Below are 55,650 nucleotides of genomic sequence, written 5' to 3'. Positions count from 1 at the left end.
TTCAGCGCCGCGGCCTGGTGGGCCTTGTCGGAGCCGGCGTAGACCGAGAGGTTGTGGCCGCCGGTCGGTGCGCCCGCCTTGCCGGTGGAGCCGGCCGGGACGGTGGCGATGCCGAGGTTGGACCTGTCCTTGAAGGCCGAGCCCTTGTAGAAGTTCGTGATCTCCCAGGGGCCCTGGATGATCGCGGCGACCTTGCCGTTGACGAACGCGTCCTGGATGTGGGCGTAGGCGTCGGCGGTGGTGTCGGCCTTGTGCAGGCCCTGCCCCTTGAACAGGCTCAGCCAGGTGCCGTAGGCCTTCTTCGCGGCGGCGGAGTCGACGGTGATCTTCTTGGCGCCCGCGTCGACGGTGTCGGTGCCCTCGCCGTAGAGGAAGGTCTGGGCGTAGTAGGCCTGGGTGGAGCCCCAGTAGCCGTAGACGTTCTCCTTGGCGTCGATCTTGGCGGCGTCGGCCTTCAGCTCGTCCCAGGTCTTGGGGGCGTCGGTGATGCCGGCCTTCTTGAACAGGGCCTTGTTGTAGACCAGGGCCAGGGTGTCGGTGACCAGCGGGACGCCGTAGGTCTTGCCCTGGTACTGGGCCTGCTTGATCAGGTTCGGCTGGAACTTGGCCTGGTCGGCGAGGGCCTCGGTGCCGTCCAGCGGCAGGAAGTAGCTCTTCTTGGCGAAGGCCGGGGTCCAGCCGACCTCGGAGCGCAGGATGTCCGGGGCGCCCTTGGAGCCGGCGGCGGTGTCGAACTTGTTCTGTGCCTGGTCGAAGGGGACGTTGACGTACTTGACCTTGATGTTCTTGTTGGCGGCCTCGAACTGCTGGACCAGGGCCTTGTACGTCGGCGCCTCGTTGGTGGCGTTGGAGGTGTCCCACCAGGTGATGGTGACCGGGCCGTCCGACTTGCTGTCGCTGTCGCTCCCGCCGCACGCCGTCGCCGTCAGGGCGAGGGACGCCACCAGCGCGGAGGCCGCTATGCCACGCCGCATGAGTTCTCCTTGAGGGTTAAGCCCGAGTGATGCGGGGAGCGGTCCCGTCCGCCGTCCCCACCGTCTTGCCGACTGCGCCGTTGCGGCGGCCGGGCGACGGTGAGATTAGCCGCGCCTGTAAGCGTTGCGAAAGACCTTGCAGAAAAAAAGTGCAAGGGGTCACGATGGTTACGCCGTCGTGACCTCTGCGCAGGCCCTCCGTGACCCGGCTGCGGCGCCGATCAGCGGGCGGCGGCACACTTGTGCAAGACTCTGCAAGCTCTTGCCGTCAAGGGGCCCTACGAAAGGACGAGGCAGCGCGATGACGCAGCAATCCACGGCGGGCCGTTCGGCCGCCCGCGCACGGCGTCCCGTCGGTGTGCAAGGCGAGGCGCGGCCGGTACAGTCCAGTGCCGTGACCACACGGCTTGCGGACATCGCTGCGCAGGCGGGGGTGAGCGAAGCGACCGTCAGCCGCGTCCTCAACGGCAAGCCTGGCGTCGCCGCCACCACCCGCCAGTCGGTGCTCGCCGCGCTGGACGTGCTCGGCTACGAGCGTCCGGTACGGCTCCGGCAGCGCAGCGAGGGCCTGGTGGGTCTGATCACCCCGGAGCTGGAGAACCCGATATTCCCGGCGCTGGCGCAGGTCATCGGCCAGGCGCTGACCCGGCAGGGCTACACCCCGGTGCTCGCCACCCAGACCCCCGGCGGGTCGACGGAGGACGAGCTGACCGAGATGCTGGTGGACCGCGGGGTCGCGGGGATCATCTACGTGTCGGGGCTGCACGCGGACACCACCGCCGACATGCAGCGCTATGAGCGGCTGCGGGCGCAGGGCGTGCCGTTCGTCCTGGTGGACGGGTTCTCGCCGAAGGTGCAGGCGCCGTTCATCTCCCCCGACGACCGCGCGGCGACGGCACTGGCGGTGACGCATCTGGCCTCGCTGGGCCACACCCGGATCGGGCTGGCGCTCGGGCCGAAGCGGTTCGTGCCGGTGCAGCGCAAGATCGAGGGCTTCGTGCGGGCCATGCAGGAGCAGCTCGGGCTCCCCGCGGAGACGATCGAGACGGAGCTGATCCAGCACTCGCTCTACACGCTGGAGGGCGGCCAGGCGGCCGCGACGGCGCTGATCGAGCGCAGGTGCACGGCCGTGGTGTGCGCGAGCGACATGATGGCGCTCGGCGCGATACGGGCGGCCCGGCAGCTGGGTCTGGAGGTGCCCCGGGACGTGTCGGTGGTGGGCTTCGACGACTCCCCGCTGATCGCGTTCACCGATCCGCCGCTGACCACGGTGCGCAAGCCGGTCCCGGCGATGGGGCAGGCGGCGGTGCGCACGCTGCTGGAGGAGATCGGCGGCACGCCCGCGCCGCACAGCGAGTTCGTGTTCATGCCGGAGCTGGTGGTGCGCGGTTCGACCGCTTCGGCGCCGGGTGACCGGAAGTGACCGGAATTTTGCGCATGCCGCAGTAGGGGCAGATATGCCGTAGGACGTGCAGAACGTGCGTACTCAACCCGGCCTTGGGATGATCTGTCGAGAAAGCCTTGTCTGGCAGACTCTGTGCCCATGAGTGACTCGACCGTGACAGAGCCGGAAGGTCGCGAGGAGGTGGCCGTTCCGCGGACCGTCACGGGCGAGGACGGACAGGGGGCGCCACGCGGGCTGCGCCGTCCCCGGCGGCCCCGGCTGTGGTTCGAGATCCTGCTGATCGCGGTGAGTTACTGGACGTACTCCCTGATCCGCAACGCGGTCCCGGAGCAGCGGGCCGACGCGCTGCGCAACGCCGACCGGGTCTGGCGCCTGGAGCACCGTCTGGGCATCGCCGTCGAGCAGACGGTCAACCATGCGGCGAACGCGGTGACGTGGCTGATCGTCGGCATGAACTACTACTACGCCACCCTGCACTTCGTGATCACCGTCGCGGTGCTGCTGTGGCTCTACCGGTGGCATCCCGGGCGGTACGCGGCGACCCGGCTGGCGCTGTTCGCGACGACGGGCGTGGCCCTGGTCGGTTACTACCTGTTCCCGCTCGCCCCGCCCCGGCTGATGACCGGCGCGCACTTCGTGGACACGGTGATGCGCCACCACACCTGGGGTTCCATGGCCTCCGGCGACCTGAAGCACATGTCGAACCAGTACGCGGCGATGCCGTCGATGCACATCGGCTGGTCGCTGTGGTGCGGCCTGACGATCTTCGCGCTCGCGTCCCTGCCGTGGGTGCGGGTGCTGGGCCTGGTGTACCCGGCGGTGACGTTGGTGGTGATCGTGGCCACGGCCAACCACTTCTGGCTGGACGCGGTCGGCGGCGTCCTGTGCCTGGCCTTCGGCCTCGGCCTCGCCCGGCTCTGCTACGGCAGCCTGCCGCACGCCCTGCCGAGGCGGGTGACCGCCCCGGCAGCGCCGGCGCCGGCTCAGGTGCCGTCGGCGTAGAACAGCTCCTCCACCACCGTGCGCGCCCGGCGGGTCGTACGGCGGTAGGCGTCGAGCATGTCCCCGGCGTGTCCGGCGCCGTGGCCCAGGTAGCGGCCGACGGCGGCGAGTTCTCGGGGTTCGGTCGGGAAGGTGTCGCCGGCCCGGCCGCGCACCAGCATGACCGCGTTGCGCACCCGGGTGGCCAGCACCCAGGCCTCGTCCAGCACGGCCGTGTCCTCGGCGGACAGCAGCCCGGCCGCACGGGCAGCGGCCAGGGCCTCGCGGGTGCGGGTGGTGCGCAGACCGGGCACCTGGTGGCCGTGGCGCAGCTGGAGCAGCTGCACGGTCCACTCGACGTCGGACAGGCCGCCCGGGCCGAGCTTGGTGTGCAGCTTGGGGTCGGCGCCGCGCGGCAGCCGCTCGGACTCCATACGGGCCTTCAGCCGGCGGATCTCGCGGACCGCGTCGTCGCCGAGGCCACCGCGCGGGTAGCGCAGCGGGTCGATCAGCTCGGTGAAGCGGCGGGCCAGGTCCTCGTCGCCGGCGACCGGCTCGGCCCGCAGCAGCGCCTGCGACTCCCAGACGAGGGACCAGCGGCGGTAGTACGCCTCGTACGACTTCAGGGTGCGCACCAGCGGCCCCGACTTGCCCTCGGGGCGCAGGTCGGCGTCGATCAGCAGCGGCGGGTCGGCGCTGGGCCGCTGCAGCAGGCGGCGCATCTCGGCGACGACCTTGTTCGCCGCGGCGGCGGCCTCGTGCTCGTCCACGCCGTCCTGCGGCTCGTGCACGAACAGCACGTCGGCGTCGGAGCCGTAGCCCAGTTCGTGGCCGCCGAAGCGGCCCATCCCTATGATCGCGAACCGGGTGGGCAGGGTGTCGCCCCAGCCGTCGCGCACGACGGCCCGCAGGGTGCCCGCGAGGGTCGCGGCGGTCAGGTCGGAGACGGCGGCGCCGACGCGGTCCACCAGGGCGCCCTCGTCGGCCTCGGCGGGGCTGGTCTCGGTGCCGTAGGAGCCGACGATGTCCGCGGCGGCCGTGCGGAACAGTTCGCGGCGGCGGACGCCGCGGGCCGCGGTGACGCCCTGCTCGGCGTTCCCGGCGCGGCCCACGGCGGCCAGGATCTCCTGCTCGAGCTGGGCGCGCGGGCGCGGCTCGAGGCCGCCGCCCGGTCCGGTGCCGTCGCCCTCGCCGAGCAGGGCCACCGCCTCGGGGGCGCGCATCAGCAGGTCGGGGGCGAGGCGGCCGGCCGACAGGACCCGGGCGAGGTTCTCGGCGGCGGCGCCCTCGTCCCTGAGCAGCCTGAGGTACCAGGGGGTCTTGCCGAGGGCGTCGGAGACCTTGCGGAAGTTCAGCAGGCCGGCGTCGGGGTCGGCGGAGTCGGCGAACCAGCCGAGCAGGACGGGCAGGAGGGTGCGCTGGATGGCCGCCTTGCGGGTCACGCCGGAGGCGAGGGCCTCCAGGTGGCGCAGGGCCGCGGCGGGATCGGCATAGCCCAGGGCGACGAGGCGTTCGCGGGCCGCCTCCGGGCTCAGCCGGGCCTCGCCCGGGGCGAGTTGGGCGACGGCGTCGAGCAGCGGGCGGTAGAAGAGCTTCTCGTGCAGCCGGCGTACGACTCCGGTGTGCCGCTTCCACTCGCGGTTCAGCTCGGCCACCGGGTCGGTGCGCAGGCCGAGGGAGCGGCCGAGGCGCCGCTGGTCGTCCTCGGACTCGGGGACGAGGTGGGTGCGGCGCAGGCGGTAGAGCTGGATGCGGTGCTCCATGGAGCGCAGGAAGCGGTACGCCTCGTCGAGGCGGGCGGCGTCCTCGCGGCCCACGTAGCCGCCGGCGGCGAGCGCCTGGAGGGCGTTCAGGGTGGTGCCGCTGCGCAGGGAGGCGTCGGTGCGGCCGTGCACCAACTGCAGGAGCTGGACCGCGAATTCGACGTCGCGCAGCCCGCCGGGGCCGAGCTTCAGCTCGCGTTCGATCTCGGCGGCCGGGATGTTCTCCACGACACGGCGGCGCATCTTCTGCACGTCCGCCACGAAGTTCTCGCGTTCGGCGGCCTGCCAGACGAGGGGTTCCAGCGCGTCGACGTAGGCCTGGCCGAGGGCGGGGTCGCCGGCCACCGGGCGGGCCTTGAGCAGGGCCTGGAACTCCCAGGTCTTCGCCCAGCGCTGGTAGTAGGCGAGGTGGCTGCTGAGGGTGCGCACGAGGGGGCCGTTGCGGCCCTCGGGGCGGAGGTTGGCGTCGACCGGCCAGATGGAGCCCTCGACGGTGGTCTCGGAGCAGATCCGCATCAGATGCGAGGCGAGCTTGGTGGCGGATCTGAGCGCCTTGCCCTCGTCCGCGCCCTCGGCGGCCTCGGCGACGAAGATCACGTCGACGTCGGAGACGTAGTTCAGCTCGTGGCCGCCGCACTTGCCCATCGCGATGACCGCGAGGCGGCAGGCGGCGGCGTCCTGCGGGGCCGCGGCCTCGGCGAGGGCGAGGGCGGCACGGAGGGTGGCGGTGGCGAGGTCGGCGAGTTCGGCCGCGGTGTCGGCGATGCCGGTGGTGCCGCAGACGTCGCGGGCGGCGATGGACAGGAGGCAGCGGCGGTAGGCGACGCGGAGGGAGACCGGGTCGGTGGCCTCGGCCAGGCCGCGTTCGAACTCCTCCACGCCCGGGTGGAGGTCACGGGGTTCGTACGTCACCAGGGCGTGCCAGTCGCTGGGGTGGCGGGCCAGGTGGTCGGCGAGGGCGGCGGAGGCGCCGAGGACGCCGAGGAGGCGGTCGCGCAGGGGCTTGGCCGCTATCAGCGTGTCGAGCAGCTCCCGGTGCGCCGTCTGGCCGTCCTGGGCCTCCAGCAGGCGGACCAGGCCGTGCAGGGCGAGGTCGGGGTCGGCGGTGGCGCCGAGGGCCTCCAGGAGGACGGGGTCGTTGCGGACCGGTGCCAGTTCCTCACTGTCCAGCAGCCGCTCGGCGGCGGAGGGGTCGGTGAAGCCGTGCCGCAGGAGTCGGGTGAACGTGCTGCTTCTGCGCCCCGGCGTCATCCGTGGCCTCCTGTCGGAGCGGGGATCATCTGAGCCGAGCCTATTGCCTGCGGCGCTTGGACGGGGGGTGCGGGGGGGCGGGGTGCCGGGGGGCGGTGCGGGGAGCGCGGTGCCGGGGGCGGCGCGGGGAGCGCGGTGCCGGGGGCGGCGCGGGGAGCGCGGTGCCGGGGCGGCGCGGGGAGCGCGGTGCCGGGGCGGCGCGGGGAGCGCGGTGCCGGGGGGCGATGCGGGGGGGGCGGGGTGCCGGGGGGCGGTGCGGGCAGCGGGGAGCACGGCGGGCGGTGCGGGCAGCTCCTCGGTCTGGCGGGCCGGGCTGTGTGCCGGCCGCTGCGGGCGGACACCACCCGGCACGTGCCCTGCCCGCCGTACGGGGCCGCGGGGCCGTTCAGCCGGACGGGTCGTCCGCCGTGGTGCGGGGGCCGGGCTGATGCGGGATCGCCATGGCGAGGAGGGCTCGCATGAGGTCCGCCGCCTTGGCCGAGGCGTCCCCGCAGCAGTTGTTGAAGAGGAGGTGGAGTTCGTCGGTGCGGGACGCCAGCTCGTGGACGCGGGGCAGCCACTCGGCCAGTTCCTGCGCCGTGTAGGTGTGGCGGAAGCGCTCCTCCTTGGTGCCCGTGCCCCAGTGCGGGCTGCGGCCGTGGAAGCGGACGACCGACAGGCGGCGTGTCGTGACGGCCGTGGTGGGCGGCATGGAGGTGGGCAGGTGCTGCGCCGTGTCGACGGCTACGGCGGTCGCGTCGAGGTCGGTGAGCAGAGCCGTCGTGGTGGGTGCCTGGGCCGGGCTCCACCAGGCCGGGTTGCGGAACTCGACGGCGACCGGCCAGTCCCGGGTGCGTTCGCGGCCTGCCCGGAGGAACGCCTCTGCCTCGGGGCCGGGGGCCAGGCTGGGCGGGTACTGGAAGAGGAGCGTGCCGAGGCGGCCGGTGTCGCGCAGGGGCCGGAGGGCCTCGGCACAGCGCGTCCAGACCTCGTTCAGCAGGCCCTCGTCACGGGGGCGGCCGCGTAAGTCCGCGGGGAGCGCGGACGGGCGGGTCGGGTGACCGGTGAGCAGGGAGAACGCCTTGACGTCGAAGCGGAAGCCGGCCGGGGTGCGTTCCGCCCAGAGGCGGGTGGTGCGGGCGGTGGGGAGGGCGTAGTACGGGGAGTCCGCCTCGACCAGCGGGAAGCGCTCGGCGTAGTGGCGCAGACGCCCCTCGGCGTCGCGGCGGCCCGGTGGGTACCAGCCGCTCGCCAGCAGTGCCCGGTCCGTCCAGCCGCAGGTGCCCACGAAGATCTCCGCCATGGGCGGCGGGTACCCACCGGGAAGAATTCCATTTCCTTGGAGAAGAATTAAAAAGACAAGACGTTGAGCGGGTGTGTCCGGCGCTCATAAAAATGATTCGCCCTGCCGATTTCCCGAGAATTAACTCACTCGAATGCCGCGCATCCGGAGGACGGGGACGGCGTTAGCGGAATATGACGAAAGCAAGGCTTCTCGACTCTCGCCGTCCCGGAGGGGCGGCGGAGGCTCTGCCCCCGGCTCGGTCCCAGATGCTGGGCCGGTACACCTTCACGCCTGCGACGGCGTACTCGGCGGCCGACGCCAGCGACACCCTGCACGGTGACGACGCCTGGGTCGAACTGCGGGTCACCGGGTCGCTGCTCAGCGAGTTCCTGACGGTGCTGAACGCGACGCAGGAGGAACTCGGGCGGCGGTGGAACCACCAGCACCCGGCCACGTGACGGGGGCGAATCATTCGTGAATAACGAATACACGGATCTCTACTCGGCGGTCCCGGTGGAAGAGGGCTGGGACCCGGTCGAGGAACTCACCAGTCTTCTGCAGGACGCGGCGACGGCCCAGCAGGCGACCGTGGTGCCGCCGCCCCGCGTCGAGCCGGCGCCGCATGTCGAGGTCGGCGGCGACCCGATGGACAACCTGGCGAAGATCACCAGTGAGCTGCCACCGATCCGGCGCGCTTCGGTGACCCACCGGAAGGTGCGGGTGCGCAGGCTGCGCTTCACCTGGCTGCAGACGGTCAGCTTTCTGATCGCCGCGGTCGCCGCCGTCATCGTGGCGATGGTGAGCCTCTTCGGCGGGATGGTCGCCTACGCCCCGTTGCAGCACATCGGCGCCGGCACCCAGGGCGGCGCCACGCACTGGTGGCCGGTGCTGGTCTACGGCCCCTGGATGGTGGCCTCGCTCTCCATCCTGCGCACCGCCCTGCACCGGCGACGGGCTCTGCACTCCTGGTTCGTTGTTCTGCTGTTCTCGTCCCTGTCGATGGTCCTGTGCGTGGCGCAGGCCGACCGGACCTTCACCGGAATCGCGGCGGCCGCCCTGCCGGCGCTCGCGTCCCTGACCTGCTTCCAGCAGCTGGTCCGGCAGATCACCCTCACCCGGCCCCCGCGCCGGCGCATCTCCCGCCACCGGCAGCGCCCTCCGGCGCAGCCGTCCGAGGGCAGGTGAGACGGGCGCGGGGGGGGGGGGGGGGGGGGGGGGGGGGGGGGGGGGGGGGGGGGGGGGGGGGGGGGGGGGGGGGGGGTGGGGGGTTTGTTCCCCCCCCCCCCCCCCCCGCGCCCGTTTCGTCAGCACCGGTACGCCGCCGCAATCCGCTCCCGGAACGGGCGCCGGCGCACCGCCTCCGCGACCCGGGTCAGCAACTCCCCCAATGGCATGGGCAGTTCCGCGTCCAGTTCCGCCATCGCCGCCGCCGTCGCGTCCCACTCCGCCGCGATCGCCGGCACGAGGGCATGGGCCTTCGGCGTCAGCTCGACCAGCCGGCGGCGGGCGTCCCGCGGGTCGGGGCGGTGGGTGACCAGGCCGGCGCGGGCCATCTGGGCCGCCGTCTGGCTGGCCGCCGAGTGCGTGACCCCCAGGGCCGCCGCCACGTCACGGACCGGCAGCGGGCCTTCGGCCAGGAGCACCCGTACGACCGGGGAGAAACGGGGCCGGTACTCGGCGAGGCCCTGCTCCTCGTACACCTTCGCCACGTCCCCGTCGAGCAGTTCGAGGACGTGGCGCAGCAGGGTGCCCACGGCGACGGGTTCCGGGTGACTCCTCATGGCGATAATCTACCAGCGCTGTCAGATCGGAGGAGGGCGTGCGTCGATGGCCGAGCCGTATCCCCCCGTCGAGCCCTACGAGCACGGCCTGCTCGACGTCGGCGACGGCCACCGCGTGTACTGGGAGGCGTGCGGAAACCCGGCCGGCAAGCCCGCCGTCGTCCTGCACGGCGGGCCGGGGTCCGGGGCGGGGCCGTTCTGGCGCCGGCTGTTCGACCCGGCGGCGTACCGGATCGTGCTCTTCGACCAGCGCGGGTGCGGCCGCAGCACGCCCGACGCCGCCGATCCGCGGACCTCGCTGGCGGCCAACACCACGCCGCACCTGATCGCCGACATCGAGCTGCTGCGCCGGCACCTCGACATCGAGGAGTGGCTGGTCATGGGCGGCTCCTGGGGCGTGACCCTGGCCCTGGCGTACGCCGAGCAGCACCCCGCGCCCGTGTCCGGTCTGGTGCTCTTCAGCGTCACCAACACCACCCGGCGCGAGGTGGAGTGGGTCACCCGGGACATGGGGCGGATCTTCCCGGAGGAATGGGCCCGCTTCCGTGACGCCGTACCGGAGCCGGAGCGCGACGGCAGCCTGGTGGACGCCTACGCCCGGATGCTCGCCGACGCCGATCCGGCCGTACGGGAGCGGGCGGCGCGCGCGTGGTGCCGGTGGGAGGACGTGCACGTGTCCACCCACCGCGGCCACCGGCCCGACCCTCGCTACGAGGACCCGCGCTTCCGGCTGCGCTTCGCCCGCCTCGTCACGCACTACTGGCGCAACGCCGCCTTCCTGGAGGACGGCGCGCTGCTGCGCGACGCCGGAAAGCTCGCCGGCATCCCCGGCGTGATGGTCCACGGGCGCCTGGACATCAGCGGCCCCCCGGACATCGCCTGGCACCTGGCCCAGGCGTGGCCGGGCGCGCGGCTCGTCCTGATCGGCGACGAGGGCCACGGCCTCTCCGGGAACGCCACGACGGCGGCCGTGGTGGCGGCAACGGACGGTTTCCGGTCGGCCTGAGGCGGGTGCGGGTGCGTCTGCCCGGTCCGCGGTCGTCCACCTGGAGGACGCCCGGATGCGTCGCGTGTCGGCATCCGTACCGTCGGTGGGGAGGCCGGGACGTGCCCGGCCCGCACCTCAGGAGGTCCGTCATGCGCTGCATCGGCTCGGCATCCATAGCCCTCGAGTTGCACCCGCTGCCCGGCGTCCGCGTCCGCCGGCCGGTGTGGGGGCCTCCCGGCATCCGGCAGGCGGGTTGACGACCCGGATCGGGTACGGCGCATGGGTCCTGGGCGTGACGCAGTTCTTCGTGGTCCACGGGATCGTGGAGTCCGCGTGGGCGAGTCCGTACAGCTGGGCCCGGAACGCCATCAGCGACCTGGGCAATGCTCACTGCGCCTGGCAGCCGGAACCCGAACCACGGTATGTGTGCTCACCCGAGCACGGCCTGATGAACGTGTCGTTCGTCGCGCTGGGCGTCCTGCTGGCCGTCGGTGCCGCCCTCACCGGCCCCATGTGGCGCAAGGGCGCGACCGCCGGCCTGGTGCGGATCCTGCTGGCCGGTGCGGGAGTGGGCGCGGTGCTGGCCGGGCTGGCGCCGTCGGACGTCCATCCCTACCCGCACGGTCTGGGGGCCCTGCTGGTCATGGGTACGGGCAACGTCGGCCTGGTACTGGCGGGCGCCGGCCTGCGGGCGGGGGTTCCCGGACCCCTGTGCTGGGTCACCGCCGGCCTGGGAGTCACGGCGACCACGGCCTTCGGGCTCTTCCTGCTCCACCACTACGCGGGGCTCGGCATGGGAGGCACGGAGCGCGTCGCGGGGTTCACCCTCCTGGAGTGGTGCCTGGCCGCCGGCGCCGCCGGCCTGCTTCATCGGGCGCCCCGCGAACGGCACGGGACGCTGCTCGAGTGGTCGGCCGAGAGCGGATGAGTTCACCCGGACGGGCGGAAAGCCGCGCGGCCGGATCAACAGGATGTGCCGCCGGGTCACCGCCGCCGCTGTCCTGGACCCGTCCCCTCACACACCAGGAGGTACCCATGCGCATACGCTCCCTCGTCGCGGCCGCCGTGCTGGCGAGCACGCTGACCCTGACCGCCGCCACGGCCGCTCAGGCCGACCCCGACCCCGGCGGAAACATCCTCCAGATCCCCATCCACCTCCCGATCAACCTGTGCGACAACGGCATCGACCTCATCGCCCTGCTGAATCCCCTCTTCGGCAACACCTGCGTCGCCGGCTGACAAGGCCCCCGGGCACTCCCGCACCACGACCGGCGACGGCCGGGTGCGGGAGCGCCCACTCGACGGCCCTTCAGGTGATTGCCGGACGCCTCATGAGCCAGGCAGTCGTCGCAGGGGTACGACGTCTCAGCAGAGGACGAACCACAACGCCGTGAGGAGCTTGGGGATGTACGCAGCAGTCCGGCGGTACGAAGGGGTGACCGATTCGGCCGAGGCGGCACGTCTCGTGAACGAGGGGTTCGTGCCGCTCATGCGCCAGGTCTCCGGCTTCGTGGCCTACTACTGGATCGATGCCGGGAACGGAGTGATGGTCTCGACCAGCGTCTTCCAGGACCGGGCAGGAGCCGAGGAATCGATCTCGAAGGCTGCGGACTTCGTACGGGACAACCTCGCGTCACTGCTTCCCCACCCTCCTGCGGTCATGGCAGGCGAGGTGGTGGCCTCCGCGTGACACCCGGAAAGCCGGGGGCCGACGGTCCGTGACCGTCGGCCCAAGGGATCGTTTCGCCGGCGACCCGCCCTGATGCGCCCCTACAGCACCGGCAGGTTCTTGCGCAGTTCGAAGGCCGTCACCTCGGAGCGGTACTCCTCCCACTCGGACTTCTTGTTGCGCAGGAAGAAGTCGAAGACGTGCTCGCCCAGGGTCTCGGCGACCAGGTCGCTGCTCTCCATGAGGGTCAGGGCCTCGCCGAGGTTCTGCGGGAGGGGTTCGATGCCCATCGCGCGGCGCTCGGCGTTGGAGAGGGCCCAGACGTCGTCCTCGGCGCCCGGCGGCAGCTCGTAGCCCTCCTCGATGCCCTTCAGGCCCGCGGCCAGCAGGAGGGCGTAGGCGAGGTAGGGGTTCGCGCCGGAGTCGAGGGAGCGGACCTCGACGCGGGCGGAGCCGGTCTTGCCGGGCTTGTACATGGGCACGCGGACCAGGGCGCTGCGGTTGTTGTGGCCCCAGCAGATGTACGAGGGGGCCTCGCCGCCGGCGCCCGCGGTGCGCTCGGAGCCGCCCCAGATGCGCTTGTAGGAGTTCACCCACTGGTTGGTGACCGCCGAGATCTCCGCCGCGTGGCGCAGCAGGCCCGCGATGAAGGAGCGGCCGACCTTGGAGAGCTGGTACTCGGCGCCCGACTCGTAGAACGCGTTGCGGTCGCCCTCGAAGAGGGACAGGTGCGAGTGCATGCCGGAGCCCGGGTACTCCGAGAACGGCTTGGGCATGAAGGTCGCCTGGAGGCCCTGCTCCAGCGCCACCTGCTTCATGACGAGGCGGAACGTCATGATGTTGTCGGCGGTGGACAGCGCGTCGGCGTAGCGCAGGTCGATCTCCTGCTGGCCGGGGGCGCCCTCGTGGTGGGAGAACTCCACCGAGATGCCCATCGACTCCAGCATGGTGATCGCCTGGCGGCGGAAGTCCATGCCGATGGCCTGCGGGGTGTGGTCGAAGTAGCCGGAGTTGTCGGCGGGGGTCGGGCGGGAGCCGTCGAGCGGGCGTTCCTTCAGCAGGAAGAACTCGATCTCCGGGTGGGTGTAGAAGGTGAAGCCCAGGTCGGAGGTGCGGGCCAGCGCGCGCTTGAGGACGTAGCGCGGGTCGGCGAAGGACGGGGAGCCGTCCGGCATGAGGATGTCGCAGAACATGCGGGCGGTGCCGGGGGCCTCGGCGCGCCAGGGCAGGATCTGGAAAGTCGAGGGGTCCGGCTTGGCGATCATGTCGGACTCGTATACGCGGGCGAAGCCCTCGATGGCCGAGCCGTCGAAGCCGATGCCCTCGTCGAAGGCCTGCTCCAGCTCGGCGGGGGCCACGGCCACGGACTTGAGGAAGCCCAGCACGTCCGTGAACCACAGGCGTACGAACCGGATGTCGCGCTCCTCCAACGTGCGGAGCACGAACTCCTGCTGCTTGTCCATCTTCCGATTCCCCATCCTTGCTGGTCAGGCCGCCGTCCCGGGGTGAGGGGAGGCGGTCGGCACCTGAGCATCCCACCACAACACCGTTTCGTGCGCGTTGCGGACCTTGATCGCCCGAGCATCGTCGGCCTGAACGCCTCGCGCACCCCAGGTGTACGCACCGGTGTACTCATCTTGCCTGCTCGGACCGACATCCGTAATGGCCGGTTCGCTTCCGGCGTGAGCGACACCACGCCCACTTAATTTGCATCTCAGATGCAAGTTTCCCTACGGTTTCGATCAGCTGAGCGATCGACCCGTCGAGGAGTCCCGATGCTGTCCGAGCAGTCCGCAGCCACCGTCCGCGCCACGCTTCCCGCCGTCGGCGCGGCCATCGGCGAGATCACCGAGCGCTTCTACACCCGGCTCTTCGCCGCCCACCCCGACCTGCTGCGGAACCTGTTCAACCGCGGAAACCAGGCCTCCGGCGCGCAGAAGCAGGCCCTCGCCGGCTCCATCGCCGCCTTCGCCGCGCATCTGCTGGAGCACCCGGACGGCCGCCCCGACGCCATGCTGAGCCGGATCGCCCACAAGCACGCCTCGCTGGGTGTCTCCCCCGCGCACTACCCGGTGGTGCACGAGCACCTGTTCGCCGCCATCGCCGAGGTGCTCGGCGACGCCGTCACCCCCGAGGTCGCCGCGGCCTGGACCGAGGTCTACTGGCTAATGGCGAACGCGCTCATCGCCGTGGAGAAGCGGCTGTACGAGGAGAGCGGCACCACCGCCCGCCGCCCCTGGGAGGTCGTGGAGCGCGTGGAGGAGACGGCCGACGTCGTCACCTTCCGGCTGCGCCCGGCCGACGGCGGCCCGGTCCGCGCCTTCCGGGCCGGCCAGTACGTCTCCGTCCAGGTCGAGCTGCCCGACGGCGCCCGGCAGATACGCCAGTACAGCCTGTCCGGCGCCCCGGGCGAGAACCTCCGCCAATTCAGCGTCAAGCGGGTGACGGGCGACGCCGCCACGCCCGACGGCGAGGTCTCCCACCACCTCCACGCGCGCGTGCGCGAGGGCGACCTGCTGGACCTCTCCGAGCCCTACGGCGACCTGGTGCTCGGCGACACCGCCGGCCGGCCGCTGCTGCTGGCCTCGGCGGGCATCGGCGTCACCCCGATGGTCGCGATGCTGGCCGCCCTCGCGAACGACGGTCACTCCGCGCCGGTCACCGTCGTGCACGGCGACCGCTCCCCCGCCGACCACGCGCTGCGGGGCGACCACGAGGCCTACGCCGCGAAGCTCGCCGACGCCTCGGTCCACTTCTTCTACGAGCGCGACGCCGAGCCCGGCACCCGCACCGGCCTGGTCGACCTCACCGGCCTCGAGGTGCCGGCGGGCACGCGCGCGTACCTGTGCGGTCCGCTGCCCTTCATGCGGGCGGTGCGCACCCAGCTGATCGACAAGGGCGTCGCCCCGGCCGACATCCACTACGAGGTGTTCGGCCCGGACCTGTGGCTGGCGCAGGGCTGACCGGGCCCGCGTCAGACCGGCGCCCGGGAGATCCCCAGCAGCAGCGGTCCCGTCGGGTCCGTCACGATGTCCTGGAGGGTGACCGGGTCCAGCGCGGCGTAGAAGGCCTCCTGGGCCCGGCGCAGGGCGCCGCGCAGCCGGCAGCCGGAGCTGAGGGGGCAGGGGGTCTGGCCCTCGCAGTCGACCACGTCACCGTCGCCCTCGAACGTGCGGACGACCATGCCCACGGACGCCGTACGGCCCCGTTCGGTCAGGCTAAGGCCGCCGCCCCGGCCGCGGCGGGTGTCGAGCAGGCCCAGGTGCTGGAGCTCGGCGACGACCTTCGCGGCGTGCGTGTAAGGCACGTCCATGTCCGCCGCGACCTGGCGGGTCGTGGGGGTGGACTCCTGGGCCACGGCGAGCCGCATCAGGACGCGCAGGGCCAGGTCGGTGGAGCGCAGCAGCCGCATGGAGGCGAGCGTAGGTAATACGCATCTGAGATTCAACTTATCTCGTTGCCGTCCGTTCCGCGGCCTCCCTACGGAAGCGGGTCCCTTTCCCCTTACGATCAGTGAGCCCCACCCTTCCCTCTTCCGCCCCTTTCCCCCAGAAGGACTCACCCCATGGGCTCCGCCAACAAGAGCAGCAACGCGGCGCGCAAGGCGCGCATAGAGGAGATGCGGCGCGCGGAGCGTGCCCGCGAGCGCCGCAACCGGGTGCTCGCCGTCGCCGCGAGCGTGGTGGTCGTCGCCGGTCTCGTCGCCGGTGGTGTGGTGCTCGTGAACTCGCAGTCCGACACGAAGGACTCGGCGTCGAGCAGTGACGGCAAGGGCGGCTCCTCCGGGGACTCCGGGCACTTCGTCACCGGCAAGGACGGGGTGAAGACCTGGTCCGGGAAGCTCTCGCGGACCCACGTGACGACCAAGGTGTCGTACCCGATGCACCCGCCGGTCGGCGGCAACCACAACCCGGTGTGGCTGAACTGCAACGGCGACGTCTATACCAAGCCGGTGCAGGACGAGAACGCCGTGCACGCGCTGGAGCACGGCGCGGTCTGGGTGACGTACACCAGCGCGGCGAAGAAGGCCGACGTGGACGCGCTCGCGGCCAAGGTGAAGCAGACGCCGTACTCGCTGATGAGCCCGTACGCGAACCAGTCCGCCCCGCTGATCCTGTCGGCCTGGGGCCACCAGGTGAGCGTGAAGAGCGCGAGCGATCCCGAGGTGAACAAGTTCTTCGCCACCTATGTGCAGGGCCGGCAGACGCCCGAGCCGGGCGCTTCCTGCACCGGCGGAGCGATGAAGTGAGGCGGCAGCACATCGGCTGGGTGGCCGGAGCCGCGGCGGCGGTGCTGGTCGCGGCCGGGGCGATCACCTACGCGGTCGCCGAGGACGCCGGCGGCGACGGCCCGAAGGCGCCGGGCGCCGAGTCCGCCGACGCGGGGTTCGCCCGGGACATGGCCGTGCACCATCAGCAGGCCGTCGAGATGTCGTACATCGTGCGGGACCGCACCAAGAACGAGGAGGTGCGGCGGCTCGCCTACGACATCGCGCAGACCCAGGCCAACCAGCGCGGGATGCTGCTGGGCTGGCTGGATCTGTGGGGGCTGCCGAAGGTGTCCGCCGAGCCGCCGATGACCTGGATGGGCATGGGCGACATGGCCTCCGGCAAGGACGGCGCGCTGATGCCCGGCATGGCGACGAACACCGAGCTGGAGAAGCTGCAGTCGCTGAGCGGCAAGCGGGCCGAGGTCTTCTATCTGCAGCTGATGACGGACCACCACAGGGGTGGCATCCACATGGCCGAGGGCTGTGTCGCCAAGTGCACGGTCGGCGTGGAGAAGCGGCTCGCGCAGGGCATGGTGGACGCGCAGCAGTCGGAGCTGCAGGCGATGGCCGGCATGCTCAAGGAGCGTGGCGCGAAGCCGCGTTGAGGAACCGGGCGACGGCGGCGGGCTCCACGACGCGCCGTGCCGCCGGACGCAAGCCCTTTCACACCAGCCGCCGTTGGGACAAAGAGCCCAAATCGCCTTTCCTGACGTTTCCTTGAGCTTCTCTTGACCTTCGCGTTCCCCTGGCATGAACGGTTCATCGAAAGAGTGGCCCCCATCGTGTGATCCATTCGCGGGCCTCTGCCGCCGCGGGCCGGTGTGCGGATCCATGACGTACCGACCACTACATGCATGCGAACCGCATCGCAGGGGGTTCTATGAGATCCAACCGCGCCACCGTGCGCGCCGGCGTGAGCATGGCAGCGACACTGCCGATGATCGCCGGTGCGCTGGCGCTCGGCATACCCGCGGCGCACGCCGCGGACACCCCGGCCCGTGACACCCTGGTGGGCACCAAGCCCGCGTGGGCCACGGCCAAGGCGGACAAGGGTGCCACCGCCGACAACGCCCAGGTCAAGGCCCGTGTCTACCTGGCCGGCCGGGACGCGGCCGGACTCGCCGCCTACGCCAAGGCGGTGTCCGACCCGAGCTCGCCGCAGTACGGCAAGTACCTGAGCGCCAAGAAGGCGCAGGCCCGCTTCGGGGCCACCAAGGCCCAGGTGGCCGCCGTCAAGTCCTGGCTGAAGTCGGCCGGCCTGACGGTCACCGAGGTCACCTCGCACTACGTCGCCGTCTCCGGCGACGTCGCCGCCGCCGAGAAGGCGTTCGGCACCCAGCTGCACAACTTCGCCAAGGGCTCGAAGACGTACCGCGCCCCGGCGAAGAGCGCGTCCGTGCCGGCCGGCCTGAAGGACGCCGTCCTGACCGTCACCGGACTGGACAGCGCGCCGCACAAGTCGACCCACCACGACCAGCTGCCGCCCCCGGACGCCGTGTTCAAGAACGCCGGGCCGTTCTCCTCGTACTACGGCTCGAACACCGCGACCACGCTGCCCGACGCGTACGGCCAGAAGATCCCGTACGCCGTCAAGGGCTACACCGGCAAGCAGCTGCGCGCCGCCTACGGCGCCGGCACCTACACCGGCAAGGGCGTCCGCATCGCCATCACGGACGCCTACGCCTCGCCGACCATCGCCTTCGACGCGGGCAAGTACGCGGTCAAGCACGGTGACGCGGCCTGGAAGACCGGCCAGCTGCACCAGGTGCTGCCGAAGAACTACACGAAGACCGAGGAGTGCGGCGCGGCCGGCTGGTACGGCGAGGAGACCCTCGACGTCGAGGCCGTGCACGCCGTCGCGCCGAGCGCCGACGTCACCTACGTGGGCGCCGCGTCCTGCTACGACGACGACCTGCTGGACTCGCTCAGCAAGATCGTCGACAACCACCTGGCCGACATCGTCTCCAACTCCTGGGGCGACATCGAGGCCAACCAGACGCCGGACCTCGCGGCGGCCTACGACCAGGTGTTCCAGCTGGGCGCGGTCCAGGGCATCGGCTTCTACTTCTCCTCCGGTGACAACGGCGACGAGGTCGCCCACACCGGGACGAAGCAGGTCGACACCCCGGCCAACTCGGCGTGGGTGACCGCGGTCGGCGGTACCTCGCTGGCCGTCGGCAAGGGCGACAAGTACCAGTGGGAGACCGGCTGGGGCACCGAGAAGGCGCTCCTGTCGGCCGACGGCAAGAGCTGGACGGGCTTCCCCGGCGCCTTCACCTCGGGCGCAGGCGGCGGCACCAGCAAGACCGTGCCGCAGCCGTACTACCAGAAGAACGTCGTCCCGAACGCGCTCGCCACGGCCAACAACGCCGCCGGCAACCGCGTCGTCCCGGACATCGCGGCCATCGCCGACCCGAACACCGGCTTCCTGGTCGGCCAGACCCAGACCTTCCCGGACGGCAGCGCGCAGTACAGCGAGTACCGCATCGGCGGCACCTCGCTGGCCGCGCCGGTCATCGCGGCGGTCCAGGCCCTGGCCCAGGAGGCGGGCGGCGGCAAGGCGCTCGGCTTCGCCAACCCGGCGATCTACGCCAAGTACGGCAAGAAGGGCGTCTTCCACGACGTCACGGACAACCCGACGGGCTCCGGCCTGGCGGTGGCCCGCGTGGACTTCGTCAACGGCTTCGACGCCGCCGGCGGCCTCGCGACCTCGGTCCGCAGCCTCGGCAAGGACAGCTCGCTGTCCGCGGTGAAGGGCTACGACGACGTCACCGGCGTGGGTTCGCCCGCGAACGGCTACGTCCAGTCGTACCGCAAGCACTGAGGCACCGCCGGTAACGGCACCCAGGGGGGCGCGGGATGTGATCATCCCGCGCCCCTTCGGCGTGCGTGACGCGTGTCCTCCTTCGGCGTGCGTGACGTGATCCACACCCCGACCCCCATCGCGTCGCTCTGACGATTAAGACGACTACACTGGGCGCGTGCCTCCGTTGAACTTCTGGTCGATCTATCAGCACGGCTTCGCACGCGTCGCCGCGTGCACGGGTCACACCGTCATCGCGGACCCGCCCGCCAACGCCGAAGCGGTCCTGCGCCACGCCCGCCGGTGCGCCGAGGAGGGCGTCGCCGTCGCCGTCTTCCCGGAGATGGTGCTGTGCGGCTACTCGATCGAGGACCTGCTGCTCCAGGACGCGCTGCTCGACCAGGTCGAGGAGGCCGTGCGGCAGGTGGTCGCCGGGTCCGCTGAGCTGCTGCCGGTCCTGGTCGTCGGTGCCCCGCTGCGCCACCGCAACCGGGTCTACAACTGCGCGGTGATCGTGCACCGCGGCCGGATCCTCGGCGTGGTGCCCAAGTCGTACCCGCCGAACTACCGGGAGTTCTACGAGCGCCGGCAGATCGGCGACGGCGCGGACGAGCGGGGTGGATCGATCCGGGTCGCCGGCTCGGTCGTACCGTTCGGCGTGGACCTGCTGTTCGAGGCCGGCGACGTGCCCGGTCTCGTGCTGCACGCGGAGATCTGCGAGGACATGTGGGTGCCGGTGCCGCCCAGCGCGGAGGCGGCCCTCGCCGGCGCGACCGTCCTCGTCAACCTCTCGGGCAGCCCGATCACGGTCGGACGGGCCGAGGACCGCAAGCTGCTGTGCCGCTCGGCGTCCTCCCGCTGCCTCGCCGCGTACGTCTACGCGGCGGCCGGCCTCGGCGAGTCGACCACGGACCTGTCCTGGGACGGCCAGGCCATGGTCTACGAGAACGGCGTACTGCTGGCGGAGACCGAGCGGTTCCCGCTCGGCGACAGCCTCGCGGTGGCCGACGTGGACCTCGACCTGCTGCGGCAGGAGCGGCAGCGCATGGGCACGTTCGACGACAACCGCCGGACGCACCGGGCACGGACGAGCGACTTCCGCACCGTCCGGTTCGAACTGGAACCGCCGCCCGGCGACCTCGGACTGCGCCGCCGCCTGGAACGCTTCCCGTTCGTGCCGGCCGACCCCGACCGTCTCGCCCTGGACTGCTACGAGGCGTACAACATCCAGGTCGAGGGCCTTCAGCAGCGGCTCGCCTCGATCGGCGGCCCGAAGGTGGTCATCGGGGTGTCCGGCGGCCTGGACTCCACGCACGCACTGATCGTCGCCGCCCGGGCGATGGACCGCGCGGGCCGCCCGCGCAGCGACATCCTGGCCTGGACCCTGCCCGGCTTCGCCACCAGCGACCACACCAAGGACAACGCCCACAAGCTGATGAACTCGCTCGGCGTCACCGCGGCCGAGCTGGACATCACGCCCACCGCGCGGCTGATGCTGCAGGAGATGGGCCACCCCTTCGCCTCCGGTGAGCCGGTGTACGACGTCACCTTCGAGAACGTCCAGGCCGGCCTGCGCACCGACTACCTCTTCCGGCTCGCCAACCAGCGCGGCGGCATCGTCCTCGGCACCGGCGACCTCTCGGAGCTGGCGCTCGGCTGGTCCACGTACGGCGTGGGCGACCAGATGAGCCACTACAACGTCAACGGCGGGGTGCCGAAGACGCTGATCCAGCACCTCATCCGCTGGGTCATCAGCAGCGGCCAGTTCGACGAGGAGACCGGCACGACGCTGGCCGCGATCCTGGACACCGAGATCAGCCCGGAGCTGGTCCCGGGCGAGGAGATGCAGTCGACGGAGTCGAAGATCGGCCCGTACGCGCTGCACGACTTCACCCTCTTCCACGTGCTGCGCTACGGTTTCCGCCCGTCGAAGATCGCCTTCCTGGCGTGGCATGCGTGGCATGACGTGGAGGCCGGCGCCTGGCCACCGAACTTCCCGGAAGCCAAGCGGGTGGCGTACGACCTGCCGGAGATCCGCCGCTGGCTGGAGGTCTTCTGCCGCCGCTTCTTCGGTTTCGCCCAGTTCAAGCGCTCGGCCATGCCGAACGGCCCGAAGGTCTCGGCCGGCGGTTCCCTCTCCCCGCGCGGCGACTGGCGGGCCCCGTCGGACAGTTCGGCGCGGACGTGGCTGCGGGACCTGGAGCGGTTCGAGTGGCCGGAGGCGGACTCAGCCCTTGAGTGAGGCGATGAAGGGGGTCCAGGCGTCGGCGGTGAGGATGACGGCGGGGCCGTCGGGCACCTTGGAGTCTCGGACGGGGACGAGGCCGGGGATGTTGTCGGCGACCTCCAGGCAGTTGCCGCCGTCGCCGTTGCTGTAACTCGACTTTCGCCAGAGGGCAGCGCCAGGGAAGTCGCTGGCGACTTCGACGCAGTCGCCGCCGGTTCCGTTGCTGTAGCTGCTCTTGAGCCAGAGCGCTTCACTCAAGTCGACACGGACGCTTGCCATTTCGATAGTCCTCTGCCGCAGATTTGATCATGTCCAGGGACGCCTTGGGTGACAGAGCGACGGCCCTGAGCCGATCGTACGACCTGCTGTACTCCTTCACGAGGGGCGGATCGTCGATGGTGTCGCCACTGTGCAGCGCCTCTGTGTAGAAAAGCGGCGGCGCATCCGGAAAGGTCATGATCTTCGCCGAGCCGGTCATGAACGGGTGCGCTCCACACTTCCGCAGCAGAACCTGCGAAATGATCCGGCGCCGCTCGGCCAACTCCACGATCCGGTCGAGCTGATGCGCCATGTCCTTGACCGGAAGGATCGGATCGGTGATCAACGACTCGTGCAGGATCACCCAATACTCCGGCTTGTGATGATCTGCCTCGAAGAGGTCAGCGCGTGCCATTCGGGCACTGACTCTCTGCTCCACCTCCTCATCGAGGGACATCGGAACAGCCGCCAGGACGACGGCCCGCGCATAAGCCGGAGTCTGAAGCAGTCCGGGGAAGAGCATCGGGCACCACTCCTCGATGGTCAGCGCCTGCTTCTCCGCTTCCAGGATTTTCTCGAAGTACTCGGCGTGCCCAGCCCTCCTCGCCTTCCGTACATCCTCGCAGCGCCGCTCGAAGAAACCGTCAGTCCCCAGCACCCGATCCGCATGCCGGGCCAGGTCGATCGGCATGCGTCGCTGCCCGCGCTCAATGTCACTGAGGTACGTCTTGCCGTAGAAGCTGCCCTCGAGGAACGCGTCCAAGGACAGCCCCGCAGCCTCCCGCTTCCACCTCAACTCCTTGCCGTAGAAGTCGGGGACGCTCATCGAACCGTCGATGTCCTTGCGTCGGACCACGCGCTCACCGCCGTAACTGACCGTTCTTTTCCGCTGTTCGCGCAGCGGACGCGAAACGCCTTCCACGGTAGCGAGCCGGACGACAGTCTGTGAGGCATTGGTCACACACCGCACAGAAAGCCGCCCCCCATGCCAGACCACTCCCCCACGGCCTACGACGTCACCCTCTGCGTGGAGAATCTCCGCACCGCCCTCGCCCTGCACGACATCACGCTGCCGTCCCTCCGCGCGGCGTACGCACAGCCGGGCGGCCCCGTGGCGCTCGGCACCTGCAGCACGACCACTGCTCACGCACTGGCCATGGCCCTCCGCAAGACGGCGGCGGAGCGATGACCGCACCCGAACTGCACCTGCTGGCCACGCCGAAGGCGGTACCGGAGTTGCGCCACCACCTCCGCGACCACGCCTACGACGTCCGCCTGTGCGCAACGGAGCTGCTGACGAACGTCATCGACCACATCGGCGAGGGCACTCCGGTAACGGTCCGCGTCACCAGTACGCCCCACGGCCACACCCGAGTGGAGGTCACCGACCCGGACCCCCGCGCACTGCCGACCCTGCTGTCCGCCACGGAAACGGCCGAGTCGGGCCGCGGCCTGACGCTGGTCGAGGCGGTGGCCCAACGGTGGGGCGTGGATCAGGCGCCGGACCGAAAGACGGTCTGGTGCGAGCTGCGGTCCCTCACCGGGCACGACTTGCCTGTTCCCGCACCCATTCCGGATCGGGGTTGACGTGCGGCCGACCGCCCACGAAGACGGTCGGCACGGTCTCGTTGCCGTCGTTGACCGCCCGCACCGCCGCGGCGCCGGCCGGGTCACGCCAGATGTTGACCCAGTGCAACTGGCGTGCGCGACGCCCCAACCGAAGGCGCAGACGCAGACAGTACGTGCACCCCGGCCGCCAGAACGCGACAGGCCGGCCATCGTCCGCACTACGGCGCTGCGCCTCCACCGCACCGATCGACCGAGGGAAGACGAGAGGCGAGTTGAGACCCCCGAGCAACCCGAAGGCCAGGAGAAGCACGACAGCTTCGCCAAGACTCCCCTTGAGAACCATCCCCGCGGCGACGACGGCGCCACAGAGCACGAACAGCATCGGCAGCATCCAAGTCCGGGTCACAAAGACGAAGCTATCGCGACATCGGGATCGAAAATCAGTCATCTCTGATCACGTATCGCACCCCTACCGACGTCTATACACACGAGGGCTTCACGGAATAAACACAGGCGCCCCGGCGAGTGAGGACACGCACCAGCAGGCTGACCTGGCGAAGGGTTCACGCCATCATGTCGGTCACGCATAAGTGAACACCTGTACGAGTCCACTTGTGTGCACCTAGAGTGTCGCCGTGCACCGGCGGAGCCTGACCACTCCATAGGCGCACATCAGTCAGCGACCGGGGGAATGCCGTCGCTCACGGGGAGGGGTTGCATCGCCATGCCGTCATACCGGCTGTCCGGCTACCTCACGTCACTTGGGTTCCGGAGTTACTGACCGCCTTCTCCGAACCCTTCGCTGTCCCTGCACTTCGGCCGTCCCTCCGGCGCGCAGCCGCCCCCCTGAGCCCAGAGAGGGATGCTCCTTTTGCAGCCCAGACCCTGGTTCCGCCTGCCCGGAACACGAAGATCACGAAAGCTCACCACCGCCGTAACGTCGGCCGCCACCCTGGCTGTCCTGGCGGGCCTGGCGGTACAGCCGGGCCTGACCCGCCTCGGCAGTGCCGAACCGTCCGCAGACTCCTCCCCCTGGTACCAGGACACTGCCGCCGAGCAGTTGCGTCAGGACCAGTGCCTGATGTCCGACGTCCTGCGCCTGGGTGGCCCGTCGATGGCTACCACAGCACAGGACGGCCTGAACCAGCCGCCGGACAAGTTGCACGCGGCAGCGAACCGTGCCCACTGGGACCAGACGCCGCTCACGGTCGCGTTCAACAAGGACAAGGACCAGGCCGGCAAGGACCTCGACGCGCTGACCACTCTGCAGGAATCGTGGAAGAAGCCACTCGCTGACCTGCAGACGCCCGGGGGCTTCGGCGAAACGAATTTCCACTGGCCGCCGGGGTCGCCGGGGGACGGTCGGCAGAGCTTCTACCAGCAGACCGGTCTGATGTCATGGCTCGTCAACCGGCACATGCAGGACGACGACGGCCTGTATCTCGACTCCACCCCGAAGGCCGATGAAAAGACACTCAAGGCCGTCGATGACGTAGCCGGTTCCCGGTACACGACCGAGCCCGACTCGACCCAGATGTCGCGCGAGGAATGGAACCGCTGGATCGCCGAGAGCCACGCCTTTGACTGGATGCACGGCGGTCCCAGCAACAACGCGGGCGGCGACGACGCGCGAATCTTCCTGTCCTCCGGCGGCTTTCCGAGCGCCGCTCCGCAGCCAGGGACACCGGAGTTCCGCATCGCGGTCGAGGATGTGAAGACACGGTTTGCGGCGTGCGGCTGGCGTGACCCGCTCGACCCGGACGGCGTGCTGGGCGACATCACCTCCACCGCGGCCGATGAGTGGCAGCGGGAGATCACTTCTCAGGCCACGCAGCGCAACCAGATCCTGGACGCGAGCAAGAGCGCCGTGGACGCGCTGACCAAGGGCGCGAAGACGCTCAGCGACATGCTGGGTCGGTCCTGGGTCGCCGACCACATCGCCCGCTGGCAGGATTACTGGTCCCCGGGCGGTGTCGGCTGGATCGGCGACTCCTATGCCGGCATCAAGGTCGAGGCGGCGGAGGGCAAGTGCCTCGATGTCCAGGGTGGCGGCACGGCCGACGGCACCCCCGTCCAGATCTACACGTGCAACGACAGCGCCGCCCAGGATTGGCAGATCCGCAGTTACACCGACGGCTACGCGCTGTACAACATCGCCGCCAAGAAGTGCCTTGACGTGTCGAGTGGCAACAGCGCCAACGGCACGAAGATCCAGATCTGGTCGTGCAACGACACAAAACCACAGCAGTGGACGTTCGACGTCCGTGCCGCGGGTGAGCTGCGCAACGTGGCGACGGACAAGTGCCTGAACCTGGCGTCGTTCGACAAGGGCAAGAACGCGGCGCTGTTGACGTGCAACGGCTCCGACACGCAGAAGTTCCGCGTCGTTCCCCAGGGCCACCAGGGCACCAACACGAACGCGTACCCGGACAAGAGCCAGTTCGACAAGGCCAAGACCAACCTCGCCGCTGCGCAGTCCGCCGCGAAGAAGCAGCTGGGCGTGCTCCAGGCGCAGCTCGCCGCGGCGCAGAAGGCCGCGACCACGTCGGACACCGCGCTGCAGGCGGCGTACGGCATCGCCGATGCCAATGGCGCCCCGCGGGGTCGTGGTCTGCTGGTCGGTCTGCAGAAGGACCAGGTCACCAAGGGCGTGGTCGCCGCGCTGCAGGCGCTGGAGAAGGCCGGTGAGACCGCCGAGGCTGCGACCCGCGCCTCGGCCGGGGACAGCGAGACCATCGCGCAGCGGGCGTTGGCCCAGGCCGCGCAGGCGAAGGCGGAGTTCCGCAAGAAGGCCGCCGAGGCGGCCGAGCTGCAGGCCAAGTCCGCCGCCAATGCGGCCAAGATGCACCGCGACAACGCCAAGAAGGACAAGGAGACCGCCGAGGCCAAGCTCGCCGACGCCCTGAAGGCCGAGAGCAACGCCAAGGCTGCCGCGGCCGACGCCCACGCCAAGCGGCTCGCCGCCGAGGCCGAGGAGAAGACGGCCAAGGCGGAGAAGGAAACTGCCGCTGCCAAGCAGGCCGAAGCAGCGCAGCACAAGCAGAACGCCGAAGCCCAGGCATCAAAGGCCAAGGACGCCAAGGACAAGGCCGAAGCGGCGGAGAAGACCGCCGAAGGCAAGCGCGACGATGCCGTCGCGGCCAAGGACCACGCCAAGGCCATGCGCGACGACGCCTGGGACGCCGAGCAGAAGGCGGACGCGGCCCGCGCCAAGGCCGACGCCAAGGACGCCTACGCCGACTCCCTGGACTCAGGGGACGCCGCCGACGCCGCCCGCGCCGCAGCCAACGACGCCGACAAGGCAGCCGACGACGCCGAGGCCGCGGCCAAGAAGGCCCGCTCCGAGGCGGACGCGGCCACCCAGGCAGCCGCCGACGCCGACGCCGCCGCGACTCGCGCCGAGGCGGCCGCCAAGCGGGCCCGCTCCGACGCGGACGCCGCCCAGGCCGACAAGCTGAAGGCCGACGCGGCCGTCAAGACCGCGACCAGTGCCGTCGCGGACGCGATCCAGGCCTCGCAGGACGCCTCGGCCGAGGCCAAGACGGCGGTGAAGCTCGCCGACGAGGCGGAGCAGCACGCCAAGGACTCCAGGGCACAGGCCGACGCGGCGAACAAGGAAGCCGGCAAGGCACTCGCCGCCGCGGCGAAGGCGGCCGGCTTCGCCCACGTCACCGCCCAAGCCGCCGTGGACGCCGGCAAGGCTGCCGAAAAGGTCGCCGCCCCGGCCAACGACGCGATCCAGCTAGGCTCGCCGTACGTCGACACCGACTCGGCCGCCGGCCTGGTGGTCCTGACCGGCCAGGCCTCGAAGACGATCGCCGACCAGCAGCAGGCCGTCGCCGACGCGCACGCGAAGAACGCGGCAGCCGAGGCGCAGGCGGCCCAGAACCTCGCCGACCAGGCGAAGGGCGACGCCAAGGAGGCCTACCAGCACGCGGCCAACGCCGCCCGGTACGCGGCCGACGCCCGTACCTACTCCAAGGAGGCCCTCGGCTACGCGGCGGACGCCGCGAAGGCCGCCGCTGCGGCGCAGTCCTCCCTGGCCCGCACCATCGAGTACGACAAGCAGGCCGCCGACGACGCGGCAGCCGCCGACAAGGCAGCCGGCAACGCCGAGGGCTACGCCAAGGACGCCCGCGACTCCGCCGACGCCGCCGCACTCGACGCCGAAGCGGCCCGCTCCGCCGCCGCCCAGGCCGAACAGGACGCCAAGGACGCCCGCGCCGCAGCCAACCGCGCCGACGCAGCCGCCACCGAGGCCGAACAGGCCGCCAAGGACGCCGACAAGTACGCCAAGGAGGCCCAGGAAGCGGCCGACCGGGCCGAAAAGGCGGCCAAGGGCAAGCAGATCAACGACGGAACCGTTCCCGACGGAAGCGGCGGCTCCATCGGCAAGATGTTCTACATCGTCGACCACATCGAGAAGGTCGGTGAGCCAGAGGTCGAGAAGAAATCGGAGAGCTGCGACAACTGGATCGACAAGCTCTTCTACAAGGGCGACTGCACCATCACCGCGAAGATCCGATACAGAGCGGTCCTCGACCTGTACCTGTGCACCGCACAGGATCTGGATCCGATGAAGTTCATGTGTCCCTCCGGCTCAACGGTCTACCTCGGCCCGACGAAGACCAAGGAAGTGGCCCAAGAGGTCACGCACACCATCACCATGGAGGAGTATCAGAAGAACATCGATCCGATCGACATCCTCTTCGGCAGCTGGATCAAATGCGCCCAGAAGCTCACCCCCGGCGGTACGTCGGGAAGTTGGGGCGGATGCGGATGGGCGGCTCTGGATGTCGTCTCCGTTTTTGCGGGCAAGCTTCTCAGGCCGCTCGCAGAAGCGATACGTGCCGTTGACGCTTCGCTCGCCACAGGCATCGGCCTTCGGGACGCTTTCGAGGCTCTCCGAGCCGTGGAGGGTGTGGACGCCGCCACGGTTGCCGAGATCGAGGAGGTGGTCGATACCTACGAAGAGGTCGTGACTTCTTGTCCGGTGAACAGTTTCCCGGGGAACACACATGTGCTGATGGCCGACGGGACAACTGAGGCCATCCAAGAGGTACATATCGGGGACCTGGTCCTGGCCGCTGATCCCGTCACGGGCCGGATCAGTCCGCAGCCGGTCACCGACACGTACCGACACACGACCACGCATTTGGTGAACATCGCCACGGATGACGGTGTGCTGACCAGTACGATCGGGCACCGCGTGTACGTCAGGGGTCAGGGCTGGACGCAGGTCTCGTCGCTGCGCGCCGGTGATCGCCTTCAGGGCACATCGGGCCCCGTCGGTAGCGTGATGGCCCTGCAGGACCGGCCCGGTCTGGCTCCTCGGACGGTGTACGACCTCACCGTCGGCGGACTGCACACCTTCTTCGTTCATCCGCAAGGCGAGGGTTCCAGGGGCGTTCTGGTGCACAACTGCACCAGTGTGCGGGCCGACGAGGGCAAGTTCGGGGCGCACACCCTGGGAGAACACGTCAACGTGGCCGCGACGAGAGCGTACGACAGGGCACAGACCATCGACGGTGGAGTCGTGGGTGTGTGGACCGACGAGGCCACCGCTGAGGCAGCTGTCGACCAAGCGATGCGAGAGTGGACACAGTCGAGTCAGAACGCGCAGAAGCTGGAGAACTGGAAGCTCAGAGAGGCCCGAAAGCAAGGCAAGCCCGGATACGTATTCAATGCCAAGACGGACGCTCTCACTTTCGAATGGGAGCTTCGAAACGGCCCTACCTCCCTGGGACGGGTGTATACGAGAGGCGGCCCACAGGCTGGTGAGGCGGCTGGTACGAGGGTACGGATAGTGCTGAAGTACGTAGGCAAGAAGCACAACCCGACCAAGTACGTCGTCTACACTTCATTCCCGCTTCCGAGGCGGTAACGAGAACCCAGTAAGCGCTGAAGAAGACGAGTAAGGGCGTAGGGGCACCCCTTCGAAAGGGGCGCCCCTACGCACAGGAGGAAGAGTGACCAGGCACCGCGAGGTGTATTACGTCGAGTACCAGGAGGACTTTGGCCTCAGCGGACTCGGCGGCAAACTTTGCTCCAGCGAGAGGCCGCACCCGGATCCCTCGGCCGTGCTGTCACTGACCGCTGAGACAGTCCGCGATGAGGAGGACCAGCAGCTCGGCAGGGATGTGCGGCTTCTGCTTGAGTCACCGCTACCGGACGATGTGATCCGCAACGTCTGGCCGGCGGTAACCGGAGGAAACTTCGACCTGGATGACCACGGCATCGGCACACGTGAGTGGCTGCGCATGATGGCCGAGGTCAGTCCGGTGGACGTGCCAGAACGGACAGAGGCGCAGCAGGCGGTCTGGACGGAGGCCGAGCCCCTGCTACCCGAAGACGAACTCCGAGCCTGTGTTCAAGCAGAGATCCGGTCGGCCAGTCCTGCGCTGAAGGGGGCCGTACCGCTGCCACACGTCGTGAGCACGCTGCGGCGCATCGTCGACGAGGTCGACGCAGATCTTGGTTTCCGTCTGTTCCTGCGCGTCCTCAAGGGGTACGCCGTGCCGGTGGACGAAGGTCAGTACAGTCGGCTGCTGGGCATCGGGGACCGGCTGGCATATCCTTCCGCGGCCGTTTTCGATGACTTGGGCGTGCAGTGGCGACCGCTGGACGCCGGGCGCCGGGACTTCGGAACCTGTTTCGGACTGCCGTTCCTTGCGGTGATGTTCGACGGGGAATGCGACGCTTGGCGATACGAGGGCTCCCGGACTCCCTTGGGCTACGTGGGTGAACTGGCTCATGGCGACCATGGCATGGCTCCCGGTACCCAGGCTGCCGTCCTCCTTCAGGACGTCCGCCTCCTGGCCGAGTCGGATCTGTCCGACGAAGTGGTCACCGCCCTGTGGCGCACGGCGGCTCGCCGCCAGCGGGCGGGTGAGACGTTCGACGCCAACGGGCGGGGCTGGCTGCGAGAGATCGCTGCAGTGTGCGAGCAGTGGTTGGCTGATGTCGCGCCCGCCTACGTGCCTGTCCTGCCCGTGTACCGAAAGGACCTGGCGGAGCCGGTTCTGCGTGAGGTCCGCGAAATCGGCCCGTCGCTAGACCGCAGTGTGGCTCATCACTACCGAACCATGGCAAGCGAGGGAATCGCTGCAATGCTCGAAGCAACGGTGATGTCCGTCGACCCAGACCTCGGCTTCCGTTTTCTCCTGCATCTCCTGGCTTCGTACGACGTCGCGGTCACCGAGGCTCAGTACGCACGCTACCGCGAGACCGGGGCACGTATCGGCTTGCACGAGGCATATGTCACCGAGCAAGTGTCTCAACGGGTCAGGGGCTGAATGGCGGGGCCTGAGTCGTCGCCAGAGTTCGCCGGTTTCGAGATGCTCCGATCGGACAGGTACTTCAAGCTTGCTCATCCACCGGACCGACGGCGAGGAATGCGAGAAGGCCGGCCTCGACGGCTCCGCTCAAGGCACTGGAGGACGCCGAGATCGTCGGTTATCAGGGCAGCGGAACCGGCAGGCCGATCTTCGAGACGGTGTACAACAACAAGGTGCGCCGTGTGGCCATCAGTGTCGGCAAGGACGGATATGTCATCGGAGCGAACGTCGCATGGCTGGCGGAATCCCTGAACACCTCCTCATCCGGGCGGTAGCCGGCCAGTCCCCCCTGTACCGGACCTGCGCCGGAATGGGCGCCCGCAGCGAGGACTTCACCCTCGAGACGGCCGTCGACGACCCCGTGTTGGAGCTGCCCGCCGACTTGGCGCGCGAACTGACCGAGTGGGCACGGTCGCTGCCGGATCGCGGGCCGGCGTCCCGGCCGGCATTGCGCAGGCACGTCAAGCACGGGCTGCAGATCTCGCGGAGGGTGGCGAGGTTTCTCGGCCCCCGGTGGGTGGTGCGTTACTGGGACGAACAGCACCAGGACGAGAAGTTCGTGTGCTGGGGTTGCGACCGGTTCCACTGGACGGCCGACGCCCATGGCACTCCCCCGCACCCGCTCGACATCACGGTGGAGGGCGAGGCAGGGATGGACCCCATGCGTGCCGAGGGGTTCGGCTATTTCTCGCCCGACGACCCGTCCGCCGGCCTGCACCTTCCCGACGATCTGGTCGCTGCCTTCAAGACGTGGGTTCGGCAGATCGACGAGACGTTGGAACTGGACCTTCCGTATCAGGATGAAGACAGGTACGCCGACGAGTGGCAACGCCTCTTCCGGGAGGGAAGGCATCTTTCGGTACGACTCGCCCGTGAGCTGGGCCCGGCCCGTACGGTCACCTACAAGGGACTGGCCAATGGCGGGCTGGCCTCACTGACGTCGGAAACATGGCGGGGGGACCGGCAGGTGAAGCCTCGCTGACGACCGTCGGCAGGACCGCCGTCACCCTCTCAGGCCCCGTCGCGCCCGAGCCGCTGTGCTCGAGCCGACGGGGCCGCCCGGCATCCGCGCCCTCGTCTGTGTTCGGACCTCATGTGAGGTGTCGCCAGTAGATCGGACCGCAGGTCAGGGAGACTGAAGGCTTGCCGACCGCACCTCGGTGATTTTGGTCGGCCCGTGGTCAGCCCCGGGTGTCCACGCCGTTGCGATCGCGTGCTGCCCAGATCTGGCTGAGCCACTGCGTGCCCAGGCGGCGGCCGTTCGGGAGCTGGTCGGTTCGGTCCCAGCGCCAGGTTGTGATCATCGCGAGCACGAGGAGCCGGCACTCGCGCAGTAGGTCCTGGTCGGCACCCCGATAGTGCTCGCTGACTTCCTCGGGTGCATGGGCGAGGTCGAATTCGACGGGCCCACGGCAACACGTCTCGAGGTCGATGAACAGCAGCCCGTTCCTCGTGGTGAGGACGTTGCCCGGGTGGGGCTCGCCGTGCAGCAGTTGCTCGGCGCCGCCGCGCTCGCCGATCGTCCGGCGCAGGCTTCGTAGCGTGTCGGCGAGCAGTTCCCGGTCCGTGTCGGCGATCGCCGGGGTGCGGTCGTGGTTCGCCAGGAGGTCTTGCGCCTGCTCGACTCGGTCCGTGAAGTGCGGCGCCGCGACATCCAGCTCGCGCATGCCGGCATGCAGCCGTTCGAGCACGTTGGCGTAGTCGGCTGGTGAGAGTTCTTGATGTGGTGCAGGTTCGTAGTAGGTCCACAGCGTGACCACGAAGCCGTCGCGCTCATGGACGCGTGGCTCCACTCGAGGGTCGAGAGCAGCCACGGGGCACCCGGATGCGATGAGCCGCTGGGCGAGGTCGACTTCGACGTGTGCGACGTGGTGCGCTACCGGGGCCACCCGGGCCAGGACGTCGCCCGGCAGCAGACGCAGAGTGATCTTGTTCGAGTTGTGGAGGACGGTCGCGGAGTCGGCTCTCAGGCCGAGTGACGAGGCCGTCGACAGGGCCGCGGTCACCGCGCGCGGAACCTCTGACGCTTGCATCGTCGCCCGGCCTCTCTCCGGTTCTCGGCTATGACGTACGGGCTGCCTGCTCGGCCACGTGCTGCAGGCGGTTGCGGTGGTCCTGCCACCAGGTCGGGTCGCCCGGCGGCACGCTGGTGTTCGACTTGTTCATTCCGACGGCGCCGTCGATGAGTTCGCGGACGATGTCGGCGTGGCCGGCGTGGCGGTGGGTGTCGGCGATCACGCGGACCACCGCGTGGTGCAGGGTCACTTCGTCCCTGTCCTTGGGCCACCACGGAACGTTGCCGATGGTGTCCAGCGCCAGTGCGTCGATCGTCGCGTCCGCGTGTGCCCAGGCCCGGCGGTAGAGGTCCACGATGTACTCGCGCGATTCGTCGGCCGTGGCCCACATGTCCGCGTTGGTCTCGGCGCCCTCGTCGAGCCAGGGCAGCGGCTCGCCGGACGGTCGTCCGAAGGTGTCGCCGAGGTAGCCAAGCTCCACGCCGGCCACGTGCTTGACCAGGCCCAGGAGGTTGGTGCCGGTCGGCGTCAGCGGGCGGCGGACGTCGTACTCCGCGAGTCCGTCGAGCTTCCACAGCAGGGCGTCGCGGGCGGACTGCAGGGAGGAGCGGAGGTCGGCCTTGGGGTCCGGTGCGGTCATGTGGCCAGTCTGCCGTTCGAACGATCTTCGTTCACCGGCTTTTGGGAACCGGACCGGGAGTCGGCCGCCCGGCGGTCGTCGTATCTGCGGCCGGTCTCCGGATCCCGTCCAGCCCGCCGCCCCCGGTGGCCATGCCGCCGATCGGCTTGGGGGCGGGGACCGGGAAGGGGGGTGTGTCCTGACGGCAGGTCGTTCCGGGCGGGGGCAGGGTGCCGGTGGTGAGGTAGGCGCTCTCGTGGGCCTGGACGCAGCTGCTGGGGTTGAGCAGCGCGGTGTGGCCGTAGCCGTTGTTCGTGAGCAGGCGGGCGTTGGCCAGTTGCCTGGCCATGGCCTGGGAGCCTGCGTAGGGGGTGGCGGGGTCGTAGGTGGTGCCGACCACCAGGACGGGGTGGGCCGTCGGCTTGTTCCACGGGCCGCGGTAGCGGTCGGCGGCGACCGCCGGCCAGGTGGCGCAGCCCGCGGCCGCCCAGGTCCAGAAGCGTCCGACGTCGCCCGTGCGTGCGGCGCTTGCCTCCTCCAGGGCGTGGTAGACACCGGGGTCGCGCGGGTTGGGGCTGTCGCCGCAGAAGACCGCTGCTGCCTGCTCCTCGCCCAGGTACGGCTGCGGATGCGGGACCGCCGGTGGGGGTGGCGGCGGGGACGGCTCGGCGACGCGGCCCTGCCACAGGTCCTGCAGTCGGCGGGCCAGGTCGGTCCATCCGGGGTGGACGATGTAGAGGCTGTTCACCACGTCTGCGACCGTGCGGGCGTAGGTCCAGGTGCCCACGGGGTGCTCGCGGATCCGCTGCATCAGCTTCTCGAACTTGGCCCGGGTCGCTTGCGGGCCGCCGGCCGAGAAGGGGCAGCGGGTGGTGGTCGCAGATCCGCACAGGGTGAGGAACTCGTCCAGCGTCGCCGCCGCGCCGCGGTCCGAGCCCATCCGCAGGAAGGTGGTCAGGCGGGCGTTGTCGGACGCGTGGTTCGTCCAGACCTCCGGGTCGACGTTGCTGTCGAGGACCATGGCGCGGACCTTGCCGGGGAAGAGGCCGGCGTAGGTGGCGCCCAGGATCGTGCCGTAGGAGATCCCCAGGTAGGTGAGCTGCGACTCCCCCACCGCACGGCGGAGTTGGTCGAGGTCACGGGCGGTGTCGGTGGTCGAGACGTGACGCAGGAGCTCCGGGTCGCGCCGCTCGCAGCGCCGACCCAGGTCCCGGTACGCGGCGATGAACGCGGACCGCTCCTTCTCGCCCACCGGGAAGCCCGCCGCCTTGCGCGCGCTCCAGTCGGCGGCTTCCCGGGGACCGGCGAAGCAGTTCACCGCCGTACTGCTGCCGATCCCGCGGGGGTCCCAGCTGACGATGTCGAACCGCTCCCGCACCTCGCGCGGGAACGCCGCGTAGTTTTGGGGCATCTGTACGGTTCCGGGCCCGCCGGGGCCGCCGGGGTTGAAGAACAGGGTGCCGATGCGGCGGCCGGGGTCGGTCGCCTTCCGCCGGACGACCGCCAGTTCGACGGTTCGGCGGTCGGGGTGGTCGTAGTCCAGCGGCACCTTCGCGGTCGCGCAGTCGAACGCGCTGCCCTGCACACAGGGGCTCCAGTCCAGCACCGGCGGCGCCGGCACACCGCCGGCCTCGGCCGCCTCCTGCCCGATCAGTACGTCCGAACAGGTCACGAGCGCGAGCAGGACGGCCATGGCTCCGCGGCGTCGGTGGCCGGCTGTGCGTCCGCGTATGAGGGGCATGGGCGTACTCCGTCCGTCGGCGTCCGTGTCCACGACACAGCGGTCCGGCAGTGCGCGCGAGGCGGCACGGCCGAATGGCGGAGCCGGGAGCGGGGCCTGCCGTCTACGGCCGGACGTCGGCGGCGCCCGGCCGGTGGCCGGCCGCGGGGAGGCAGGAGCGGAAGCGGTGCAGCAACTCGCGGGCGGCAGGACTCTCGGGGTCGAACGTCTGGTTCCGCTGCTCGGCGGGGACGTTCGGTCCCCAGATACGGGCGCCGTGGCACCGGAAACAGAACGCCATCTCGAAGAGCTGATCGGCGCAGGTGTGGACGCGGACGCCCCAGCCGGGAAGGAAGCAGCGGTACGGCTCGCTGCCCGGCAGGCCCGCGATCAACGCCAGGGCCTGCTGTACTTGGTCCCCCTCCCAGACGGCGACGGTGTCGCCCGTCAGGTCCGGCGACATCAGATGCCTGGCGGGCTCGGTGATGCGGACGACCTCGATCAGTTCGGCCTCGAGAGGGGCCAGGGGCAGCAGCATGCGACAAGCGTCGCCGACGAGAACGCCGTTGAGAAGTCGCGGCTGCTGCCACCCCGCTTGGTCACCGCTCAGGCCGAGGTCACCGGTGCCTGCAGTTCCGTCACCCAGTCGTCACGGTTCTCGGGGCACTCCAGGTTGACCTCGCGCGGGTAACCGCTGGAGCGGTAGCCGTTGCCGTCGATCCAGCGGGCCAGGGTCTGGGCGGTGGGGACCACGGTGTCCATAGGGCCCCGGTGCACGATGGTCGCCGCCCGGTCGAGGGAGGGCAGGTCGTGGACGCGGAGGGCGCCGTCCTGGAGTGGGGCGGAGACCTGCACGGCGGCGTGGACGCTGATCCTGCCGCCGCCCTCGGGGGCGTCCTCGTAGTAGGCGACACCGGGGCCCGTGGGGGCGATGCCCGCCGCTGCCAGGCGCCGGAACAGCTCGTCGTACAGCGGGCCGATGACCGGGCCGATGTCCTCGGGCTCGAAGCTCGCCGCGGTCGCGGTCAGCTCTGCCACCCGGGTGGCGGGGACGGTCTTGATGACGACGTCGTCGGTGGGCATGTGCCCCTCGCTCTCGATCGCTCGGAGCCTGGCCTCGACCTGGACCAGCCGTGCTCCTGCGGCAGCCATGGCGGTCTCCAGTTCGGCCTGCCGCAGCCGCAGCATGCCGCGCAGTTCCTCGATGCCGACCTTCTCGTCGATGATGTCCTGGACCTGCTGGAGGGTGAATCCGAGGTCCTTGAGCGCGATGATCCGGTTGAGGCGGGCGAGTTGGGCGGCGGTGTAGTGGCGGTAGCCGGTCGCGGGGTCGACGTGGGCCGGGCGGAGCAGTCCGGTCGCGTCGTAGTGACGCAGCATCCGGACCGAGACGCGACCGTGCCGGGCGAAGTCTCCGATGGTGAACATGAGGTCTCCGAGTTGACTGCCTGACACGGTGTGAGGGTCAAGAGCCTGCCAACTGGTGCCATTCATGACTGCACCCGTCGGCGCAGAAGCGCTCTCGGCGCCGCGCGTCCGCAAGCCCCAATATCCGGACCAGCAAACGGAATGCCTTGATTCGCTCATGGAGCGGCGTCAAGCAGGCGACCTTCCACATCTGCTCGTCGATGCGTCCGCGTGTGACCAGTACCGACGGAGTGTGCGTCTGCCGAAGACCGGACCGCCGGATGCCCTCCATGGCGTCCTCGCTGGTGGCACGTGCCTGGACGCAGTATTGGGAGAGATGCCGGAGCACGAGGGACTGTTCCTCGTCGGCCAGCCCCTCGAACCATGCGAGCCCTTGGGACATGGGACGCAAGCCCTGGGCCAGCTCGTTGAGGATCACAGCCTGATCATTCACTTGCCGCACCTGTCAGTCATGGGTCTCGGGGCCCGCTTTTCATCGGTCGAGTATCCCGCGGCGGCGTCGAGGGCAATGGGAGGGTTTGTGTCGGCGGCGAGAAGGAGCACATCGGATTGCCCCACCTAAGGGCCGGCTTGGGCGGAGGAGAGGTGGCTCGTATCCTCCAATCGTCTGCCTCATCCTCCATCAGTCCGGAGTGGTGCGGCCGCGCCCCCGGACCAGCGTCGCGGACGCGGCCCCGTTGGGGGCGGCGCGCCGGGTCAGTGGTGCAGCGCGCCGGACTTCTCCGGGACGTGGGTCGCGACCACTCGGCCCGATCCGGTGGCCCCGCGTCGGTCCACCGCGTACGCCACGCTCGCCACGCCCAGGCCCAGTACCGCCAGGGCGGCGCCGGCCAGGGCCGGTGACGTGGTGCCGAAGCCGGCCGCGAGGGCCAGGCCGCCGATCCAGGCGCCGCCGGCGTTCGCCAGGTTGAAGGCCGCCTGGTTGGCGGAGGAGGCCAGGGAGGGAGCGGCGGACGCCTTCTCCATGACCATCAGCTGGAGTGGGGAGCCCGTGACGAACGCCGCCATGCCGAGCAGGGAGACCGCCAGGGCCGCGCTCCACTCGGCGCGCATCAGGAGCGGGAAGAGGAGCAGCACCGCCGCGAGCGACGCCAGGCCGCCGAAGAGGGTGCCGCGCAGGGAGTGGTCCGCCAGGCGGCCGCCCAGGAGGTTGCCGGCGGTGGCGCCGACGCCGAACAGGGCCAGCAGCAGCGTCACGTCGGTCTCCGCGAAGCCGGCCGTGTCCGTCAGCATCGGGGTGACGTAGCTGTACGCCGCGAAGAGGGCGCCGAAGCCCGCCACCGTCGTACCGAGGGCCAGCCAGACCGGTAGCGGGCGCAGGGCGGCCAGTTCGCCGCGCAGGCCCGTCGCCGGGGCGGGGGCGTGGTCGTGCGGGATCAGCGCCGCCAGCGACGCGATGGCCGCCAGGCCGATCGTGCTCACGCCCAGGAACGTCGCCCGCCAGCCGAGGTGCTGGCCCATCAGGGTGGCGGCGGGGACGCCGGCGATGTTGGCGACGGTCAGGCCGAGGAACATCAGCGAGACGGAGCGGGCCTTGCGCTCCGGCGCGACCACGGTCGTCGCGACCACGGCGCCCACGCCGAAGAAGGCGCCGTGCGGCAGGCCGCTGAGGAAGCGGGCGGCCAGCAGGGAGTCGTAGCCGGGGGCGAGGGCGGAGAGCGCGTTGCCCGCGACGAACAGGGCCATCAGGGCGATGAGGACCGTCCGGCGGGACATGCGGGCCGTCAGGGCGGCCAGCAGCGGGGCGCCGATGACGACGCCCAGGGCGTACGCCGAGACCAGGTGGCCGGCGGCGGGCAGGGAGATGTGGAGGTCGTTCGCGACGTCGGGGAGCAGCCCCATCATCACGAACTCGGTCGTACCGATACCGAAAGCGCCGACGGCCAGTGCGAGCAGGGCCAGGGGCATGAAGGGCCTGTGCCTTTCAACGGGGAGAGCGGGTTCCGTGCAGATCAATCTTATGTTCAGTTTCGGAACAAAGTCTCCCCGGGCCAGTATTCCGGCCGGTTACGAGGACGTGTCCAGGTTCACACGGGCGGCGATCGGGAGGTGGTCGCTGTCGGTGCGCGGCAGGGTCCAGGAGCTCTCCGGCTCGATGCCCTTGACCATGATCTGGTCGATCCGCGCCATCGGGAACGACGCCGGCCAGCTGAAGCCGAAGCCGCTGCCCGCCGCGCCCTGCGTGGAGCGCATCTGGGAGGTGACGGCGTTGAGGGAGCGGTCGTTCATCGTGCCGTTGAGGTCGCCGAGCAGCACGACCCGCTTCAGCGTCTCGTCGGCGATGGCCTCGCCGAGCGCGTCGGCGCTCTTGTCGCGCTGGCGGGCGGTGAACCCGGCCTGCATCTTCACGCGGACCGACGGGAGATGGGCGACGTAGACCGCGAGGGGGCCCTCGGGGGTCGCCACGGTGGCGCGCATCGCGCGCGTCCAGCCGAGCTTGATGTCGACGGCCCGCACGTCGCTCATCGGATACTTGCTCCACAGCCCGACGGTGCCGGCCACCGCGTGGTACGGGTACGTCGGCGCGAGTGCCTTCTCGTACACCGGTACGGCGGACCCGGGCAGTTCCTCCAGGGCGAGCAGCTGGGCGCCGGAGGAGGCGACGTCGCGGGCGGTGGCGGCCGGGTCGGGGTTGTCGGCGTTGACGTTGTGCGTGGCCACCATCAGGTCGCCGCCGCCGGCCGCCTTGTCGCCGAGCAGCCCGCCGAAGAGGTTCAGCCACACGATCGCCGGCAGCAGTACGGCGAGGAGCGCGGTCGCCGACCGGCGGACCACGCCCAGAATCAGCAGCACCGGGACGGCCAGGCCCAGCCAGGGCAGGAAGGTCTCCGTGAGGCTGCCGAGGTTGCCCACCCGGTTGGGGATGTGCGAGTGCACCAGCATCACCAGGGCGAGCAGCAGCGCGAGGACGGCGAGGACGATGCCCCGGCGCCAGATGCGCGGGTCGCCGCGCCAGCCGTCGAGGAACCTGGCCGCCAGGCGCCGAAGCCGGGGTCCCGGTCGCTCGGGCTCCGAGCCGCCGTTGTCCGTCTCCGTCATGTACGCCTGCTGCGCCATACCGTCTGCCTCACTGACTGCCGTGCACCGTCGTCCCCCCGTGTCCTTCCGACCCTAGGGGATGATCGGCTCGTTCCCGCCGTCCCATGACGGCCGTACGGAAGACGAGGACGAACGAGGCGGGGCAGGGGGTTCCGGTTGCCCCCTCGGCAGGCGGTTTCTGTGACGAAACGCGCACATCGGCGCCGCGCACGCGATGTGCATCAGCCTTGCGGGGCCACCGGGCTGACGGGGCGTAGGCCTTCCAGGACCGTGTCGACGATCTGTTCCGCGAGACCCTCGGGCAGTTCGGCGTCCGGGCGCATGACGGAGCGGACGAGCATGGGCCCGATGATGATGTCGTTGGCCAGTTCGAGGTCGATGTCCGGGCGCAGTTCGCCGTTCTCCTGCGCGCGGCGCAGCACCTTCAGGCCGAGGACGCGCCGGGGCGCTATGACGCTCGCGTGGTAGGCCGCCCAGATCCGGGGGCTGCTCTTCATCTGGGCGTAGACGTTGTGCAGGATCGCCGACGAACGGCTCGCCAGGCCGCGTTGGCGCAGGGACTCCAGCAGCACGACGAGGTCGTCGCGCAGGCAGGTGCCGGGGAGTTCGGGATCGGCGGGCTCGGCGGCGCGTACGACGTCGACGAACAGTTCCTCCTTGCCGCTCCAGCGGCGGTAGATCGTGGCCTTGCCGACTCCGGCCGTGCGTGCGACCCGCTCGATGGAGAGTTCGGCGAGGGGTACGCCCTCCTCCAGGAGCTTCATCACGCCCTCGATGATGGCGCGTTCCACGGTCTCGCTGCGCGGCCGGCCCCGTACGGGTCCGGCCGGGCGGGACCGGCTGTCGGCAAGGCTCACGTCGTCCGTCCTTTCACTGTGCTGCGGGGATTGTCCCGCAGCAGCCTCCTTCCCCCGTGGAACCGCGGCCGTCGTTCAGTCCGCGGCCGCCACCAACTCCGGCTCCTTCTTGCCCTCCTGGCCGGCCGGCGGCCTGCCCGGCAGGAAGAGGGCCACCACCACGGCGCCGATCAGCGCGACGCCCGTACCGCACAGGGCGGTGACGTGCATGGCGTGCAGGAACGCGTCGTTGGCGGGGGTGACGAGGGCCTTGCCCTGCGGGCCGAGCTTCTGGGCGATGCCGAGGGTGGCCTCGATGGACTCGCCGGCGGTGTCGCGCAGGGCCGGCGGCAGCGGGCCGAGCTTGCCCTCGATGCCGTTGCGGTACGCCGTGGAGAGCACCGAGCCGAGGACGGCGATGCCGAGGGCGCCGCCGACCTGCCGGAAGGTGTTGCTGAGCGCGGAGGCGGAGCCGGCCTTCTCGCGGGGCAGGGCCTGCATGATGACGACGGAGGTCGGCGTCATGATGTGCGCCATGCCGGCGCCCATGAGGAAGAAGACGACCTCCAGCACCCACAGGGGCGTGTCGGCCTCGAAGGTGGCGAACGTGGCCAGCGTGGCGGCGATCAGCACCAGGCCGGCGGTGGTCGTGGCCTTGTTGCCGAACCGGTCGACGACGAGCCGGGCGCGCGGCGCGAAGACCATCTGCGCGACGGCCAGCGGCAGCATCAGCAGACCCGCCTGCAGCGGGGAGTAGCCGCGTACGCTCTGGATGTAGAAGACGGAGAAGAAGGTGACGCCCATCAGCGCGAAGAAGACCAGGGCGATGGCCGCCATGGCGGCGGAGAACACCTTGTTCTTGAAGTAGGTGACGTCCAGCGAGGGGTGGTCGCTGCGCTTCTCGAAGACGACGAACCCGGCGAGCACCACCAGGCCGGCGGCGATCGTCGCGAGCACCTTGGCGTCGGTGAAGTCGGCCAGCTCACCGCCCTTGATGATGCCGTAGACGAGCAGGACGAGGCCGACGACGGACAGCACCACGCCGATCGGGTCGAGCCGGCCCGGCTCGGGGTCGCGCGAGTCGGGCACCAGCCACACCATCAGGGCGAGCGCGAGGATCACGATCGGTACGTTGATGAGGAAGACCGAGCCCCACCAGAAGTGGTCCAGCAGCACGCCGCCGGTGATCGGGCCGATGGCGATGGCGAGGCCGACGCCGCCGGCCCAGATACCGATGGCCTTGGGCTGCTCCTCGCGCTCGAAGACGTTCATCAGCACGGCGAGGGTGGCGGGCATCACGAAGGCGGCGCCGAGGGCCATCACGGCGCGGTAGGCGATCAGCTCGCCGGGTGAGCCGGACTCGGCGGCCAGGGCCGAGCCGACGCCGAACACGACCAGGCCGCCGAGCAGCACCTTCTTGCGGCCGAGGCGGTCGCCGATGAGGCCGGCGGTGAACAGCAGACCGGCGAAGACGAGGGTGTAGGCGTTGATCGCCCACTCGATCTGGCTCTGGGTGGCGCCGAGGCCGGTGGGCGCCGGCGTGGAGATGGTCTTGATGGCGACGTTCAGGATGGAGTTGTCGAGCACCACGATGAGCAGGCTCAGCATCAGCACGCCGAGGATCGCCCAGCGGCGGCGGTGCACCGCTTCCGGTATCCGGGAGGCAGGGACGGAAGTTGTCATGTGTTCGAGCCTACGATCATTTCAATACGGCACCGTCTCGTATCTGAATTCCTTTACCCAGCCCTTACCCGCCGGGCCTGGCGCGCGGGGGCCGCAGGGATCACATGCGGGTCCCCTGGCCCTCACTGGCACGAGGTGCCACCATGGAGGCGGTCCGGGGACGCCGTCAGGGCGCCTCGAGATGACGTAAGGAGCCGTTGCAATGACGCAGCTTCCGGCTGCCCAGACGAAGCCCTCCGACGGCAGCAAGGCGCTGTACGGGGGCAAGGGCACGCGCCGCATCACCGTCCGCGACATCGCGCTCGCCAAGGAGCGGGGCGAGAAGTGGCCCATGCTGACCGCCTACGACGCGATGACCGCGTCCGTCTTCGACGAGGCCGGCATCCCGGTGATCCTCGTCGGCGACTCGGCGGGCAACTGTCACCTCGGGTACGACACCACCGTGCCCGTCACCCTCGACGAGATGACCATGCTGTCGGCGGCCGTCGTACGGGGCACGACCCGCTCCCTCATCGTCGGCGACCTGCCCTTCGGCTCCTACCAGGAGGGCCCGGTGCAGGCGCTGCGCTCGGCGACCCGGCTGGTGAAGGAGGCCGGGGTCGGCGCGGTCAAGCTGGAGGGCGGCGAGCGGTCGCACGAGCAGATCCGGCTGCTGGTGGAGTCCGGCATCCCGGTCATGGCCCACATCGGGCTGACCCCGCAGTCCGTCAACGCGATGGGCTACCGCGTGCAGGGGCGCGGCGAGGAGGCGGCGCAGCAGCTGCTGCGCGACGCGAAGGCGGTGCAGGACGCGGGGGCGTTCGCGGTGGTGCTGGAGCTGGTTCCCGCGGAGCTGGCGGCCGAGGTGACGCGGGTGCTGCACATTCCCACCGTGGGGATCGGGGCCGGCCCCGAGACGGACGCGCAGGTGTTGGTGTGGACCGACATGCTGGGGCTGACGTCCGGGCGGGTGCCGAAGTTCGTCAAGAAGTACGCGGATCTCCGTGAGGTGATGGGGGGCGCGGTGAAGGCGTTCGCGGAGGATGTCGTCTCCGGGGCGTTCCCGCTGGAGGAGCACTCCGTGCACTGAGCCACTGCGGCAACACCTGGCAGCCCCGTTGATCTTCCCCCGTCGACGGGGCTGCCCCTTTGCGGGGGCCGATGTCCCTGCGGCTCCGGCCCTGCCCTGCACAGTCTGTCGGCGTTCTGTAGGTGGCTGTCGGTGGTTTGTCGGTGGCCCCTGACAACCTCTTCCGCATGACGCGAATCGATGACAACCCGCCCGGCGCGAGCCACGCCGTGACCGTGCGGGGACTGGTCAAGCACTACGGCGAGACCAAGGCGCTGGACGGGGTGGACCTGGACGTGCGGGAGGGCACCGTGATGGGGGTGCTCGGGCCGAACGGCGCCGGGAAGACCACCCTGGTGCGGATCCTGTCCACACTGCTGACGCCCGACGCGGGCCGGGCGACCGTCGCCGGCTACGACGTCGTGGGGCAGCCCCGGCAGCTGCGCCGGGTGATCGGGCTCACCGGGCAGTACGCCTCGGTGGACGAGAAGCTGCCCGGCTGGGAGAACCTGTACCTGATCGGACGGCTGCTGGACCTGTCCCGCAGGGACGCCCGCGCCCGTGCCGACGAGCTGCTGGAGCGGTTCTCGCTGACGGAGGCGGCCAGGCGGCCCGTGAGCACGTACTCCGGCGGGATGCGGCGCCGGCTGGACCTGGCGGCGTCCATGATCGGGCGGCCCGCGGTGCTCTACCTGGACGAGCCGACCACCGGACTGGACCCCCGCACCCGCAACGAGGTGTGGGACGAGGTGAAGGCGATGGTCGGCGACGGGGTCACCGTCCTGCTGACCACGCAGTACATGGAGGAGGCCGAGCAGCTCGCCTCGGAGCTGACCGTCGTGGACCGCGGGAAGGTCATCGCGAACGGCGGCATCGAGGAGCTGAAGGCCAAGGTCGGCGGGCGCACCCTGTGCGTGCGGCCGGCCGATCCGCTGGAGCTGCGCCCGCTCGCCGGGATGCTCGACGAGCTGGGCATCACCGGGCTGGCCACCACCACCGTGGATCCCGAGAGCGGGACCCTGCTGGTGCCGGTCCTCAGCGACGAACAGCTGACCGCCGTGGTCGGCGCGGTCACCGCGCGCGGCATCACGATCTCCTCCATCACCACCGAACTGCCCAGCCTGGACGAGGTGTTCCTGTCCCTGACCGGCCACCGCGCCAGTGCCCCGCAGGACGCCACGCCCGCCGACACCCGCCAGGAGGTCGCCGCATGAGCGCCGCCACCCTCTCCCCGTCCGCCGGCAAGACGGACACGCCCATCCCCCTGCGCGCCCATCTGCGCCACACCGGCGCGCTCATCCGCCGCAACCTGCTGTGGATCCGGCAGGACCCGGAGTCGATGTTCGACGCCATCCTGTTCCCGGTGATCTTCACCCTGCTGTTCGTGTACGTCTTCGGCGGCTCGATCGGCAAGTCGATGGGGGGCGGCCAGGACCAGTACGTCCAGTACGTCGTGCCCGGTCTGATGGCCATGATGGGCATGAACATGGCCCAGGGGGTCGGCACCGGCTTCAACCAGGACTTCAACTCCGGTGTGATGGACCGCTTCCGCTCCCTGCCGATCGGCCGCGGCTCGGTGCTCTTCGCGAAGATCGCGGTGGAGCTGATGCGGATGCTGTTCGCGACCGCGGTGCTCATGGTGGTCGCCGTCCTCGTGGGCTACGACATCCACCACTGGGCCGGTCTGCTCGCCTCCGTGGGCCTGTCCGCGGTGTTCGGCTCGGCGCTGATGTGGGTGTTCCTGACGCTCGGCGTGATGATGAAGAACGCGCAGTCCGTGCAGGCCATGGGGTTCCTGGTGCTGATGCCGCTGCAGTTCGGCTCCTCGATCTTCGCGCCGACCGCGTCGATGCCGGGCTGGCTGCAGAACTTCACCGACTACAACCCGCTGTCCGCGCTGGCGGACACCGCGCGGGGTCTGATGGAGGGCGGCCCGGTGGCGCACGACCTGTGGGTGACGCTGATCTGGTCGGTGGGCCTCACCGCGGTGATGGCGCCGGTCGCGATCCACAAGTTCCGCACCAAGACCTGACGGGTGCGGCCCTCACACCAGGGCGGTGGCCTCCGCGAGGGAGAGGCCACCGCCCTCGGCGTACGCGGCCTCGTACACCGCGTCGTCCAGTACCTCCCGGACGGCCGCCTCGCCGCGTGCGCGCACCGCGCGCTCGATGATCGCCGGAACGTGGCCGGCGGGCAGCAGGGCGTCGGCGGCGCCCAGGCAGCGGGCGGCCGCGTGGGCGCGGGTGCCGTCGTCGACCATGGCGAGGGCGGTCGCGGCGACGGTCAGGTACAGCGCGGACAAGTGTGGGGCGATGGCCTGGGACAGCGGGTCGGCGGCGCGCGCCAGCGCCTTGCGGACCCGGTCCAGGGAGGCGTCGGCACGGCCGTCGAGGGCGTCCACCCAGGCCTCCTGGCCGAGGATGAAGGCGTCGAAGACGACGAAGTGCGCGATCCTGAAGTCCTCGCGGAGCGCGCGGAGCTGGTCGCGTGCCTCGGTCAGGCGGCCGGTCAGGGAGAGCCAGCCGGACAGGAAGAGACGAGCCATGGGCATCGCCTCGCTGGTGCTGCCGCCGTGGTGGGCGATGATCTCGCGCAGCATGCGCTCGCCGCGCTCCGGCTCGCCCGTCTCCAGCAGCACGGCGGCCAGCCGGACGCCGAGCACCGCCATCTGGCCGCGGGCGCCGAGCCGGTCGGCGTGCTCGATGGCTGCCTGGTAGTCGGCGGCGGCCGCCGCGTACTGGCCCTTGCGTTCGTGGGACTCACCGCGCGCGGAGAGGGCCTCGGCGGCGCCCCAGGCGTCCTCGAGGCGCACGAATATCTCCAGGGACTCGTCGGCGTCGCGGGTGGCGTCGCCCGCCCACTCGGTGCGGTTGGCGAGGATGTTGGCGCGCATCTGCAGCGTGTCGGCGAGCTCCCACTCGAAGCCGGGGGTCTCCCGGCAGGTGCGGACGCAGGCCTCGAGGATGTCGCGCAGCCGGTCGACGCCGCCGGTCAGCAGCACGGCGAAGAACCAGAGTATGCCGGGCGGGCGGCAGGTCTGCGGCATGCCGGGTTCGTACACCCGGGTGATGGCGCGCAGCTTGGCCTGGGCCTCGGGGGTCTGCCAGGCGTCCAGTTCGGTGTCCATGCAGGCGAGGTGGATCAGGTGCAGGCCGCGCCGGGCCTCGTCGAGCGGTTCGCCGGTGTACGGGGGCGGGGCGTCGGTGCAGCGCTCCCACACCGGGGTGGCGCGGCGGACGGGTTCGGCGAACGGGTCGGGTCCGAGCGCCATGACCTCGCGGCACAGGTTGCGGGCCTCGATGCGCAGGTCGCGCATCTGCCAGTACCAGCCCAGGGAGAGGACGAGGCAGAGGGCCTCCTGCTCGTCCCGCAGGGCGATGGCGCGGCGCAGCGCGGTGCGCAGGTTCTCGTACTCGAGCTGGAGCCGCTCGACGGCCATGCGCTGACCGGGGCCGCGCAGCAACGGGTCGGTGGTGCGGGCCAGTTCGCGGAAGTACCGCAGATGGGCGCGCTCGGCCTCCTCGCGGCGGCCCGACTCGTCGAGCCGTTCGCCGGCGTACTCGGCGACGGTCTCCAGCAGCCGGTAGCGCATCGCGCCGTCGGGCCCCGGGGCGGCGACGACCAGCGACTTGTCGACCAGGGAGCCGAGGGCGTCGAAGGCGTCGGGACCGCACACGGCCTCGGCGGCGGCGAGGTCGCAGCCGCCGGCGAAGACGGACAGCCGGCGCAGCAGCTCGCGTTCGCCGTCGTCGAGCAGGTCCCAGGACCAGTCGACCACGGCCCGCAGGGTCTGCTGGCGGGGCAGGACGGTGCGGCTGCCGGAGGTGAGCAGCCGGAAGCGGTCGTCGAGCCGGTCGACGATCTGGCGGGGGGTGAGCATCCGCAGCCGGGCGGCGGCGAGTTCGATGGCGAGGGGCAGGCCGTCGAGCCGCCGGCAGATCTCGGCGCAGGCCTCCGGGTCGTCGGCGGTGCGGAAGCCGGGCCGGGCGGCCGCGCCGCGCTCGGCGAGCAGCCGCAGCGCGACCGGCTCGGGCAGCGGCTCCACGGGGCGCACCAACTCCCCCGGTATGCCGAGCGGTTCGCGGCTGGTGGCCAGCACGGTCAGTTCCGGGCAGCGCGCCAGCAGCCGCTCCACCAGGCGGGCCGCCGCCTCGACGACGTGCTCGCAGTTGTCCAGGACGATCAGCATGCGGCGCCGGGCGCAGTGCTCGACGAGCCGCTCGACGGGGTCGTCGTGCCGTTCGGCGACGGCCCGCATGCCCTCGGCGCCGGCGCCGTGCAGCACGGTCTCGCGGGCGCCGATGGCGGTGAGGACGGCCTCCGGTACGGCCTCGGGGTCGGCCACGGGCGCCAGCTCGGCCAGCCACACCCCGTCCCGGGCGACGTCCCGCACGGTGTCGGCGGCCTCCTGCGACAGCCGGGTCTTGCCGGCGCCGCCGGGTCCGAGCAGCGTGACCAGCCGGGCGGCGGCGAGGTCGTCCCGGATGTCGGCGATGTCGGCCTCCCGGCCGACGAAGGAGGTGAGCCGGGCCGGCAGGTTGCCGAACGCCGGGACAGCCACCGGCTCCGGGGCCGCCACCGGGTCCGGGGCCGCCTCGGTCAGCAACTCGGCGTGCAGGGAGCGCAGTTCGGGTCCGGGGTCGCAACCGAGCCGCTCCGCGAGCAGGTGCCGTACGTCCTCGTAGGCGGCCAGCGCCTGTGCCGCGCGGCCCGCGTCGCGCAGGGCGCGCAGCCGCAGGGCCTGGAGGGGTTCGTCCAGGGGGTGGGTGTCGCACAGGGCGGTCAGCTCGGGCAGGGACTGCTCGGCGTGGCCGAGGGCGAGGGCGGCGCCGTGGCGGGCGCGCAGGGCGTCCAGGCGGCGGGCGGCGCAGCGGGCGGCCTCGGCGGCGCGGTCGGGCAGGTCGGCGAGGGCGGGGCCGTGCCAGAGCGCGAGGGCGTCGTCGAGGACGGTGGCCGCCTTCTCGGGGTCGCCGTCGGCCAGGGCCCGCTGCCCCTCGCCGGTCAGGCGTTCGAACCGGTGCAGGTCGACGTCGTCGGGCGCGACGGCGAGCCGGTAGCCGCCGTCCACCGAGGCGACGGCGTCCGCGCCGAGCGCCCGGCGCAGCCGCCCGACCAGCGCCTGCAGGGCACCCGGGGCGTCGGCGGGCGGATCGGCGCCCCACACCTCCTCCACCAGCAGGCCGGCCGGCACGGTCCGGCCGGCCCTCAGGGCGAGCACGCTCAGCAGCGCACGCAGCCGCGCTCCGCCGACCGGGACGGGCGTGCCGTCGGAGCGGAGTGCCTGGGTGGGGCCGAGCAGGCGATAACGCACGGGGTCCATTCTCTCCGGAGCGGTCAGTGGCGGTCACCGGGTTGCGACGGCGTGGCGCCCGGCGGCACCTGCAGGGTGACGAGCGCGCCGAGGGCGCGGCGGACGCGGTGGCGGCCCGTCTCCCGCTGGCCGAACCACTTGGGGCAGGTGTCGACGGGTTCGAGGGTCAGCGTGCCCGGCACGGGTTCGAAGACGGCACCGCCGGCGCGGAGCACTGTCTCGCCGGGCGCCGGCTCGAGGCGCTCGGGAGTGCCCGGGTCCGGGCGGACGGTGTACTCCTGGTGCACCAGCTCGATGGCGCGGACCCGGCCGCTGGTCGGGTGCCTGGGCCCGCCGTGGTTCTCCACCCATGCCTCGGCGCCGTGGAATTCGTCCGTCCGCTCGCCGTCGACGGCGACGAGCCGCCAGTCGACCTCCTGTCCCACCCCGAACCGACGGCCGCAGCACTCCATCTGCCAGTCTTCGTAGAACACCTTCATCAGCGCCATGCCCCCACCCTTGCGGAACCACCGGGCGACCGCGAGACGTTTTCCCCGTGTCGCCCCGGCGCCGCCCCCCGTCCGTACCTGCTTTGCCCGCCCCGCCTCAGGAGTCTGCCGATGACCTCAGTCACCACCCGCCCCGGCGAACGCCGGGTCAGTCCCGTCTTCCTCGGGATCCTGGCCGTCACGGCGGTGACCGGGTGGGCCACCTGGACAGGGTTCGCCGAGCAGCCGGGGCTCGCGGTGTTCCTGTTCGTGACGGCGGCCTGGGTGGTCTCCCTGTGCCTGCACGAGTACGCGCACGCGCGCACCGCCCTGCACAGCGGGGACATCTCGGTCGGCGCCAAGGGCTACCTCACGCTGAACCCGCTGAAGTACACGCACGCGCTGCTGAGCATCGTGCTCCCCGTGGTGTTCGTGATCATGGGCGGGATCGGGCTGCCGGGCGGCGCGGTGTTCATCGAGCGCGGCCGCATCCGGGGGCGCTGGCGGCACAGCCTGATCTCGGCGGCGGGCCCGCTGACGAACGTGCTGTTCGCGGCGGTGTGCACCGCGCCGTTCTGGCTGCACGCCCTGGACGGCGTGCCGGCCGGCTTCCGGTACGCGCTCGCCTTCCTCGCGCTGCTGCAGGTGACGGCCGCGATCCTGAACTTCCTGCCGGTCCCGGGCCTGGACGGGTACGGGGTGATCGAGCCGTGGCTGTCGCCCGGCGTCAAGCGCCAGGTGGAGCCGTTCGCGCCGTTCGGCCTGCTGTTCGTGTTCGCGCTGCTGTGGCTGCCGGCGGTCAACGGCGTCTTCTTCGACGCCATCCATGCGATCCTGCGGGCCCTGGGGGTCGATGACTTCGACGTCTCGGCCGGCTGGACCCTCTACCGCTTCTGGGCGTAGCCGGCCCGGCCCCGCTTGATGTAGTACCAGGTCATGTTGGACGACAGGCCCGCCAGCAGCACCCAGACGATGCCCAGCCAGCTGCCCCGGGTGAACGACACGACCGCGGCGGCCACCGCGAGCAGGCAGACGGTCAGGGTGTAGAGGGCGATACGGGGCATGGGGGTCGGCTCCTTGCGGGGGACACTGCTACGCGACCAGTGTCCCCCATCGTCCGCCGCGCCTCAGACGTCGGTGATCCGGAGCCCGGCGTGCGCCTTGTACCGGCGGTTGACCGAGATCAGGTTCGCGACCAGGGACTCCACCTGGTGGGCGTTGCGCAGCCGCCCGGCGAAGACGCCGCGCATGCCCGGGATGCGCCCGGCCAGCGCCTGCACGATCTCCACGTCGGCGCGCTCCTCGCCGAGCACCATGACGTCGGTGTCGATCTCCTCGATCTCCGGGTCCTGCAGCAGCACGGCCGACAGATGGTGGAAGGCGGCGGTGACCCGGGAGTCCGGCAGCAGGGCGGCGGCCTGCTGGGCGGCGCTGCCCTCCTCGGGCTCGAGGGCGTAGGCGCCCTTCTTGTCGAAGCCGAGGGGGTTGACGCAGTCCACGACGATCTTGCCGGCCAGCTCCTCGCGCAGCGACTCGAGGGTCTTGCCGTGGCCCTCCCACGGTACGGCGACGATCACGAGGTCGCTGCGGCGCGCGGTCTCGGCGTTGTCGGCGCCCTCGACGCCGTACCCCAGTTCCTGGGCGGCGGCCCGGGCCCGTTCGGCGGCCCGCGAGCCGATGATCACCTTCTGGCCGGCCCGGGCGAGCCGGTAGGCGAGGCCCTTGCCCTGCGGGCCCGTGCCGCCGAGCACGCCGACGACCAGCCCGGAGACGTCGGGCAGGTCCCAGGGGTCCTTCACGGGGGCCTTGGCGGGGGTCTGTGCGCTGTCGGTAGAGGTCATGGGCCCGACTCTACGTCCGTGTCCCCGGCCTCGGCGGCGACGGCACCGGCCGCGGCACGGGGGCGCGTGTCCCCGGGTCGGGCGAATTCGGGCCGAACCACGCCGCAGTCGTGTCCCGGTGCGGCAGGATGCGGCCGCATGGACGCCGTACGGGTCGCGTTGCTGCGCGAAGTGCTCGCCGGGACCGAGTGGTTGGGGGCCACGCGGCGGTTCGCCGGGGTGCTGCGCGGGTCGGTGGTGGCGCACGGGGGCGGGCTGCTGCTGGTGGGCACGCCCGCGTACGAGCCGTGGCACCTGGCGGCCCACCTGGTGGACGAGGCGGCCTGGTCGGGCACGCCCGAGCTGGCGCCCACGCTCGTCCGCCACCACGCGCGCCCCTCCGACCCCGCGCATCTGGCGGTCGGTCCCGGCCGGATCGAGGAGGCGCGGCGGGGCGAGACCCTCCTGGTCGTCGCGCCCGAGGAGCCGGCGGAGCTGCTGGAGGGGGTGCACGCGGCGCGGCGGGCCGGGGTGACGGTGCTGGCGCTGGGGGCGGCCGGGGGCGAGCTGTCCGCCATGGCCCACGAGACGCTGGCCGTGCCCGAGGGGGCGGAGCTGGATCTGGACAGCGTGCAGCACCTGGTCAGCGCGGCGGCGGGCGAGAACGGGGGCGCGGCCTCTGCCCGGGTGCGGCGGGGGTTCCGGGACCGTCTGTCGAGGCTGGCGGAGATCATCACGGCACCGCCGGCCGCACCGTGGTGAGGTTCCCGGCATCTCGGTTGAGGCGCTCGGCACCTCGGTGAGGCGCTCGGAAAAGCAGTTGCCCCGCACCCCCCTCGGGCGCAGCATGCCCCCGTGCCCTCAGCCCTGCTCCCCGACCTCGCCCCCTGGAAGGCCTCCGCCGACTTCCGCAGACTCTGGGCCTCAGGCCTGATCAGCAACTTCGGCAGCTTCCTGACCTTCGTGGCCCTCCCGGTCCAGCTGAAGGACCTCACCGGCTCGGCGGCGGCCGTCGGCGCGATCGGCGCCGTGGAACTCCTGCCGCTGCTCGTCCTCGGCCTGTACGGCGGCGCTCTCGCCGACGCCCTGGACAAGCGGCGGCTGATCGTCCGGACGGAGGCCGGCCAGGGCCTGCTCAGCGCGGCCCTGCTGGTCAACGCGCTGCTGCCGCACCCCGCCGTCTGGCCACTCTACCTGGTCGCCGCCCTGTCCTCCGCCCTGGTCTCGGTGCAGCGCCCCGCCCTGGACTCGCTGCTTCCCCGGATCGTCGCCCACGACCACCTCCCGGCCGCTGCCTCGCTCAACTCTCTGCGCTGGACGGTCGGCGGCGTCGCGGGCCCCGCGGTCGCGGGGGTGGTCGTCGCCTACGCGGGCCTCGGCTGGGCCTACGGCGCCGACCTGCTGACCTTCGCGGTGTCGCTGGTGTACATGGCCGGCATCGCGCCCTCCCCCGCCTCCCACGCGGCCGCGAAGCCGGACCTGCGGGCCGTCGCGGAGGGCGCCCGCTACGCCTGGAGCCGCAAGGAGCTGCTCGGCACCTACGCCGTGGACCTCGCGGCGATGTTCCTGGCCATGCCCCTCGCCCTGCTGCCGTTCCTCGCTGACGAGCTGCACGCCGACTGGTCGCTGGGCCTGATGTACGCGAGCGTGCCGCTGGGCGCGCTGCTGGTGAGTCTGACCAGCGGCTGGACGTCCCGGGTGCACCGGCACGGGCGCATGGTGGTGCTGTCGGCCGCGCTGTGGGGGCTGGCGGTGGCGGGCGCCGGGGTGGTCGGCAACGTGTGGCTGGTGCTGCTGCTCCTGACGGTCGCGGGCGGCTGCGACATGGTCAGCGGGGTGTTCCGGGGCGCGATGTGGAACCAGACGATCCCGGACGAGCTGCGCGGCCGGCTCGCCGGGATCGAGCTGCTGTCGTACTCGGTGGGCCCGCAGCTCGGCCAGGTGCGCTCCGGCTCGGTGGCCGCGTGGGCGGGTGTCCGGGCGTCGGTGTGGTCGGGCGGGCTGCTCTGCGTGGGCGCGATGGGGCTGCTGGCGGCCTGCCTGCCGGGGCTGATGACGTACGACGCCCGGACCAACGAGCACGCGGTGCGGCTGCGCGAACAGCGCGCGGCCGCCGCGCCCACGCAGGTGTGATCAGTCCTCGTCGGCGGCCGTGTTCCCGCCGGCGGGGGCGTCGTGCCACTTGGGGTCGTTCTCCCACTGGAGGTTGCGCTCGCGGGCGGTCTCCATCGCCGCCCGCGCCTCCTCCCGCGAGGCATACGGCCCGAACCGGTCCTTGGCCGGGCACTCGGGTCCTTCCTCGACCTTCTTGTGCTCCAGGCAGTAGAACCACTCACCCGGCTTCCCGGCCGTACGCTTCTTGAACAGGGCCATGAACAGCTCCTCTCGCCACGGACATGTTCCCCCATGCCCGCTGGTTAGACTCGCTGGCATGTCTGGCCAGTCGCTGCTCGTACCAGGGGAGCTGTCCCCCACCCGTTCGGTTCCCGGAAACATCCGTCGCCCCGAGTACGTGGGCAAGCCCGCGCCGGCGCCGTACACCGGTCCGGAGGTGCAGACCGCCGAGACCATCGAGGCGATGCGGATCGCCGGGCGCATCGCCGCGCAGGCCATGGAGGAGGCGGCGAAGCTCATCGCCCCCGGCGTCACCACGGACCAGTTGGACAAGGTCGCCCACGAGTACATGTGCGACCACGGCGCCTACCCGTCCACGCTCGGCTACCGCGGCTTCCCCAAGTCGCTGTGCACGAGCGTCAACGAGGTGATCTGCCACGGCATCCCGGACTCGACGGTGCTGAGGGACGGCGACATCGTCAACCTGGACGTGACGGCGTACATCGGCGGGGTGCACGGCGACAACAACGCGACCTACCTGGTCGGTGACGTGGACGAGGAGTCGCGGCTGCTGGTGGAGCGGACCCGGGAGTCCCTGAACCGGGCGATCAAGGCGGTCAGGCCCGGCCGGCAGATCAACGTCATCGGCCGGGTCATCGAGTCCTACGCCAAGCGGTTCGGGTACGGGGTCGTGCGGGACTTCACCGGGCACGGGATCAACTCGTCGTTCCACTCGGGCCTGATCATCCCGCACTACGACAGCCCGCACGCCACGACCGTCATGCGGCCCGGCATGACCTTCACCATCGAGCCGATGCTGACGCTGGGCACGCACGAGTACGACATGTGGGACGACGGCTGGACGGTCGTGACCAGGGACCGCAAGCGGACGGCCCAGTTCGAGCACACGCTGGTGGTGACGGAGACGGGCGCCGAGATCCTGACCCTGCCCTGACGCGGCATTCCGGGCGTCCTAGCGCTCCAGGAACACCCGGCCGCCGACCTCGACCCAGCCGTGCGGCTGGGGTGCGGTGAGGATCTGGGAGCCCCGGCCCTGGGTGATGTTCAGGGCGCGGCCAAGTCGGTCGGTGAGGAGGAGGGCCGCCGCTCCGGTGGCCTCGTCCTCTTCGATGCCGTCGTCCCTGCCCGGGAAGGCGCGGGCCCGCACCCGCCCGGCCGCCTCGTCCTCCCAGGCCCAGGCGTAGATCCACTCCCCGGGTGGCGGCACGGTGAGGGCGTCGACCTCGGCGGCGCTGCCGTACTGGCGCAGGGTGCGCGGCGGGGCCCACTCCGCTCGGGCCTCGATCCAGCTGAACTCGCCGTCGAGGCGGGCCCCGACGACCCCCGCGGGTGTGACCAGTTCGGGCACGTCCAGCAGCCAGGCCGTGCCGACGCAGGGGTGCCCGGCGAAGGGCAGGCGCAGGGTGGGGGTGTAGATGTCGATCACTCCGCGCTCGGGGTCGTCCACGAACACGGTCTCGCTGAAGCCGAGCTTGGCGGCCAGTTCCTGGCGCTCGCCGCGCCCGGGCAGGACCGAACCGTCGCGGACGACGCCGAGTTCGTTGCCGTAGCCGCCGTTGGGGCCGCAGAAGACGCGGAGTACGTCGTAGTCAGTCACCGGCACATTGAAACACCGTGCCCCGGGCGAGCCGGTCCCAGGCGGGAGCGCCGCCGGGCAGGGGCCGGGTGCCGGTGGGCATGGAGGCGTACGGCAGTTCGGCGAGGGCGTCGCCGTAGGACCGTTCCAGGGCCGCGCGTTGACGCTCGACGTCCGGTCCGGGCGGGCGGGCGTCGAGCCGCCGCAGGTGGTACGCGTGCGCCTTTGCGATCTCCTCGGCCCCGTCCCCCTGCCGGTCGGTGTCGGGCAGCCGGGTCAGGACCACGCACTGCGGTGTCCGCCCCTCCGCCAGCGCGGCCACGGCCCGGTCGTGGCCGTCGAGCAGGAGGAAGCCGTCGAGGAAGGTGACCCACCACAGCAGCACCGGGGCGGCCGTGCCCTCGCGGACGCGTCTGCGGTGGGCCTTGACCCGTCCGGCGTCCGGCGGGGAGAGCCGCCGCAGGGGCAGGACGCCGCTCCAGCCGCCGCAGTACAGCTCCAGGCTGCCGCCGGGCCAGGTGCGGAGGAAGTCGGAGGTCCAGATGTAGGGCGGGACGGTGGTGCGCAGGGCGAGCTCCCAGCGGCCCTCGCCGAGCGGAGTTCCGTCCGCCTCCGCCAGGTGACGGGCGTACGCGTGGACGCGGTTGCCGGCCGACCGGGCCTGGGCGGCGCGGAGGGGCGGGAGGGGGGAGCGGTAGCCGTCGAGGCGGTGCAGGCGCAGGTCGTGGCAGCAGGGGCCGCCCTCCGTCCGGCCGAGCAGCAGGGGGCGTTCGCCCTGCCGCAGCAGCAGCCGGCCGCCGTCCGCGGTCTCGAAGCGCAGGGGCGGCGGGCCGGGCCGGTCGCGGAGATCGAGCACCAGGCGGTCGGGGCCGAGCGGTTCTCGGTGTGCGCTTCCCATACGGACACCCTCCCACCACTTGACCGGCGCTTTGCCGTTTATTGACCTCTGTTTTGAGCCGTCGAGATCAAGCCGTGCCTGTGATCTTTCCGTGCGAGACGAATCACGACCCGACGGGTGGAGGTGAGGTAAGCCTCAGGTAAGTTAGGACAGCCTCACCACACCAGATCCGCCAGGAGCCTGCATGCGAGCCGTCCGACTGACCGTCACCGCCGCCGCCACCGCGGCGACTCTGACCGCCCTCTCGGCCTGCACCGCCAAGAGCGATGCCAAGGACGGCGACGCCATCCAGGTC

52 protein-coding genes (2 of these 52 running past the window's edge) are annotated in these 55,650 nt (G+C 71.1%); 26 read left to right on the top strand and 26 right to left on the bottom strand.

Annotated features, from left to right (window positions below):
• A protein-coding gene (locus ACZ404_RS31020) for an extracellular solute-binding protein (protein WP_468445629.1) crosses the window boundary here: on the bottom strand, window positions 1-974 show its 5' portion. 298 nt of this gene lie to the left of the window's left edge; only the first 974 of its 1,272 coding nucleotides appear in the window; the start codon lies at window positions 972-974; its stop codon lies beyond the left edge, outside the window.
• A 394-nt stretch (window positions 975-1,368) separates the two neighbouring features.
• Between ACZ404_RS31020 and ACZ404_RS31015 the strand changes: the two genes are divergently transcribed.
• Both ACZ404_RS31015 and ACZ404_RS31010 read left to right on the top strand, forming a co-directional pair.
• Window positions 1,369-2,397 carry a LacI family DNA-binding transcriptional regulator gene (locus ACZ404_RS31015; protein WP_468445627.1) on the top strand — a complete coding sequence of 343 codons (1,029 nt, stop codon included), beginning with the start codon at window positions 1,369-1,371 and terminating at the stop codon, window positions 2,395-2,397.
• Window positions 2,398-2,517: 120 nt separating this feature from the next.
• A complete protein-coding gene (locus tag ACZ404_RS31010; protein ID WP_468445625.1) occupies window positions 2,518-3,381 on the top strand; it encodes a phosphatase PAP2 family protein in 864 nt (287 codons plus the stop codon).
• Here ACZ404_RS31010 and ACZ404_RS31005 read toward each other — a convergent pair.
• Both ACZ404_RS31005 and ACZ404_RS31000 read right to left on the bottom strand, forming a co-directional pair.
• Window positions 3,363-6,374: a bifunctional [glutamine synthetase] adenylyltransferase/[glutamine synthetase]-adenylyl-L-tyrosine phosphorylase gene (locus ACZ404_RS31005; RefSeq protein WP_468445623.1), complete on the bottom strand. Its 3,012-nt coding sequence runs from the start codon at window positions 6,372-6,374 to the stop codon at window positions 3,363-3,365. The two genes, ACZ404_RS31010 and ACZ404_RS31005, sit on opposite strands and share 19 nt — an antisense overlap.
• 385 nt (window positions 6,375-6,759) lie before the next feature.
• The gene (locus ACZ404_RS31000; protein ID WP_468445621.1) at window positions 6,760-7,656 is read right to left on the bottom strand and encodes a DUF72 domain-containing protein; all 897 of its coding nucleotides are present in this window, start codon (window positions 7,654-7,656) and stop codon (window positions 6,760-6,762) included.
• A 248-nt stretch (window positions 7,657-7,904) separates the two neighbouring features.
• Between ACZ404_RS31000 and ACZ404_RS30995 the strand changes: the two genes are divergently transcribed.
• Window positions 7,905-8,096 (top strand): hypothetical protein, encoded by a 192-nt coding sequence (locus ACZ404_RS30995; protein ID WP_468445619.1) that lies wholly within the window; start codon window positions 7,905-7,907, stop codon window positions 8,094-8,096.
• A 16-nt stretch (window positions 8,097-8,112) separates the two neighbouring features.
• On the top strand, window positions 8,113-8,823 hold the full coding sequence (locus ACZ404_RS30990; RefSeq protein WP_468445617.1) for a DUF2637 domain-containing protein: 711 nt from the start codon (window positions 8,113-8,115) through the stop codon (window positions 8,821-8,823).
• Between the two features lie 119 nt (window positions 8,824-8,942).
• Here ACZ404_RS30990 and ACZ404_RS30985 read toward each other — a convergent pair whose 3' ends face one another.
• Window positions 8,943-9,419, bottom strand: coding sequence for a MarR family transcriptional regulator (locus tag ACZ404_RS30985; RefSeq protein ID WP_468445615.1), 477 nt, complete (start codon window positions 9,417-9,419; stop codon window positions 8,943-8,945).
• Between the two features lie 46 nt (window positions 9,420-9,465).
• Between ACZ404_RS30985 and pip the strand changes: the two genes are divergently transcribed.
• The 4 genes from pip to ACZ404_RS30965 all read left to right on the top strand — a co-directional run bounded on the left by pip (window position 9,466) and on the right by ACZ404_RS30965 (window position 12,097).
• The gene (gene pip / locus ACZ404_RS30980; RefSeq protein ID WP_468445613.1) at window positions 9,466-10,425 is read left to right on the top strand and encodes a prolyl aminopeptidase; all 960 of its coding nucleotides are present in this window, start codon (window positions 9,466-9,468) and stop codon (window positions 10,423-10,425) included.
• 274 nt (window positions 10,426-10,699) lie between these two features.
• Window positions 10,700-11,335, top strand: coding sequence for a DUF998 domain-containing protein (locus tag ACZ404_RS30975; protein ID WP_468445611.1), 636 nt, complete (start codon window positions 10,700-10,702; stop codon window positions 11,333-11,335).
• Between the two features lie 107 nt (window positions 11,336-11,442).
• Window positions 11,443-11,646 (top strand): chaplin, encoded by a 204-nt coding sequence (locus ACZ404_RS30970; protein WP_468445609.1) that lies wholly within the window; start codon window positions 11,443-11,445, stop codon window positions 11,644-11,646.
• 166 nt (window positions 11,647-11,812) lie between these two features.
• Window positions 11,813-12,097: a hypothetical protein gene (locus ACZ404_RS30965; protein WP_468445607.1), complete on the top strand. Its 285-nt coding sequence runs from the start codon at window positions 11,813-11,815 to the stop codon at window positions 12,095-12,097.
• An 80-nt stretch (window positions 12,098-12,177) separates the two neighbouring features.
• On the opposite strand, the gene ACZ404_RS30960 is transcribed toward ACZ404_RS30965, so the two are convergent.
• Window positions 12,178-13,539: a glutamine synthetase family protein gene (locus ACZ404_RS30960; RefSeq protein ID WP_468445605.1), complete on the bottom strand. Its 1,362-nt coding sequence runs from the start codon at window positions 13,537-13,539 to the stop codon at window positions 12,178-12,180.
• 312 nt (window positions 13,540-13,851) lie between these two features.
• On the opposite strand from ACZ404_RS30960, the gene ACZ404_RS30955 reads away from it, so the two are divergent.
• Window positions 13,852-15,039 (top strand): globin domain-containing protein, encoded by a 1,188-nt coding sequence (locus ACZ404_RS30955; protein WP_468445603.1) that lies wholly within the window; start codon window positions 13,852-13,854, stop codon window positions 15,037-15,039.
• 11 nt (window positions 15,040-15,050) lie between these two features.
• Here the strand turns inward: ACZ404_RS30955 and ACZ404_RS30950 are convergent, their stop codons facing one another.
• A complete protein-coding gene (locus ACZ404_RS30950) occupies window positions 15,051-15,488 on the bottom strand; it encodes an RrF2 family transcriptional regulator (RefSeq protein ID WP_468445601.1) in 438 nt (145 codons plus the stop codon).
• 153 nt (window positions 15,489-15,641) lie between these two features.
• On the opposite strand from ACZ404_RS30950, the gene ACZ404_RS30945 reads away from it, so the two are divergent.
• From ACZ404_RS30945 to ACZ404_RS30930, 4 genes are all read left to right on the top strand, one after another.
• The gene (locus ACZ404_RS30945; protein ID WP_468445599.1) at window positions 15,642-16,325 is read left to right on the top strand and encodes a DUF3105 domain-containing protein; all 684 of its coding nucleotides are present in this window, start codon (window positions 15,642-15,644) and stop codon (window positions 16,323-16,325) included.
• A complete protein-coding gene (locus tag ACZ404_RS30940) occupies window positions 16,322-16,951 on the top strand; it encodes a DUF305 domain-containing protein (protein WP_468445597.1) in 630 nt (209 codons plus the stop codon). The genes ACZ404_RS30945 and ACZ404_RS30940 overlap by 4 nt, the downstream gene beginning before the upstream one ends.
• 275 nt (window positions 16,952-17,226) lie before the next feature.
• On the top strand, window positions 17,227-19,170 hold the full coding sequence (locus tag ACZ404_RS30935) for a S53 family peptidase (RefSeq protein WP_468445595.1): 1,944 nt from the start codon (window positions 17,227-17,229) through the stop codon (window positions 19,168-19,170).
• A 157-nt stretch (window positions 19,171-19,327) separates the two neighbouring features.
• Window positions 19,328-21,391: an NAD(+) synthase gene (locus ACZ404_RS30930; RefSeq protein ID WP_468445594.1), complete on the top strand. Its 2,064-nt coding sequence runs from the start codon at window positions 19,328-19,330 to the stop codon at window positions 21,389-21,391.
• Here the strand turns inward: ACZ404_RS30930 and ACZ404_RS30925 are convergent.
• Together ACZ404_RS30925 and ACZ404_RS30920 are read right to left on the bottom strand one after the other, a co-directional pair.
• Entirely contained in the window at window positions 21,377-21,655 is a 279-nt protein-coding gene (locus tag ACZ404_RS30925; RefSeq protein WP_468445592.1) for a DUF397 domain-containing protein, read from the bottom strand. The two genes, ACZ404_RS30930 and ACZ404_RS30925, sit on opposite strands and share 15 nt — an antisense overlap.
• Entirely contained in the window at window positions 21,627-22,460 is an 834-nt protein-coding gene (locus ACZ404_RS30920; protein WP_468445761.1) for a helix-turn-helix domain-containing protein, read from the bottom strand. The genes ACZ404_RS30925 and ACZ404_RS30920 overlap by 29 nt, the downstream gene beginning before the upstream one ends.
• A gap of 159 nt (window positions 22,461-22,619) precedes the next feature.
• Between ACZ404_RS30920 and ACZ404_RS30915 the strand changes: the two genes are divergently transcribed.
• Entirely contained in the window at window positions 22,620-22,823 is a 204-nt protein-coding gene (locus ACZ404_RS30915; protein ID WP_468445590.1) for a hypothetical protein, read from the top strand.
• Window positions 22,820-23,221 (top strand): ATP-binding protein, encoded by a 402-nt coding sequence (locus ACZ404_RS30910; RefSeq protein WP_468445588.1) that lies wholly within the window; start codon window positions 22,820-22,822, stop codon window positions 23,219-23,221. Before ACZ404_RS30915 ends, ACZ404_RS30910 begins: the two co-directional genes overlap by 4 nt.
• On the opposite strand, the gene ACZ404_RS30905 is transcribed toward ACZ404_RS30910, so the two are convergent.
• Window positions 23,172-23,609, bottom strand: a complete 438-nt coding sequence (locus tag ACZ404_RS30905; protein ID WP_468445586.1) for a glutaredoxin domain-containing protein — start codon at window positions 23,607-23,609, stop codon at window positions 23,172-23,174. The two genes, ACZ404_RS30910 and ACZ404_RS30905, sit on opposite strands and share 50 nt — an antisense overlap.
• Window positions 23,610-24,065: 456 nt before the next feature.
• Here ACZ404_RS30905 and ACZ404_RS30900 point away from each other — a divergent pair, with 456 nt between their 5' ends.
• The 3 genes from ACZ404_RS30900 to ACZ404_RS30890 all read left to right on the top strand — a co-directional run bounded on the left by ACZ404_RS30900 (window position 24,066) and on the right by ACZ404_RS30890 (window position 31,522).
• Window positions 24,066-29,087 carry a ricin-type beta-trefoil lectin domain protein gene (locus ACZ404_RS30900; protein WP_468445584.1) on the top strand — a complete coding sequence of 1,674 codons (5,022 nt, stop codon included), beginning with the start codon at window positions 24,066-24,068 and terminating at the stop codon, window positions 29,085-29,087.
• A gap of 85 nt (window positions 29,088-29,172) precedes the next feature.
• The gene (locus tag ACZ404_RS30895; protein ID WP_468445582.1) at window positions 29,173-30,498 is read left to right on the top strand and encodes a hypothetical protein; all 1,326 of its coding nucleotides are present in this window, start codon (window positions 29,173-29,175) and stop codon (window positions 30,496-30,498) included.
• 274 nt (window positions 30,499-30,772) lie between these two features.
• Complete coding sequence (locus ACZ404_RS30890) at window positions 30,773-31,522, top strand: hypothetical protein (RefSeq protein WP_468445581.1); 750 nt, start codon at window positions 30,773-30,775, stop codon at window positions 31,520-31,522.
• 199 nt (window positions 31,523-31,721) lie between these two features.
• Here ACZ404_RS30890 and ACZ404_RS30885 read toward each other — a convergent pair whose 3' ends face one another.
• The 10 genes from ACZ404_RS30885 to ACZ404_RS30840 form a co-directional block, all read right to left on the bottom strand.
• A complete protein-coding gene (locus tag ACZ404_RS30885) occupies window positions 31,722-32,573 on the bottom strand; it encodes a phosphotransferase enzyme family protein (protein WP_468445579.1) in 852 nt (283 codons plus the stop codon).
• 28 nt (window positions 32,574-32,601) lie between these two features.
• The gene (locus ACZ404_RS30880) at window positions 32,602-33,195 is read right to left on the bottom strand and encodes a DinB family protein (RefSeq protein WP_468445577.1); all 594 of its coding nucleotides are present in this window, start codon (window positions 33,193-33,195) and stop codon (window positions 32,602-32,604) included.
• Window positions 33,196-33,226: 31 nt separating this feature from the next.
• Window positions 33,227-34,867 (bottom strand): alpha/beta hydrolase, encoded by a 1,641-nt coding sequence (locus tag ACZ404_RS30875; RefSeq protein ID WP_468445575.1) that lies wholly within the window; start codon window positions 34,865-34,867, stop codon window positions 33,227-33,229.
• Window positions 34,868-35,018: 151 nt separating this feature from the next.
• A complete protein-coding gene (locus ACZ404_RS30870; protein WP_468445573.1) occupies window positions 35,019-35,432 on the bottom strand; it encodes a hypothetical protein in 414 nt (137 codons plus the stop codon).
• Between the two features lie 68 nt (window positions 35,433-35,500).
• Window positions 35,501-36,322 carry a MerR family transcriptional regulator gene (locus ACZ404_RS30865; RefSeq protein WP_468445571.1) on the bottom strand — a complete coding sequence of 274 codons (822 nt, stop codon included), beginning with the start codon at window positions 36,320-36,322 and terminating at the stop codon, window positions 35,501-35,503.
• A gap of 37 nt (window positions 36,323-36,359) precedes the next feature.
• Window positions 36,360-36,740, bottom strand: coding sequence for a DUF5958 family protein (locus tag ACZ404_RS30860; RefSeq protein ID WP_468445569.1), 381 nt, complete (start codon window positions 36,738-36,740; stop codon window positions 36,360-36,362).
• 278 nt (window positions 36,741-37,018) lie between these two features.
• Window positions 37,019-38,230 (bottom strand): MFS transporter, encoded by a 1,212-nt coding sequence (locus ACZ404_RS30855; protein ID WP_468445567.1) that lies wholly within the window; start codon window positions 38,228-38,230, stop codon window positions 37,019-37,021.
• A gap of 99 nt (window positions 38,231-38,329) precedes the next feature.
• Entirely contained in the window at window positions 38,330-39,379 is a 1,050-nt protein-coding gene (locus tag ACZ404_RS30850) for an endonuclease/exonuclease/phosphatase family protein (RefSeq protein ID WP_468445565.1), read from the bottom strand.
• A gap of 203 nt (window positions 39,380-39,582) precedes the next feature.
• Window positions 39,583-40,218 carry a TetR/AcrR family transcriptional regulator gene (locus tag ACZ404_RS30845; RefSeq protein ID WP_468445563.1) on the bottom strand — a complete coding sequence of 212 codons (636 nt, stop codon included), beginning with the start codon at window positions 40,216-40,218 and terminating at the stop codon, window positions 39,583-39,585.
• Between the two features lie 75 nt (window positions 40,219-40,293).
• On the bottom strand, window positions 40,294-41,880 hold the full coding sequence (locus ACZ404_RS30840; RefSeq protein ID WP_468445561.1) for an MFS transporter: 1,587 nt from the start codon (window positions 41,878-41,880) through the stop codon (window positions 40,294-40,296).
• A 202-nt stretch (window positions 41,881-42,082) separates the two neighbouring features.
• On the opposite strand from ACZ404_RS30840, the gene panB reads away from it, so the two are divergent.
• From panB to ACZ404_RS30825, 3 genes are all read left to right on the top strand, one after another.
• Window positions 42,083-42,949, top strand: a complete 867-nt coding sequence (gene panB / locus ACZ404_RS30835) for a 3-methyl-2-oxobutanoate hydroxymethyltransferase (protein WP_468445559.1) — start codon at window positions 42,083-42,085, stop codon at window positions 42,947-42,949.
• A gap of 167 nt (window positions 42,950-43,116) precedes the next feature.
• Complete coding sequence (locus ACZ404_RS30830; protein ID WP_468445557.1) at window positions 43,117-44,142, top strand: ATP-binding cassette domain-containing protein; 1,026 nt, start codon at window positions 43,117-43,119, stop codon at window positions 44,140-44,142.
• A complete protein-coding gene (locus ACZ404_RS30825; protein WP_468445555.1) occupies window positions 44,139-44,960 on the top strand; it encodes an ABC transporter permease in 822 nt (273 codons plus the stop codon). Before ACZ404_RS30830 ends, ACZ404_RS30825 begins: the two co-directional genes overlap by 4 nt.
• Before the next feature lie 12 nt (window positions 44,961-44,972).
• Here ACZ404_RS30825 and ACZ404_RS30820 read toward each other — a convergent pair whose 3' ends face one another.
• On the bottom strand, window positions 44,973-48,248 hold the full coding sequence (locus tag ACZ404_RS30820) for an AfsR/SARP family transcriptional regulator (protein ID WP_468445553.1): 3,276 nt from the start codon (window positions 48,246-48,248) through the stop codon (window positions 44,973-44,975).
• Between the two features lie 14 nt (window positions 48,249-48,262).
• Entirely contained in the window at window positions 48,263-48,727 is a 465-nt protein-coding gene (locus ACZ404_RS30815) for a DUF6578 domain-containing protein (RefSeq protein WP_468445551.1), read from the bottom strand.
• A 111-nt stretch (window positions 48,728-48,838) separates the two neighbouring features.
• Between ACZ404_RS30815 and ACZ404_RS30810 the strand changes: the two genes are divergently transcribed.
• Window positions 48,839-49,609: a site-2 protease family protein gene (locus ACZ404_RS30810; protein WP_468445549.1), complete on the top strand. Its 771-nt coding sequence runs from the start codon at window positions 48,839-48,841 to the stop codon at window positions 49,607-49,609.
• On the opposite strand, the gene ACZ404_RS30805 is transcribed toward ACZ404_RS30810, so the two are convergent.
• Both ACZ404_RS30805 and npdG read right to left on the bottom strand, forming a co-directional pair.
• On the bottom strand, window positions 49,591-49,770 hold the full coding sequence (locus ACZ404_RS30805; RefSeq protein WP_468445547.1) for a hypothetical protein: 180 nt from the start codon (window positions 49,768-49,770) through the stop codon (window positions 49,591-49,593). The genes ACZ404_RS30810 and ACZ404_RS30805 overlap by 19 nt on opposite strands.
• A 63-nt stretch (window positions 49,771-49,833) precedes the next feature.
• Window positions 49,834-50,547 carry an NADPH-dependent F420 reductase gene (gene npdG / locus ACZ404_RS30800; RefSeq protein WP_468445545.1) on the bottom strand — a complete coding sequence of 238 codons (714 nt, stop codon included), beginning with the start codon at window positions 50,545-50,547 and terminating at the stop codon, window positions 49,834-49,836.
• A 138-nt stretch (window positions 50,548-50,685) separates the two neighbouring features.
• On the opposite strand from npdG, the gene ACZ404_RS30795 reads away from it, so the two are divergent.
• On the top strand, window positions 50,686-51,288 hold the full coding sequence (locus ACZ404_RS30795; protein WP_468445543.1) for a hypothetical protein: 603 nt from the start codon (window positions 50,686-50,688) through the stop codon (window positions 51,286-51,288).
• 93 nt (window positions 51,289-51,381) lie between these two features.
• Window positions 51,382-52,659, top strand: coding sequence for an MFS transporter (locus ACZ404_RS30790; RefSeq protein WP_468445541.1), 1,278 nt, complete (start codon window positions 51,382-51,384; stop codon window positions 52,657-52,659).
• Here ACZ404_RS30790 and ACZ404_RS30785 read toward each other — a convergent pair whose 3' ends face one another.
• Window positions 52,660-52,899, bottom strand: coding sequence for a hypothetical protein (locus ACZ404_RS30785; protein ID WP_468445539.1), 240 nt, complete (start codon window positions 52,897-52,899; stop codon window positions 52,660-52,662).
• Window positions 52,900-52,957: 58 nt separating this feature from the next.
• On the opposite strand from ACZ404_RS30785, the gene map reads away from it, so the two are divergent.
• A complete protein-coding gene (gene map, locus ACZ404_RS30780) occupies window positions 52,958-53,815 on the top strand; it encodes a type I methionyl aminopeptidase (RefSeq protein ID WP_468445537.1) in 858 nt (285 codons plus the stop codon).
• A gap of 18 nt (window positions 53,816-53,833) precedes the next feature.
• Here map and ACZ404_RS30775 read toward each other — a convergent pair whose 3' ends face one another.
• Together ACZ404_RS30775 and ACZ404_RS30770 are read right to left on the bottom strand one after the other, a co-directional pair.
• On the bottom strand, window positions 53,834-54,478 hold the full coding sequence (locus ACZ404_RS30775) for a PhzF family phenazine biosynthesis protein (RefSeq protein ID WP_468445535.1): 645 nt from the start codon (window positions 54,476-54,478) through the stop codon (window positions 53,834-53,836).
• Window positions 54,471-55,355 (bottom strand): hypothetical protein, encoded by an 885-nt coding sequence (locus ACZ404_RS30770; protein ID WP_468445533.1) that lies wholly within the window; start codon window positions 55,353-55,355, stop codon window positions 54,471-54,473. The genes ACZ404_RS30775 and ACZ404_RS30770 overlap by 8 nt, the downstream gene beginning before the upstream one ends.
• Before the next feature lie 184 nt (window positions 55,356-55,539).
• Between ACZ404_RS30770 and efeO the strand changes: the two genes are divergently transcribed.
• A protein-coding gene (gene efeO, locus ACZ404_RS30765) for an iron uptake system protein EfeO (protein WP_468445531.1) crosses the window boundary here: on the top strand, window positions 55,540-55,650 show its beginning. Its footprint extends 1,026 nt past the window's final position; only the first 111 of its 1,137 coding nucleotides appear in the window; the start codon lies at window positions 55,540-55,542; the stop codon falls past the right edge of the window.

Source organism: Streptomyces sp. NPDC030798, from assembly GCF_055572275.1.
Note: the sequence above shows the minus strand (reverse complement) of the source record. Positions and strands in the feature narration are given on the sequence as shown.

Coding starts and splice junctions, on each gene's coding strand:
- ACZ404_RS30865 (WP_468445571.1), bottom strand. CDS start 36,322: ATGTTCACCATCGGAGACTTCGCCCGGCACGGTCGCGTCTCGGTCCGG.
- ACZ404_RS30870 (WP_468445573.1), bottom strand. CDS start 35,432: ATGCTGCTGCCCCTGGCCCCTCTCGAGGCCGAACTGATCGAGGTCGTC.
- ACZ404_RS30900 (WP_468445584.1), top strand. CDS start 24,066: ATGCTCCTTTTGCAGCCCAGACCCTGGTTCCGCCTGCCCGGAACACGA.
- ACZ404_RS30875 (WP_468445575.1), bottom strand. CDS start 34,867: ATGGCCGTCCTGCTCGCGCTCGTGACCTGTTCGGACGTACTGATCGGG.
- ACZ404_RS30915 (WP_468445590.1), top strand. CDS start 22,620: ATGCCAGACCACTCCCCCACGGCCTACGACGTCACCCTCTGCGTGGAG.
- ACZ404_RS30830 (WP_468445557.1), top strand. CDS start 43,117: ATGACGCGAATCGATGACAACCCGCCCGGCGCGAGCCACGCCGTGACC.
- ACZ404_RS30810 (WP_468445549.1), top strand. CDS start 48,839: ATGACCTCAGTCACCACCCGCCCCGGCGAACGCCGGGTCAGTCCCGTC.
- ACZ404_RS30970 (WP_468445609.1), top strand. CDS start 11,443: ATGCGCATACGCTCCCTCGTCGCGGCCGCCGTGCTGGCGAGCACGCTG.
- ACZ404_RS31005 (WP_468445623.1), bottom strand. CDS start 6,374: ATGACGCCGGGGCGCAGAAGCAGCACGTTCACCCGACTCCTGCGGCAC.
- ACZ404_RS30820 (WP_468445553.1), bottom strand. CDS start 48,248: ATGGACCCCGTGCGTTATCGCCTGCTCGGCCCCACCCAGGCACTCCGC.
- ACZ404_RS30880 (WP_468445577.1), bottom strand. CDS start 33,195: ATGACCGCACCGGACCCCAAGGCCGACCTCCGCTCCTCCCTGCAGTCC.
- ACZ404_RS30945 (WP_468445599.1), top strand. CDS start 15,642: ATGGGCTCCGCCAACAAGAGCAGCAACGCGGCGCGCAAGGCGCGCATA.
- ACZ404_RS30840 (WP_468445561.1), bottom strand. CDS start 41,880: ATGACAACTTCCGTCCCTGCCTCCCGGATACCGGAAGCGGTGCACCGC.
- npdG (WP_468445545.1), bottom strand. CDS start 50,547: ATGACCTCTACCGACAGCGCACAGACCCCCGCCAAGGCCCCCGTGAAG.
- ACZ404_RS30955 (WP_468445603.1), top strand. CDS start 13,852: ATGCTGTCCGAGCAGTCCGCAGCCACCGTCCGCGCCACGCTTCCCGCC.
- ACZ404_RS31010 (WP_468445625.1), top strand. CDS start 2,518: ATGAGTGACTCGACCGTGACAGAGCCGGAAGGTCGCGAGGAGGTGGCC.
- ACZ404_RS30950 (WP_468445601.1), bottom strand. CDS start 15,488: ATGCGGCTGCTGCGCTCCACCGACCTGGCCCTGCGCGTCCTGATGCGG.
- ACZ404_RS30965 (WP_468445607.1), top strand. CDS start 11,813: ATGTACGCAGCAGTCCGGCGGTACGAAGGGGTGACCGATTCGGCCGAG.
- pip (WP_468445613.1), top strand. CDS start 9,466: ATGGCCGAGCCGTATCCCCCCGTCGAGCCCTACGAGCACGGCCTGCTC.
- ACZ404_RS30985 (WP_468445615.1), bottom strand. CDS start 9,419: ATGAGGAGTCACCCGGAACCCGTCGCCGTGGGCACCCTGCTGCGCCAC.
- ACZ404_RS30910 (WP_468445588.1), top strand. CDS start 22,820: ATGACCGCACCCGAACTGCACCTGCTGGCCACGCCGAAGGCGGTACCG.
- ACZ404_RS30795 (WP_468445543.1), top strand. CDS start 50,686: ATGGACGCCGTACGGGTCGCGTTGCTGCGCGAAGTGCTCGCCGGGACC.
- ACZ404_RS30855 (WP_468445567.1), bottom strand. CDS start 38,230: ATGCCCCTGGCCCTGCTCGCACTGGCCGTCGGCGCTTTCGGTATCGGT.
- map (WP_468445537.1), top strand. CDS start 52,958: ATGTCTGGCCAGTCGCTGCTCGTACCAGGGGAGCTGTCCCCCACCCGT.
- ACZ404_RS30815 (WP_468445551.1), bottom strand. CDS start 48,727: ATGGCGCTGATGAAGGTGTTCTACGAAGACTGGCAGATGGAGTGCTGC.
- ACZ404_RS30770 (WP_468445533.1), bottom strand. CDS start 55,355: ATGGGAAGCGCACACCGAGAACCGCTCGGCCCCGACCGCCTGGTGCTC.
- ACZ404_RS30825 (WP_468445555.1), top strand. CDS start 44,139: ATGAGCGCCGCCACCCTCTCCCCGTCCGCCGGCAAGACGGACACGCCC.
- ACZ404_RS30960 (WP_468445605.1), bottom strand. CDS start 13,539: ATGGACAAGCAGCAGGAGTTCGTGCTCCGCACGTTGGAGGAGCGCGAC.
- ACZ404_RS30925 (WP_468445592.1), bottom strand. CDS start 21,655: ATGGCAAGCGTCCGTGTCGACTTGAGTGAAGCGCTCTGGCTCAAGAGC.
- ACZ404_RS30890 (WP_468445581.1), top strand. CDS start 30,773: ATGGCTGGCGGAATCCCTGAACACCTCCTCATCCGGGCGGTAGCCGGC.
- ACZ404_RS30935 (WP_468445595.1), top strand. CDS start 17,227: ATGAGATCCAACCGCGCCACCGTGCGCGCCGGCGTGAGCATGGCAGCG.
- ACZ404_RS30995 (WP_468445619.1), top strand. CDS start 7,905: ATGCTGGGCCGGTACACCTTCACGCCTGCGACGGCGTACTCGGCGGCC.
- ACZ404_RS30850 (WP_468445565.1), bottom strand. CDS start 39,379: ATGGCGCAGCAGGCGTACATGACGGAGACGGACAACGGCGGCTCGGAG.
- ACZ404_RS30885 (WP_468445579.1), bottom strand. CDS start 32,573: ATGCAAGCGTCAGAGGTTCCGCGCGCGGTGACCGCGGCCCTGTCGACG.
- ACZ404_RS30805 (WP_468445547.1), bottom strand. CDS start 49,770: ATGCCCCGTATCGCCCTCTACACCCTGACCGTCTGCCTGCTCGCGGTG.
- panB (WP_468445559.1), top strand. CDS start 42,083: ATGACGCAGCTTCCGGCTGCCCAGACGAAGCCCTCCGACGGCAGCAAG.
- ACZ404_RS30785 (WP_468445539.1), bottom strand. CDS start 52,899: ATGGCCCTGTTCAAGAAGCGTACGGCCGGGAAGCCGGGTGAGTGGTTC.
- ACZ404_RS30920 (WP_468445761.1), bottom strand. CDS start 22,460: ATGAGCGTCCCCGACTTCTACGGCAAGGAGTTGAGGTGGAAGCGGGAG.
- ACZ404_RS31000 (WP_468445621.1), bottom strand. CDS start 7,656: ATGGCGGAGATCTTCGTGGGCACCTGCGGCTGGACGGACCGGGCACTG.